The 46,655-nt window shown below is 38.9% G+C and carries 36 protein-coding genes; 23 read left to right on the top strand and 13 right to left on the bottom strand.

What is annotated here, in order from left to right:
* Positions 1-684 precede the first annotated feature (684 nt).
* From CXF64_RS05575 to CXF64_RS05555, 5 genes are all read left to right on the top strand, one after another.
* Entirely contained in the window at positions 685-1,479 is a 795-nt protein-coding gene (locus CXF64_RS05575; protein WP_101216546.1) for a VOC family protein, read from the top strand.
* An 86-nt stretch (positions 1,480-1,565) separates the two neighbouring features.
* Entirely contained in the window at positions 1,566-1,928 is a 363-nt protein-coding gene (locus CXF64_RS05570; protein ID WP_024591417.1) for a hypothetical protein, read from the top strand.
* The gene (locus CXF64_RS05565; RefSeq protein ID WP_101216545.1) at positions 1,925-4,258 is read left to right on the top strand and encodes a fatty acid cis/trans isomerase; all 2,334 of its coding nucleotides are present in this window, start codon (positions 1,925-1,927) and stop codon (positions 4,256-4,258) included. Before CXF64_RS05570 ends, CXF64_RS05565 begins: the two co-directional genes overlap by 4 nt.
* A 123-nt stretch (positions 4,259-4,381) precedes the next feature.
* Positions 4,382-6,109: a response regulator gene (locus CXF64_RS05560; protein ID WP_101216544.1), complete on the top strand. Its 1,728-nt coding sequence runs from the start codon at positions 4,382-4,384 to the stop codon at positions 6,107-6,109.
* A 393-nt stretch (positions 6,110-6,502) separates the two neighbouring features.
* Positions 6,503-7,912, top strand: a complete 1,410-nt coding sequence (locus CXF64_RS05555; protein ID WP_101216543.1) for an ATP-binding cassette domain-containing protein — start codon at positions 6,503-6,505, stop codon at positions 7,910-7,912.
* Between the two features lie 47 nt (positions 7,913-7,959).
* Here CXF64_RS05555 and CXF64_RS05550 read toward each other — a convergent pair whose 3' ends face one another.
* The 6 genes from CXF64_RS05550 to CXF64_RS05525 all read right to left on the bottom strand — a co-directional run bounded on the left by CXF64_RS05550 (position 7,960) and on the right by CXF64_RS05525 (position 15,061).
* On the bottom strand, positions 7,960-8,838 hold the full coding sequence (locus CXF64_RS05550; protein ID WP_101216542.1) for a TraB/GumN family protein: 879 nt from the start codon (positions 8,836-8,838) through the stop codon (positions 7,960-7,962).
* Positions 8,839-8,887: 49 nt separating this feature from the next.
* Positions 8,888-10,324, bottom strand: coding sequence for a sensor histidine kinase (locus tag CXF64_RS05545; protein ID WP_101216541.1), 1,437 nt, complete (start codon positions 10,322-10,324; stop codon positions 8,888-8,890).
* Positions 10,305-10,979 (bottom strand): response regulator transcription factor, encoded by a 675-nt coding sequence (locus CXF64_RS05540; RefSeq protein WP_033028815.1) that lies wholly within the window; start codon positions 10,977-10,979, stop codon positions 10,305-10,307. Before CXF64_RS05540 ends, CXF64_RS05545 begins: the two co-directional genes overlap by 20 nt.
* Before the next feature lie 73 nt (positions 10,980-11,052).
* Positions 11,053-13,032 (bottom strand): LTA synthase family protein, encoded by a 1,980-nt coding sequence (locus CXF64_RS05535; protein ID WP_101216540.1) that lies wholly within the window; start codon positions 13,030-13,032, stop codon positions 11,053-11,055.
* Positions 13,023-13,394, bottom strand: a complete 372-nt coding sequence (locus CXF64_RS05530; RefSeq protein ID WP_024591426.1) for a diacylglycerol kinase — start codon at positions 13,392-13,394, stop codon at positions 13,023-13,025. Before CXF64_RS05530 ends, CXF64_RS05535 begins: the two co-directional genes overlap by 10 nt.
* Complete coding sequence (locus tag CXF64_RS05525) at positions 13,391-15,061, bottom strand: phosphoethanolamine transferase (protein ID WP_101216547.1); 1,671 nt, start codon at positions 15,059-15,061, stop codon at positions 13,391-13,393. Before CXF64_RS05525 ends, CXF64_RS05530 begins: the two co-directional genes overlap by 4 nt.
* A gap of 553 nt (positions 15,062-15,614) precedes the next feature.
* Here CXF64_RS05525 and ilvG point away from each other — a divergent pair.
* The 8 genes from ilvG (at position 15,615) to CXF64_RS05485 (ending at position 24,733) form a co-directional block, all read left to right on the top strand.
* Complete coding sequence (gene ilvG / locus CXF64_RS05520) at positions 15,615-17,264, top strand: acetolactate synthase 2 catalytic subunit (protein WP_007582116.1); 1,650 nt, start codon at positions 15,615-15,617, stop codon at positions 17,262-17,264.
* Positions 17,261-17,506: an acetolactate synthase 2 small subunit gene (gene ilvM, locus CXF64_RS05515; RefSeq protein ID WP_101216539.1), complete on the top strand. Its 246-nt coding sequence runs from the start codon at positions 17,261-17,263 to the stop codon at positions 17,504-17,506. Before ilvG ends, ilvM begins: the two co-directional genes overlap by 4 nt.
* A 103-nt stretch (positions 17,507-17,609) precedes the next feature.
* Positions 17,610-19,466 carry a dihydroxy-acid dehydratase gene (gene ilvD / locus CXF64_RS05510; protein ID WP_024591428.1) on the top strand — a complete coding sequence of 619 codons (1,857 nt, stop codon included), beginning with the start codon at positions 17,610-17,612 and terminating at the stop codon, positions 19,464-19,466.
* A 2-nt stretch (positions 19,467-19,468) separates the two neighbouring features.
* Positions 19,469-21,022, top strand: coding sequence for a threonine ammonia-lyase, biosynthetic (gene ilvA, locus CXF64_RS05505; protein ID WP_007582109.1), 1,554 nt, complete (start codon positions 19,469-19,471; stop codon positions 21,020-21,022).
* Between the two features lie 97 nt (positions 21,023-21,119).
* Positions 21,120-22,154, top strand: a complete 1,035-nt coding sequence (locus CXF64_RS05500; protein WP_101216538.1) for an ABC transporter substrate-binding protein — start codon at positions 21,120-21,122, stop codon at positions 22,152-22,154.
* 61 nt (positions 22,155-22,215) lie between these two features.
* Positions 22,216-23,391 (top strand): methyltransferase, encoded by a 1,176-nt coding sequence (locus tag CXF64_RS05495; protein WP_101216537.1) that lies wholly within the window; start codon positions 22,216-22,218, stop codon positions 23,389-23,391.
* Between the two features lie 30 nt (positions 23,392-23,421).
* Positions 23,422-24,084 (top strand): carbonate dehydratase, encoded by a 663-nt coding sequence (gene can / locus CXF64_RS05490; protein WP_007582103.1) that lies wholly within the window; start codon positions 23,422-23,424, stop codon positions 24,082-24,084.
* Positions 24,085-24,088: 4 nt separating this feature from the next.
* Entirely contained in the window at positions 24,089-24,733 is a 645-nt protein-coding gene (locus CXF64_RS05485; protein WP_101216536.1) for an NAD(P)H-binding protein, read from the top strand.
* Positions 24,734-24,950: 217 nt separating this feature from the next.
* Here CXF64_RS05485 and ubiK read toward each other — a convergent pair whose 3' ends face one another.
* Positions 24,951-25,214: a ubiquinone biosynthesis accessory factor UbiK gene (gene ubiK / locus CXF64_RS05480; protein ID WP_101216535.1), complete on the bottom strand. Its 264-nt coding sequence runs from the start codon at positions 25,212-25,214 to the stop codon at positions 24,951-24,953.
* Positions 25,215-25,376: 162 nt separating this feature from the next.
* On the opposite strand from ubiK, the gene rep reads away from it, so the two are divergent.
* A complete protein-coding gene (rep, locus tag CXF64_RS05475) occupies positions 25,377-27,395 on the top strand; it encodes a DNA helicase Rep (protein ID WP_024589913.1) in 2,019 nt (672 codons plus the stop codon).
* A 15-nt stretch (positions 27,396-27,410) separates the two neighbouring features.
* Here the strand turns inward: rep and CXF64_RS05470 are convergent, their stop codons facing one another.
* From CXF64_RS05470 to elbB, 3 genes are all read right to left on the bottom strand, one after another.
* The gene (locus CXF64_RS05470; RefSeq protein WP_101216534.1) at positions 27,411-29,975 is read right to left on the bottom strand and encodes a sensor domain-containing diguanylate cyclase; all 2,565 of its coding nucleotides are present in this window, start codon (positions 29,973-29,975) and stop codon (positions 27,411-27,413) included.
* Between the two features lie 164 nt (positions 29,976-30,139).
* Complete coding sequence (locus tag CXF64_RS05465) at positions 30,140-30,535, bottom strand: c-type cytochrome (protein WP_101216533.1); 396 nt, start codon at positions 30,533-30,535, stop codon at positions 30,140-30,142.
* Positions 30,536-30,761: 226 nt separating this feature from the next.
* Complete coding sequence (gene elbB / locus CXF64_RS05460; protein WP_007582090.1) at positions 30,762-31,409, bottom strand: isoprenoid biosynthesis glyoxalase ElbB; 648 nt, start codon at positions 31,407-31,409, stop codon at positions 30,762-30,764.
* 524 nt (positions 31,410-31,933) lie between these two features.
* On the opposite strand from elbB, the gene polA reads away from it, so the two are divergent.
* The 3 genes from polA to CXF64_RS05445 all read left to right on the top strand — a co-directional run bounded on the left by polA (position 31,934) and on the right by CXF64_RS05445 (position 36,262).
* The gene (gene polA / locus CXF64_RS05455) at positions 31,934-34,669 is read left to right on the top strand and encodes a DNA polymerase I (RefSeq protein WP_101216532.1); all 2,736 of its coding nucleotides are present in this window, start codon (positions 31,934-31,936) and stop codon (positions 34,667-34,669) included.
* Between the two features lie 490 nt (positions 34,670-35,159).
* Positions 35,160-35,747, top strand: coding sequence for a YceI family protein (locus CXF64_RS05450; RefSeq protein ID WP_007582084.1), 588 nt, complete (start codon positions 35,160-35,162; stop codon positions 35,745-35,747).
* Positions 35,744-36,262, top strand: coding sequence for a DUF1285 domain-containing protein (locus CXF64_RS05445; protein ID WP_010553821.1), 519 nt, complete (start codon positions 35,744-35,746; stop codon positions 36,260-36,262). The genes CXF64_RS05450 and CXF64_RS05445 overlap by 4 nt, the downstream gene beginning before the upstream one ends.
* A 9-nt stretch (positions 36,263-36,271) precedes the next feature.
* Here the strand turns inward: CXF64_RS05445 and yihA are convergent, their stop codons facing one another.
* Complete coding sequence (yihA, locus tag CXF64_RS05440) at positions 36,272-36,940, bottom strand: ribosome biogenesis GTP-binding protein YihA/YsxC (RefSeq protein ID WP_007377272.1); 669 nt, start codon at positions 36,938-36,940, stop codon at positions 36,272-36,274.
* A gap of 281 nt (positions 36,941-37,221) precedes the next feature.
* Between yihA and CXF64_RS05435 the strand changes: the two genes are divergently transcribed.
* The 3 genes from CXF64_RS05435 to CXF64_RS05425 all read left to right on the top strand — a co-directional run bounded on the left by CXF64_RS05435 (position 37,222) and on the right by CXF64_RS05425 (position 39,731).
* A complete protein-coding gene (locus CXF64_RS05435) occupies positions 37,222-37,854 on the top strand; it encodes a c-type cytochrome (RefSeq protein ID WP_007582080.1) in 633 nt (210 codons plus the stop codon).
* Positions 37,855-38,606: 752 nt separating this feature from the next.
* A complete protein-coding gene (gene yihI, locus CXF64_RS05430; protein ID WP_007582074.1) occupies positions 38,607-39,203 on the top strand; it encodes a Der GTPase-activating protein YihI in 597 nt (198 codons plus the stop codon).
* 12 nt (positions 39,204-39,215) lie between these two features.
* Positions 39,216-39,731, top strand: coding sequence for a DUF2489 domain-containing protein (locus tag CXF64_RS05425; RefSeq protein ID WP_101216531.1), 516 nt, complete (start codon positions 39,216-39,218; stop codon positions 39,729-39,731).
* 94 nt (positions 39,732-39,825) lie between these two features.
* On the opposite strand, the gene hemN is transcribed toward CXF64_RS05425, so the two are convergent.
* Together hemN and yjgA are read right to left on the bottom strand one after the other, a co-directional pair.
* Positions 39,826-41,199, bottom strand: a complete 1,374-nt coding sequence (gene hemN / locus CXF64_RS05420) for an oxygen-independent coproporphyrinogen III oxidase (protein WP_101216530.1) — start codon at positions 41,197-41,199, stop codon at positions 39,826-39,828.
* A 124-nt stretch (positions 41,200-41,323) separates the two neighbouring features.
* A complete protein-coding gene (gene yjgA / locus CXF64_RS05415) occupies positions 41,324-41,857 on the bottom strand; it encodes a ribosome biogenesis factor YjgA (RefSeq protein ID WP_007582068.1) in 534 nt (177 codons plus the stop codon).
* Positions 41,858-42,001: 144 nt separating this feature from the next.
* Here yjgA and pmbA point away from each other — a divergent pair, with 144 nt between their 5' ends.
* The 3 genes from pmbA (at position 42,002) to CXF64_RS05400 (ending at position 46,400) form a co-directional block, all read left to right on the top strand.
* Positions 42,002-43,351: a metalloprotease PmbA gene (pmbA, locus tag CXF64_RS05410; protein WP_024589905.1), complete on the top strand. Its 1,350-nt coding sequence runs from the start codon at positions 42,002-42,004 to the stop codon at positions 43,349-43,351.
* 72 nt (positions 43,352-43,423) lie between these two features.
* Positions 43,424-43,909: a DUF721 domain-containing protein gene (locus CXF64_RS05405; protein ID WP_024589904.1), complete on the top strand. Its 486-nt coding sequence runs from the start codon at positions 43,424-43,426 to the stop codon at positions 43,907-43,909.
* Between the two features lie 415 nt (positions 43,910-44,324).
* Positions 44,325-46,400 (top strand): M13 family metallopeptidase, encoded by a 2,076-nt coding sequence (locus tag CXF64_RS05400; RefSeq protein WP_010553817.1) that lies wholly within the window; start codon positions 44,325-44,327, stop codon positions 46,398-46,400.
* The last annotated feature ends 255 nt before the right edge of the window (positions 46,401-46,655 follow it).

Below are 46,655 nucleotides of genomic sequence, written 5' to 3'. Positions count from 1 at the left end.
CTATGTGAAAGTAGGACATTACCAGGCTTCAAATTGTAGAAACCCGTTACAGCAATGTGACGGGTTTTTTGCTGTCTGGGATTTAGTAAATAGCCAAAAGCTCATGCCGAACTCAGTAGTGAAACCAAAGCTTCGACCTATGATAGTGTAGCATTTCACTGTGGCTCTCCACCGCTGTGGGCACTACGACATCACCAGGCTTCAAATTGTAGAAAGCCCGATTCGAAAGAATCGGGCTTTTTTACGTCTGCAGAAAAGTAAATGCGCGCAATTAATACACACTCACATCAACACCTAGCACGCAGGGCGGGCAAGCATAGCGACTCCCGACGCTGATATACTGCGTAGCGTACCGACTTTATATTGTAGAGCGTCTGAATCTAATGATTCGGGCTTTTTACGTCTTCAAAAAAGTGATTCAGGGATTCCGCTAGAGCGAAGGACTTCTTAGTAAATCATTTATATCGATCAGCAATAATATTTAATCAATTTGAGGGATTAAATCTGACGCTAACTGCGTTAAAAGCCTCATATATGAAACAACTGAATAACGAATTCTTGCCCTTCTTTTATCGTCTCCGCTTAGTTATTGCTCTAATCTCAATTTATGATCTGTTCAATTATGTAGTTTATAAAATGTGACATAGTTCGTTTAGATAAAAATAGAATAATAAGGGTTTAATAATGAGTGAAATTGATAATCATCCACATGGCATTTTTTGTTGGTCAGAACTTTGTACACACAATTGGAAAGAAGGTAAGACGTTTTATACATCATTATTTGATTGGGGGTATGACGATCAACCTATTGGGGAGGACATATATTACACCATGCTACAAAAGCAAGGTGGTGATATAGCCGCTATGTATGAAATGCCTAAAGAGCAAATTAGTGAAGGGATCCCAAGTCATTGGTTGGCTTACATTGCCGTCGACAATGTTGATGATTGTGCGCTAAAAGCTAAAGAACTAGGTGCTGAAGTTATTGCCGGTCCTCATGATGTTATGAATGCAGGACGAATGTTGATGCTAAAAGATCCTGTAGGTGCCACTGTTGCACTATGGCAAGGCAATGAGCATAAAGGTTGTAAGTACTTAGGTGAATTAAACACGCCTTATTGGCATGAGTTAGCAACCAGAAATAGTAAAGTAAGTAGAGATTTTTACTGTGCTTTACTAGGCTGGGAAAGTGAAATAAAGCCAATGGAAGGTATGAACTACATTTTATTTTTGGTTGATGGACAGCCAATTGCCGGTATGCTTGAGATGACAAGCGACTGGCCTGAAGATATTCCTGCTCATTGGATGATTTATTTTGCAGTAGAGAGCTGCGATACGGCAGTAAATAAAGCCGCTAGCTTAGGTGGACAAGTATGTGTTCCTGCAACAGATATCCCCGATGTTGGTCGTTTTAGTGTTATATGCGATCCTCAAGGTGGTGTATTTTCGGTGATCGAATCTGTTATAGATGACGTTTAAACAGTTACATTAGCTTTAGCGTTAATTTACTCGCTAGTTTGTTATAATACTCGCCAATTAAATCGTCAGAAAGTGCAGAGAACGCAATGGAATTTGAACAAGATAGCAATTTAACCCTTCCTTTATTTCTATTAGATGAATCATTAAGTGATAGAGATTTAGAGCAGCCTGATTTTGAAATATCAATTGGACTTGATGATGAGTTACTTGCTCAAATTTGCCAAAATCCAAGTGAAGATAGCAGTGTAGCTATTACCGTTAGCGGTTATGAGTTGCTTATAACTGATTCTCTGTATTTAAGTATATTAGAGCAAGAGCATGATGCGCAGATAACATTAACGCATGGGCCTCTTTTAAGTATTGTTTTGAATACTGAAGGTCAAAAAACATTCGTTTCTCCTCAAATGGATATGATGCCCACCTTCGATTTAGGTGACGAGGACGAATGAAAAAAATAATAATAAGTACATTTGTATTAATTATCCTTAGTGGTTGTGCTTACTTAGGTAATGCACATTACGATGATTTATTTGGCCCTGAACAAGCGCAAGAGCGTATCGTTCCACATTCTACCCTTGCTGGAGCTGATTTTTTACAAAACGTAAAACCAGTACTCGATACTCGCTGCGTCGTTTGCCATGGTTGTTACGACGCACCTTGTCAGCTTAAGCTCTCATCCCCTGAAGGTATTGATCGAGGTTTGAGTAAAGAGCTCGTTTACGATGGAACTCGTTTATTGGCAACGACCCCAAGCCGTTTATTGTTTGATGCAACCAATACACAGCAATGGCGAGAAAAAAACTTTACGCCAGTGCTAAATGAGCGCGTACAAAGTGAAGAAGCAAACTTAGCGGGCAGTGTGTTATTTAATAGTTTAGTGTTAAAGCAAAGCTATGAATTACCAACTAATGAAGTGCTAGATGATGAATTTGATTTTTCATTAGGGCGTTCGCAAACCTGTGCAACAATGGGGGAGTTTGACCGATTAGCTGACGAGCAACCTCATGGCGGTATGCCTTATGGTTTACCTGGGGTTTCGCGCGAAGAGTTTAATCATTTACAGAACTGGCTTAAAAATGGCGGTAAAATGTCACATATTGAGCCACCAAGTAAGTATGATCAGAATAAAATAAAGGGCTGGGAAGCATTTTTAAATCAAGATAACTTAAAGTATCAGTTATCAGCACGTTATATTTATGAACATTGGTTTTTAGCACATATTTATTTTACGTCAGAGAACCCACAAAGCTTTTTTAAACTAGTTCGCTCAAGTACGCCTCCTGGTGAGGAAATAAAGTTAATTAATACGCGTCGTCCATACGATGACCCTAAAGTTAGCCGTGTTTATTATCGTTTTATGCAAGAGCGTACAACCATACTTTCTAAAACGCATTTACCACTTGAGCTTAATGAAACTAAATTACTGCGTTTGTACGAGCAGTTTATTGCGCCAGATTATAAAGTTACGCAAATGCCGAGTTATGAGCCTAAGTCAGCATCTAACCCATTTAAAACTTTTGAAGTTATTCCTATTAATTCTAAATATCAATTTATGCTTGATGAAGCAGAGTTAATTATTATGGGCTTTATAAAAGGGCCTGTTTGTCGTGGTCAGATTGCTTTAAATGTTATAAATGATCACTTTTGGGTGGCATTTGCTGATCCTGATAAGGTTGCGACTCCTGCTGTAGGGGAAATGCTAATGCAACATGAAGAAGCGCTAGAACTTCCTGCCGCAGAGGAAAGCAATGCGTTACCTATTTCTAGCTGGGTTAAATATTCAGTTCGTGAGAAAAAATACTTACAGGCAAAAGTTGAGCTTGCTAACGAAATGTTTAAAGGTGGCGAGCATCTTACAACTGACTTGCTTTGGAAAGGTAATGGGCATAATAAAAATGCTGCGCTGACTATTTTCCGCCATTTTGATAGTGCAACTGTTGTTAAAGGTTTTATTGGTCAAGAGCCTAAAACCACGTGGATACTTGATTATGCGTTATTTGAACGTATTCATTATTTGCTTGTGGCAGGCTTTGATGTATACGGAAATATAGGTCATCAATTGGTTACACGTTTATATATGGATTTTTTACGTTTAGAGGGAGAGCAAAACTTTTTAGCTCTATTACCTGAGCACAAGCGTAATCAAATCAAAAAGCAGTGGTACCGTAATTCACCACCTGACTTATCTAAGTTCTTTAAAAGTAACCGAGAATTTAGCCAGCCCAGTGGTATTAACTATGAAACTGATGATCCACAGCATGAACTATATACCTTGATGAAAGAAGCCTTAGCGCCAGTTTTAAGTGAAAAATACAACTACACTAAAGTGCCAAAGCCGTTAAATGTAATAAGTAACATGCCAGCAAAAGCGGTTAACTTATTGCCTCAGCTTTCTTTTATACTTGTAAAGCAAGAAGATTATAGCCATAAGGGCTACACTATTATTCATCATAATGCGCACTACAATATATCTAGTTTATTAAACGAAGATGGCCAACGTGCTTATGATGAAGATACCGCGACTATTGTTCCTGGGTTTATCGGAGATTATCCAGCAGCTATTTGGTATTTAAATAACGAGCAGCAAGTAAATGCTTTTGCCGAGCAATTGCCTATGATGCAAATAGAAGCTGATTATGGTGCATTGAAATCTAAGTTTGGTATTCGACGTACTCATCCACAGTTTTGGCAATACAGCGATATATTGCACGATACAGCTAAAAAATATCGTGGGATAGAATATGGAATGTTCGACTATAACCGTTTAGAAAATAGATAGTTAAATAGTTTTATTTTATTAGCCCAACTTTTTAGTTGGGCTTTTTTATTTAATAATCATTATTTAAGCTGCTTATTAGTTCTAAAAAATTGAGCTACACTTAAAACAAAAACAGGGCTTAGTATGTTTAAAGTTGTCGCGAATATCCGTACTCGTTACCGATGGGCATTAATAGCAATAGCACTATTAATAAGCACATCAGCATCACTTATGCAGTATTATTTTTCGGTGCAAAAATACGACGCCAAAATAATAAATATGGCTGGTAAGCAGAGAATGCTTTCTCAAAAAATAGCTTGGCATAGTAATGAGTTATTATTATCGGCAACAAATATTTCTGAGCATACTAAAGCGTTAAAGGCATCAGTCGTATCATTCAAAAAAACTCATAATTACTTACTTTCAAAAAATGCTAATGGAGAGTATCAGTACCTTACACCTAAGCTTATTAAGCTATATACGTTAGCTCCTCATAAACTAGATTCCCAAGTTGCAACATATATCCAGCAAGCGGAAAATTTGCTTTATCAACAAGGCCAAGTAGATAAGCGTATATTCTCTGTAACTGAGGTTGAAGAGCTATTAAAGCAACTAGATCATGCAGTGAATTTATTTGAAGAGCAAGCTGTCCAAAAATTAAACTGGGTATCTAACCTTGAATTATTATTTTGGCTTATGGCGATGTTTTTACTACTTGTAGAGTTAAGATTTGTATTTATGCCAATGGAAAAAGAAATAGGTAACGCATTGTCTAAATACCAAAAACAAAAAGAGTTCGCTCAACAAGTGAGTCAAAATAAAGAGCATTTTATTGCCAGAGCAAGTCACGAATTTAGAACTCCTTTACAGGGTCTTATTACGTCTATTGAGGAGTTAAAGGTTTCTGATACGCAGCAAAGCGTTAAAACCCAAGCTAATTACTGCGCACTTAGGTTAATAGCTATATTAGATGAACTGCAGGACTTGCAAGCTTTAAGTACAGGTAAGTGGGTACCGCAATTTAAAAATGAAAACCTTCTAGAGTCGTGTAATAAAGTACTAATGGCTTACGAGCATGCTTGTCAGCAAAAAGGCCTGAAACTAGTTAGTTGTTTAGATGAATCATTAAATTGTGTATGTAAATTGGATCATCAACGTTTGCAGCATACGCTTACAGAATTAATCAGTAACGCTATTAAGTTTACGACAGAGGGTGAAATTACTGTTTCAGCTAAGCTTTTAAATGATGAATTTCATTTAGCGGTGAGTGACACTGGCAGTGGCTTTTCGAAGAAGATTACCAGTCTTGAATTTGACTCATTTAAACAAACTAATCACTTTCAAGGGTTAAGAACAGGCCTAACCCGGGTTCAATACGTTGTAAAAGCACTGCATGGTGAAATTACTTTTACAAATAATAAAACTCATGGTGCTTTGGTATCTTTGCACTTACCAATAATTGCCAGTAAAGCTCTCCCAAACCCTCGTAAAATAAATGACAAACTAAAGTGTTTAGTCGTTGAAGATAATCCATTAAATACTATATTACTGACCCGCATACTTAGCTTATTAGGTTTAAGCTATGATTGCGCTGAAAACGGCAAAGTCGCGTGCGATATGGTGAGTGAAAATCAATACGATACTGTTTTTATGGACTTAAATATGCCAGTAATGGATGGGTTTGAGGCGATTAAAAAAATACGCTCTGATCTTAATAAAGTAATGCCAATTATTGTTATAACAGCAAATACTTCACAAAATGATATAGAGCGAGCTTATAAATACGGGGCTAACCTTCATATTCATAAACCAATAAGTCAGCAAGCAATTAAAGACGCATTAAATAGTATTAGCGTTGCTAGGGCGTGTTGATCTTTGGTAGTTGAATTTGCAGCAGACTGTTTGGTTTTTAGGCAAGGCAGAGCCTATGTAGTGTGGTTATTCCCCATAAATAGGCGATAACGCAGCATAAATACCAAACATGCGCTGCCCATTGGGTTCTTTCTAGGGACGATTAACTCTTTGTTACTCGGTTTTGACTTATTCTTACATGGATGTAAGCCATTAGAATAACGCAGGAGCAGTTATCGAGCCCACTAGGTTACAAACCTCGCGCCGCGATTTAATCGCCCCTAGATTGAACAAATTTCAATCCACAAAGATCAATACGCCCTAGTGAAATAAATTAATTTTGCAGATAACAAGCTTGCTAAGCACTTTTAATATGCGTTAACTTGCTGTTTTAAGGTTTATTAGGAAAAGTTAGTGCAGTCAATTACGCTTGAGCAATTTAATGGTTACTTACAAGGACAAGGCAAAAGTCGTTACGACATATGCAACCTAGATTGGCAAGTGAATCTAGGAGAACATTGGCTGCTTCTAGGTGCTAATGGAGCCGGTAAATCTGCACTGACAGCTGCGTTAGTTGGTGAAGCTAAGTGCGAAAGTGGTAAGCGTATAAGTAGTATTAATAAACTTATGCTCGTGTCTTCAGATTCGCATAAACAGTTACTGGCCCAAGAATTAGAGCATGAAAAGCATAGCCTCGTTAAAGACCTTATATTTGCAGAGCATAGTAATAATGGTGAGTTATTAGCGCAGCTAATAGAATTATTTAAATTTAGCTCATTACTAAATAGGCATTTTAGAGAACTTTCAACGGGTGAAACTCGTAAACTCCTACTTATAAAAGCACTCAGCTCCCATAGTGAGTTAGTCGTGCTTGACGAGCCATTTGATGGACTCGACGTACAATCTTGCCAGCAACTTAATAAAATACTCATAGAGCTTAGCCACACGATTACTTTTGTTTTTGTACTAAACCGCCTAGACGAAATCCCTTCATTCATTACTCACTATGGCTATGTAAACCAAGGTTGCTTGTTACATACTTTAGCAAAGCCAAGTAGTGAGCAATTAAGTGACCTACTAAAACTACTTCATTTAGAGCATACTTCATTGGATGTGCCATCTCCTGACGCCGAGCAAGAGCAAAAGACATTCACTGGTAATACCTTAGTTAAATTGAGTAATGCTAAAGTTAGTTATAGTGACGTAAGCATATTCAAAAATCTCAATTGGACTATAAAAAAGCATCAGCATTGGCAGCTTACTGGAGCGAACGGTTCAGGTAAAACATGCCTATTAAATTTAATAACAGGTGATAACCCACAGTGTTATAACAATGACATTGAAGTGTTCGGTTTTAAACGCGGAACCGGGGAGAGTATTTGGGATATAAAACAGCATATTGGTTTTATATCTAACGCGCTACATATGGATTATCGCGTAAGTATATCGGCTTTAAATACTGTTATATCTGGTTTTTATGACAGCATAGGTTTATATCAAAAGCCGAGCGATGCACAAATTAATATTGCTAAGCAGTGGCTGGCATTTATTGGTTTAAGTGACAAGCAAAACACCTCATTCACCCAGCTTTCGTACGGCGATCAACGTATGCTTTTAATTGTACGAGCTATGGTAAAGCATCCAACGTTACTTATTTTAGATGAACCTTGCTTAGGATTAGATGAAGCAAACAGGCAACGTGTACTGCTACTAATAGAGAAAATTTGTGCTGCTAATACAAGTACTGTGATTTATGTAAATCATCATGCGGCAGACAAAATTGAAGGAATAGAGAATTACTTAAAAATGGAAGACTTTAATTAAAAACTCAGAGAAAGGTTGAGCGAAAATTCACTCAACCCATTTTTATTTTAAAGACGAGTAACGCTAAAGCCTTTATCTCGTAGCTGTTTAAGTAACCCGTGTTTTTCAGGTAAATGCAGAGCGCCTACGGCAATAAATAGTTGCTCGTTTGCTAAACGCGGTGTGAGTTGTTTAACCCAATTATTATTGCGGTTAGTTAGCATTACTTGCTCGCTAATTTCACCGTAATTACTGTCATCAAAACTCATGTTGTAGTAATCGGTTAGTGTATCCATATCCCCGCTTTTCCAGGCATTAACTAATTTGATAAAGTAAGTATTAATATCGCTGAGTTGCTCAAAGGTTTCTTCAATCATTTCATTGCTTAATAGCGCCATACCATCAAACATTTGTAGTTGTTGTTCTAGGGTTTCAAGCTCGCCAATTTTAATATTATGCTCTTTAGCATAACTAAGCACTTGCTTGTCTATGCCGGTTTTATCTGAATAACCTGCATTTTGAAATTCAATTTGCATCATAGTCACCATAACAGCCCAAGGCTTTAAGCCATTAAACATAGCAATATCAATCGACTTTTTAGCAAAGTAATCTTTTAGCTTGGTATAATTTTGCTTTGAAAGCTCAGTTTGCAGTGTTTTACCGTCACTTAGCATCATAAATGGCATTGAACGCTGCTGCATTTCAAGTGGAGTAAGTTTGCTTATATCAACTTCAACAATGACTTCTTTGCTTGCACTAATTGCATCGGTTACATTTTTAGGTAAGCCTTTCATGCTGGCATCACCAACGTGTACGGTGCCAAATAAGTAAGAGCTAACGCCATTTTTTTCTATCTTGTATATGGCAGGAGCAGCATAGCTGTTAAAGCTAAATGTTATAAGTAACGCCACAATAAATAAATGGCTCATGCGGATCAGGGCATTCATGGTTTATCCTAAAATTTCGAGAATTAGTAATATAAATACTAACCTAAATTCACTTAGTGGGTAACGTTAATATAAACGTTAGCGTGGTATCTTTGGTATTGTTAGCTGTAATTGTAAGGCCATTTAAGTTACACAAGCTCTGCACAATAGATAACCCTAAACCGTGGCGTTGATTATTAGTTCGTGACGAATCTAACTGATAGAGCGGATCAAAAATAGCGGTCAACTGATCGTGACTTAGTGGCTTTTGTATTTTATTACTAACACAGACAGTAATATTTTTCGTGTTATTTACCGCACTTAATCTAATAGGGTCTTCAGGAAGTCCATAAAATAGTGCGTTATCAATCAAATTACACAAAATAGTATTTAAACTAAATTCGTCAGCCATAAGTGTAAGGTCGTCACTAATATTGCTTCTTAAACGCGATTTAATAGTTGGGTGCTTAAAAGTCAGTTCATTAATAGTTTGATTGACTAAGTTATTGAGGGGGATTGCTTTTATATCTAATTTCATTGTACTGCTGTTTGAACGTTGTAATAACAATAGGTTATTTACTATCGTTTTCATACGCTGTGAAATACTAAGTACATCACTGGTATAGGTGTCGCTAATACGTTTATCGTCAGGGTAGCGAATAGCAACTTCTGAAAGGCTTATGAGTTCAGCTATTGGGGTTTTTAGCTCGTGTGCAATGTCGCTTGTTAGGCGTTTTTCATTACTATAGAGTTGCTGATTAACGGTAATAAACTTATTTAGCTCGTTACGTATGGGTTCTATTTCTTCTACTTTAAAGTCGCTTTCTATTGTTTGCGCAACACCGGTAATATCGAGTAACTTAATTTGATCATTTAAATTATGTAGCGGGTGCAGGCCTTTATTTACAATACGTGTCACTAAATAGCGCACACCAAACACACCAAGCACACAGGTTAAAATAAAGACCACATCAATAATAATAAGTACTTTATTAAGTTCGGCTGTCGGCGCTGCAATCGCAAGAGTCATGGTATTAAAAACAGCAGAGTGAGTGGGGTTTCTATCGTCTTTTTGGGCTACAAAGTGACTTATAAGTGCGCGGCCATCACGCCCGTTAGGGAGCTCGTAATCTATAATTTTAGATTCGTTTATCGGCATTTCTAAAAAAGGCAGGTTAGCATTTTTATAAAGCGCTAATGAGTCCGAGCGCTCAAACACATCACGGCCATGCCATAACTGGTAAAACTCCGTGGCATCGGCTGCTTCATACTCCGACATAAATTCACCAGCAAAATCAAATTCAACCACGTTGTTGTCATCTTCAACTAAGGTTTTTAAGTAGTTAGCTTTGTTAGTTAAAGACTGATTGAACTGATCTTCCACCCAAGTATCAACGCTTAAATCAACGGTTAAAAATATGGTGAATAAAATAACTGAGATCACAGCGCTAATATTATTAACGAGTTTACGTTTTATTGAGTGACTTTTATTTTGTTGTTGCGACATAACCAAATCCACGTTTATTTTTTATCGGGAGCTCGCCGTCAAACTGTCTTACTTTTTTACGTATGGTTGAGATGTGTGCTTCAAGCGCATTTTTAGAGAGCATATCAAACTGACCTACCACCGCTTCACTTATAAGTTCAAGCCCCAATACTCGCTCTGGGGCATTAAATAAGCATTCTATTATTTTGTATTCATTGCGAGTGAGCTCAATGACATGTTGCTTGTAGTGAAGAGTTTTAAGCGAGAGATCTAATACGCAATCACCTACGGTAAGGGTATTTTGTTGGTTTTGCAGTGAACCACGACGAAGTAATGCAAGGACACGAGCATGTAACTCTTCAAACGAAAATGGCTTAGTTAAATAATCGTCAGCGCCTTTCATAAGACCGTTAATTTTATCTTGAGGCTCACTTCGTGCAGATAAAATTAGCACACGGCTTTGGCTATTACTGCTGCGCAGTGCTTGTAAAATACTCATGCCATCAACACTGGGTAGCATTAAATCAAGTACAAGGAGGTCGTAGTTTCCACTCAGTGCCATACTCAACCCTTCTGAGCCATCACCTGTTTCATCTACGGTAAAACCAAGGTTGCTAAGGCCAACTTGCAAGCTGCGTCTTAGTGCTTCAGAGTCTTCAATAACGAGGATTTTCATGTTTACTCGGTTTATAAAAATAGCCTTGTTACTTTAACAAGGCTTTATTATCAAGTCACTGCAAGAATAATAACTAATGGTACCAACCATTTGTATAAGCTAGATTACCTAAGTTCGCGTGGGCTAGGGCTTTTTTAACTAGTTGCTCATCGTTTTCACATGGTACAAGCTGGTTATTGCTATACGTATAGGTGGTTGCTGGTTTTTGTGGTTGTAACACCACCACTTTATTATCGTGCATGTAGGCAAAGTTTTTGTCGTATTGCATCATTGCGCGTTGTTTGTTGTCGCTAATTGGCTTTGATAAATCATGGCCTATCATAGGGTGCTTACCACTTGCGCCAATTAAAGACAGTAGAGTAACAGGAATATCGATCTGGCTGGCTAGTTGGCTATCTCGTTTATGGGTAATACCTTTACCAAAAATAACGGCCGGAATTTTAAAGTGATCAACCGGTACTAAATTCGAACCCGATACGCGCGAGTCGTGATCGGCAATAACTATAAATACAGTGTCGTCCCAGTAGCTCGATTTTTTGGCTTTTTCGATAAATGTACCTAGCGCGTAATCTGCATACTTTGCTGCATTATTACGGGTTTGTTTTTGTTTGTCGTACAGCGTTATTTTATCGTCAGGAAAGTCATACGGACTATGATTAGAGCTTGAGAATATAAGGCTAAAAAAAGGTTTGTTTTGATTTTTAAGCTTAGTAAGTTCTATATCGGCTTGGTCGTATAAGTCTTCGTCTGATGCGCCCCACGAGCCATTAAAGTCTATTTTTTTAAAGTTATTTGTATCTACGATACTTTTAAAACCGTTGCCTAAAAAGAAGCTGCGCATGTTATCAAAATGGCTTTCGCCACCATAAATAAACTGCGTGTTGTAATTTTGCTTCGCTAAAAAATCAGCAATGGTAAAAAAGTCACGTTGTGATTTATCAAGCTTAACAACTGCACGCGAAGGCGTTGGTGTAAACCCTGTAATTACTGCCTCAATTCCACGTACTGAACGTGTACCCGTGGCGTATAAATTATCAAACCCCCAGCCTTGTTTATAAAGGGCGTCTATATTAGGTGTAAGCGGTAAACCGCCAAGCGTGCCTACATAACGAGCACCTAAACTTTCTTGTAAAATAATGACTAAATTTTTGGGTTTACCTGTATTACTTGCGCCATGAAACGTTTTTGTAGGGGCGGTTACATCACTAAATGCGGCTTGCGTATTTTGCATGTTACTACGCACAATACTAAGTAATTCATCGGTGGGCATTTTACCGTAATAGTCTTGGCTTGATTGCTCATTAGAAAGTTGCTTAACTGCAAATGCGACGCTATAAAGTGAGTTAAGGGTTAAGTCGTTAAGTAAGTGATCAGTAGAGAACGAGACCATGGCGGGGTTAAGTGGTCTGTGTCCTAATGAGTTGCGGGCGCCAAAAATAGTTAAGCATACTAAAACAAGCGCTAAAATTGATTGATTTAAACCTGTTAGTGATGACTTGCTTTGCCATTGATTGCTAAATATTTTACTTGCAAATTTACAGCTTAAAATAAGTGCTATAACAGCAATAAATACTTCTAACTTATAGCCTGAAAAAATCATTTTTGAGACTTCTTTAGGGTAAATTAAATATTCTATAAATAAGCGGTTAGGGCGCAAGTCGTACTCGTTTATAAACGTAGGCGTAATCACTTCAAAAAAAACGAGTAAAGCAGACATCCCCACTAAGTAAATTTTTATTAGGCCGCGTACTTTATTTTGCCAACCTACGCTTTGCATCAGTAAGGTAAGTAGTAATGCGGGCATAATAATGTAGCTTAGAGTGGCTATATCAACTCTTAAACCACCTATAAATATAGATAACCACGCATGCGATCCAAATACACGTTCGCCTTGCCATACACTTAAACCAAAGCGAGCAAGTGTTAACAAGCTAAGTGCCAAAACAGCAAATACAACAAAAATCCATACAGGGCCAAGTGCATTTTGTACCTTAGGTATTACTTTAAATATTAGCCTCGTTATTTTAGCTATAAAAGTTAGCTTTATGCCCATAACACAGCCCACCAAATAAGTGCGGCAATTAACATAGCTATAAACACACTGGCAGAGGCTATATCTTTAGCGAGACCCGAAAGCTCATGGTATTCACTGCCAATCCTATCAACCACAACCTCAACTGCCGTATTTACAAGTTCAGCAAACAATACAAACAGCAGGCTGGCACTAAGTAATAATTTATCGCTTAGTGCAATTTCTTGTAGCCATACAAACACACCAAGTAACGAAAACAGTGCTAACTCTTGTTGAAACGCCGCTTCAAATCGACTCATCCATTTTAAGCCGTTAAAAGAATGGCTTAAGGTAAAAATAAGGCGCATTAAGCCTTGGCGTTTTATAACGGTTTTATTACTCATAGTTTTATTTCGCTTGGTGTTGTTTGGCAGCTAGCAAGTAAATCAAGGGATGCCTGATACGTTTTGCTTTTAATGCCAATTAAATTTAAAAGAGTGTGAAAAATATTGTCGTGTGAGCGTGCAGCAGTGGTGTCTAAATTAGCTAAACAGGTATTGGTAATGCGCTGATTATGCTCATCAGCCCACATATAAAGAGGAATATGCGTTTGTGTGCTAGGTGCAAAGCTATACGGAAAACCATGTAAATAAGCACCGGCTTCGCCAAGTGATTCACCATGGTCAGAGACATATAAAAACTGCTTATCTATGTTGTTTGGCAGTGTTTTTAATTGCTCAATTACTTGGGCGTTAACAAAGTCGCTGTACGCAATTGTGTTGTCGTAGGTATTAACTAATTCATCGAGTGAGCAGTTTTGAATGTCGCTTCTGTCGCACGTGGGCGTAAATTGCTTAAATTTATCTGGGTAGCGTTTAAAGTAGGTTGGTCCGTGTGAGCCCATCATATGTAGGACGATAACGGTGTTAGCTTGGCTTAAATTAGCGAGTTTGCGTTTAAGTGGAGCAATAAGCACTTCATCAAAACAATATTTTCCATCGCAAAGCGCTGATGGGGTGGTTGGTATATCAATATTAACAACACGGGTGCATACGTTTTTACAGCCGCTGTTGTTATCAACCCACAGTACGTCGCTGCCAGCTTGTTGTGCTAAATCAATCAGGTTTTGTTGGTTGTCGGCTGCTAATCGATCAAAGTTATCTTGTGTTTGCAGTGAAAACATACACGGCACAGACACTGCAGTAGCGGTTCCACAAGACGCCACATTATTAAAATACGTCACATTATACTTTTGTGTATAAGGATTGGTGTTACGCTTATAACCTTGATAAGCAAAGTTTTCTGCTCGTGCGGTTTCGCCAACAACCATAACTGTTACGCTGGTGGTATTGGGTGCAATGAGGGTGGGTGTTGCATCTATATTTTTAAATTCCATATTGGTATACAGCAGCTGATCGCGCATGTATTTATAACCGCTAGAGAGATACTGAAATGGGATGAGTTCTTTTTTCAAAATACGGTTATTACGGCCAGTAGCTGCGTAGTCGGCGTAAAAGTTTACGACCACTAAAGCAATTAATGAGCAGCACGCTACAATAAGTTTTATACGACTAATCGCTTCTTGATGAGGGCGAGTAAAGTGTATTTTTACTTTGCTTAATATAAAAACAGGTAACGCACAAAACAACAGTAAAAAGGCTATGAGCTGCGGGTTTAAATAGCTCAGCGCTTCGCTTGAATCTGTTTCGAACGTGTTTTGAATCATTGAATAGTCAAACACGATGCCGTAATTTAATGAGCCGTAAAGCACGGCGCTCGAAATTATCAGTAAAAGGTAATTAAGTGGCTTTAGTAACCACCTAACCGACACTATCGAAAAGAAAATAATTAAAAGGCATAGCAAAAGTAGTGGCACTGAAAGTAAAAATAGCCACGAAAAGGAAGCCAATGAGGTGATGGCGCTAAACGAACCTTGAATAAAAGGAATGTTTATAACTAAACAGTAATAGCAGGCAATCATCACTACAAAGGCGTTTGCACTACAGTGAATGTAAAACCGTTTACTACGATTTGGCTTTTTTTGTGCTGATGTTTGGCTAATTACGTTCATATTTAGGCTCGTTTTAAATAACAACGCCATGCTATGCCATAATACTTAAGAGCTGCTTAAGGGAACCTACGCATTACCTGAAGGTGATAAATAATTTTATTTATAAAAATATTCTCAAAAATTAATCAAACCTTAAATAAGGGATATAAGAATAGTGAATTTCTGAGAATAAAATTAGAGCATAAAAAAACCACTACCAGCTTATATAATGAATTTTAAAACCTGATAAATTGCCTTTTAGTCTTTTTGTTAGATTAACTTTGGTGTTGACTTAAAGGGCCTAGCGCGGTACTAATATAAAAAGAGAGCGAAGGAATAACCTTCGCGATAATCGAACAAAATTTGGTATTAATTACATGCTTACAAACGCACTTAACCTAGTCCTGATTATTATCGTGGTGATTATTCCCGCGAGGGCTTCGTAGTGCTTTAAAAACTTAAGCATTAAAAAAGCCCTCCGCACTTAACCGTTCGGAGGGCTTTTTAGTTTTAAGGGTAAAGTTTTTAGCGTAAAAATGTAATTGGGTTGTCACTGAGGAATGAGGGTTTATTAATGACAGGCGCAGAACTAACAATCGACTTATTGGCCAAACACGGCGTAAATGAAGTATTTGGCTACCCAGGCGGAGCTATTATGCCAATTTACGATGCGCTGTATGGCGCGCCAGTCAAACACTACCTTACTCGCCATGAGCAAGGTGCAGGGTTTGCAGCTGTTGGTTATGCTCGCAGCACGCGTAAATTAGGTGTGTGTTTTGCAACATCGGGCCCAGGTGCAACTAACTTAATAACTGCCCTTGCTGATGCGATGATGGACTCAGTACCATTATTGGCGATCACCGGCCAAGTGCCTACTGCAGCTATTGGTTCAGATGCGTTTCAAGAAATAGATGTACTAGGTATGTCGCTTTCGTGTACTAAGCACAGCTACATGGTAGAACGAGCGGAAGACTTAGCAGAGATATTACAAGAAGCAATTCATTTAGCGCAAAGCGGCCGACCAGGTCCTGTACTTGTCGATATCCCAAAAGATATTCAAATGGCACAAGTCCCTTTTAAGCCTTGGCTTGCAGCTGATGAATACTTACCTGAGTTAGATTTAAAGCAAGTTGCTATTGCTAATCAATTGTTGAGTGAGGCTAAACAGCCTGTAGCGTACGTAGGCGGTGGTGTACAAGCCGCTGATGCGCAAGACGAGTTAATGCAGTTTTTAAATAAAACGCAGATGCCTGCTGTATCAACACTAAAAGCATTAGGCAGTGTGTTACCTGACTACGAGCATTACTTAGGTATGCTAGGTATGCATGGTGGTCAAGCCGCTAATATTGCCGTGCAAGAATGTGATGTACTTGTGTGTATAGGTGCGCGCTTTGATGACCGCGTAACGGGTAACTTAGCTAAATTTGCAGCTAAAGCTAAAGTAATCCATTTAGATATCGATGCTGCTGAAGTTGGTAAGCGAAAACCTGCTAAAGCTTCATTAATTGCTGATTTAAAAACGTCGTTACCCGCACTTGAGTGCTTTGTAACACCTAAAGCGTGGTGTGACACAAATAAAGAAATGAATATTAAACACGCGTGGCGTTACGACTACCCAGGTGAGAAGGTCTACGCACCGTACTTATTAAACCAACTGAGCCAACGCATGCCAAAAACTGGCGTTGTGTGTTGCGATGTAGGTCAGCATCAAATGTGGGTAGCACAACACATGAAGTTTACTCACCCGAGTAATCATTTAAGCAGTGGTGGCGCAGGCACGATGGGCTTTGGTTTACCGGCTGCTATTGGCGCACAAGTAGCACGCCCTGATGACTTTGTTATCACTGTATCGGGCGATGGCTCAATAATGATGAATATTCAAGAATTGGCCACGATTCGCCGTAATAATTTACCTGTAAAAATATTAATTTTAGATAACCAGCGCTTGGGTATGGTTCGCCAATGGCAGGAACTTTTTTTTGAAGGACGTTACTCTGAAACTAACCTGTCGGATAACCCAGACTTTGTGCAACTAGCTGCTGTATTTGGTATTCCAGGGCAAACAATTACCCACGCGAACCAAGTTGATGATGCTATTACAGCATTAGTTAACAGCAAAGGCCCGTACATAGTACATGCCTGTATTGATGATAAAGAAAATGTTTGGCCACTTGTACCACCTGGGGCTGCTAACGACGAAATGATGACGGAGAAAGCAAAATGAAACATAGCCTAACTATTGCATTAAAAAGCCAAAGTATAGCGGTAGAGCGCTTTTTACGAGTGGTGCGTCACCGTGGTTTTAAACTAACGCATTTTCAGCTCAATATGGATGATGGCTTATACAACGTAGCCATGACGGTAGATAGTGATAAACCTATTCACCTATTAACCAGCCAGCTAAACAAGCTGGTGGATGTAAAAGAAGTCACTTTACAAAATTTACAGCACCAACAGGCTGTGTAATTACGAATTAAAAAATAATTTACGAGTAACTGAGTCACTCGGTTATTCACCAATTTTAGAATGAGGAATGCCCGCTTATATTGCGGCAAAAACTGAGGTAACTATGGCTAAATTAAGAAGTGCAACAACAACTGAAGGACGTAAACGTGCAGGCGCAAGAGCATTATGGCGCGCAACAGGTATGACAGACTCTGATTTTGGTAAACCGATTATTGCCGTAGTTAACTCGTTTACACAATTTGTACCAGGGCATGTACACCTTAATCAGCTTAGTGAGCTTATGGGTGAGACGATAACCCAAGCGGGTGGAGTTCCTAAAGAATTTAATACCATTGCTATTGATGATGGCATTGCGATGGGACACGGCGGTATGCTTTATTCGCTGCCTTCACGCGATTTAATTGCTGACTCGGTTGAATACATGGTAAATGGTCACTGCGCCGATGCGATGATCTGTATTTCAAACTGCGACAAAATCACCCCAGGGATGATGCTTGCAGCGCTACGTTTAAACATACCGGTAATATTTGTATCGGGCGGCCCAATGGAAGCGGGTAAAACTAAACTTGCTAACATCGACATTAAACTTGATTTAGTTGATGCCATGGTTAAAGGTGCAGATGAGTCGGTAAGTGATGCAGATTCAGAACAAGTAGAGCGTTCTGCGTGTCCTACATGTGGTTCGTGTTCAGGCATGTTTACTGCAAACTCAATGAACTGTTTGTTAGAGGCAATAGGCTTAGCACTTCCGGGTAACGGTACCACGCTTGCCACTCATAAAGACCGTAAACAACTGTATGTTGAAGCAGGGGCTCGTATTGTTGATTTATGTCGTGAGTATTATCAAAAAGATAATCAAGATGTATTACCACGTGCTATTGCTAACAAAACAGCCTTTATGAATGCAATGGTTGTTGATATTGCAATGGGCGGCTCGTCAAATACCGTATTACATTTACTCGCAGCAGCGCAAGAAGCGGGCGTTGATTTTGATATGTCGCACATTGATGCGCTTTCTCGTAAAACACCGTTTTTATGTAAAGTTGCACCAGCAACACCAGAGTACCATATTGAAGATGTCCACCGTGCTGGTGGCATGATGGCAGTCGTACGCGAGCTTGGTAAAGCGGGCTTAGTTGATATGTCAGTGAATCATGTCGCAGGGTCAACGATGGCTGAGCTTGTTAAAAAATGGGATGCAACTGACCCAACTAACGAAGTAGCGCGCAAATTTTACCGTGCGGGTCCTGCGGGCATTCGAACTACTAAAGCAATGAGCCAAGAGTGTCGTTGGGATGAAGGCGATAATGACCGCGTGAATGGGTGTATTCGAAGCGTTGAACATGCTTTTCGCCAAGACGGTGGTTTAGCTGTGCTTTCGGGTAATCTAGCCGTTGATGGTTGTGTTGTAAAAAGTGCTGGCGTAGTTGACGAAATGCTACATTTTGAAGGCACCGCCATTGTATACGAATCACAAGATGATTCAGTAGAAGGGATTTTAAATAACGAAGTAAAAGCCGGCGATGTTGTTGTTATTCGTTATGAAGGACCAAAAGGCGGTCCAGGTATGCAAGAAATGCTATACCCAACAAGCTACTTAAAATCAAAAGGCTTAGCTGAAAAGTGTGCTCTTATTACAGATGGTCGCTTTTCGGGTGGTACTTCGGGTTTATCAATTGGCCATGTATCGCCAGAAGCGGCGAGTGGTGGTGCAATTGCTTATGTTGAAAATGGCGACAAAATCATTATTGATATCGCAACACGTGAAATCACTTTAGCGCTAAGCGATGAAGAACTTGAGGCACGTAAACAAAAGCAATTAGCACGCGGAAAAATGGCGTACAAGCCAGTTGATCGTGAGCGCTATGTATCGTCTGCTTTAAAGGCTTATGCATTACTTGCAACAAGTGCTGATAAAGGCGCTGTGCGCGACTTAGCTAAATTGGAGGCGCTTAGTTAATTATGGTCTCTCAAGAGCTCGATTATTTTCGCGCTATTATTCAAGCAAACATGGAGCCTTTGGCTAAAGTTACTGAGGTTAGCGAAATGGCTGAACTCAGTAAAAAGCTAGGTAACCATGTTTGGTTAAAGCGTGAAGACCAGCAGCCCGTGTATTCATTTAAATTACGCGGTGCGTATAACAAATTAAATAAATTACCTAAAGGCTCAGTGGTTATCACTGCTTCTGCGGGTAATCATGCTCAAGGGGTTGCATTAAGTGCATCTCACTTAGGGCATCAAGCGACTATTGTAATGCCAGTAACAACGCCTGAAATAAAAGTCAGCGCGGTGCGTGCACTTGGTGGTGAAGTTGTATTACATGGGCATCATTTTGATGCAGCAAAAGCCTATGCGCTTGAGCTAACAGAGCAACGTAACGGTATATTTGTACCACCATTTGACGATCCGGATGTCATTGTTGGTCAAGGCACTGTAGCGCGCGAGTTAATGCAGCAATTAAACGAACTCGATGCTGTGTTTATTCCTGTTGGCGGTGGTGGCTTACTTGCTGGTATGGCGGTTTACATTAAATCGCTGCGTCCAGATATAAAAGTAATTGGCGTAGAAGCCGACGAAAGTGCGTGTTTACAAGCAGCACTTGAAGCCGGTAAGCCAGTAGAGCTTGATCGCGTTGGTAGTTTTGCCGATGGCGTAGCGGTTAAAATTATTGGCACTGAAACATTTCGTTTAGCGCAAAAGTTTTGCGATGAAGTTGTAACTGTTACTAGCGATGAAATATGTGCAGCCATGCAGGATATTTTTGTATCTACGCGTGCAATTGCAGAGCCTTCAGGTGCACTTGCAACGGCTGGGCTTAAAAAGTGGAGTCAGCAGTCGGGATTAAAAGGGTTGCACTTAGCCGCTGTTTTGTCGGGTGCTAATTTAAACTTTGATCGCCTGCGTTATGTTGCAGAGCGTACTGCGCTGGGTGAAAAAAACGAGGCGCTATTAGCCGTTACTATTAAAGAAGAAAAAGGCAGTTTTAAACAGTTTTGTGCTTCTTTAGGTGGCCGTGCTATTACTGAATTTAACTACCGTTATGCAGGACCTGGTGAAGCGCAAATATTTGTAGGTATTGCCCTGCGCCAAGGCGAGCAAGAGCTTAATGAGTTAAAGCAAGACTTAACAAATAACGATTATCAATTTTGTGATTTGTCGGATAACGAACTCGCTAAATTACATGTGCGTTATATGGTTGGCGGAAAAGCACCAGAGCAATTACATGAACGTTTATTGCGTTTTGAATTTCCTGAGTATCCGGGTGCGCTTGCACGCTTCTTAGATACTTTAGGCAGCAATTGGAACATTACCTTATTTCATTATCGTAATCACGGTGGTTCGATGGGGAATGTACTGGCAGGTTTTGCTATTGAGCCGAGTCAGTACGAGATGTTTAACGAGCATTTGAATCGCCTAGGTTACAGTGTACAAGATGAAACACAAAATCCGTGTTTTACCCAATTTTTAACATCAAAACCGCAAGCAGAAAAAGCCGAAAAACTCGCCTCAGTATAATTCTTCTTTAAAGACAGGCACCTTACTCGGGTGCTTGCTTTATTACACGTTTTACATATAGTTACAGGTAATCGTCATACTTTTTGAGGGCACCTAGTTGCTATTTAAAGGATTAATCATTGGATTGTGCTTTTTTTGTAGCCATATCGCGGCGCAAGAATCTGTCACATTACAGCTAAAATGGACACATCAGTTTCAGTTTGCCGGTTATTATATGGCAAAGCAAAAAGGCTTTTATAATGAAGCGGGCCTCGATGTCACCATTGAACAAGCTAATCCAATGAAACCTGATACCTTTGGTCCTGTCGCCAGTGGCGAGGCACAATTTGGTGTAGGGCATTCTGGTATTTTACAGCAACGTATAAATGGCCAACCTCTTGTTGCTATGGCTGCCTTATTACAATTTTCACCTTACTGCTGGATGGTAAAAGACACGTCTGATATTTTTCATCCACGTGACTTTGTTAATAAACGTATCACTGCGGTGAGCAAAAATGATGGCACCGAGCTACTTATTATGCTTAAACGCAGTGGCGTTGATGTAGATAAACTCAAAGTTTACAATGGCGAAAATTTTAACCAGGCTTGGATTGAAAACAAGCTAGATGCTATGCAAGTTTATGTTACTACAGAGCCTTATTATATGACTCAACAAGGCGTAGCTCATCGGCTTGTTTGCCCACAGCGTTATGGTATGGATGTATATAGCGACATTTTATTTACCAGCGAAAACATGCTTAAGCAAAATCCACAAACGGTCGAAAAATTCTACCAAGCGAGCCTAAAAGGTTGGCGCTATGCAATGATGAATATGGATGAAGCCATTGCAGTCACCCAGCAAAACTATGCACCGAGTAAGAGCTTTCATCAGCTCGCCTTTGAGGCTGAAGTACTAAAAAGTTATATAACCCCACCCACTACAAGTTTAGGGCATATGTCGATAGCAAAGTGGCGTTTAATTGCTGACTTATATGGCATACAGCAAAACGAATTTGACGAAGTGAAATCTCACTTTATTTATAAATACCAAGAGCCTGAAAAGATGCAATTATCATGGATGCTCATAGCAGCTATTCTGGTGAGTATTATTTCAATACCTTTGTATTTACGGCTGATCTTTAGCCAAAAATAACTGCTTAATGAGAACTCACTGAGCTGATATAATTAATTGTCTTTTTATTTTTTAAGCTGTTATGACTTTAGCTGAGCAATTTTTTGCACTTGATTCACTTTTAATGCGCCATCGTCAGTATTGGCAGTGCACCGCATTTGATTTTGACACTATTCCTTGGCCAGAGCTGCAAGGCATGCTTAGCGAACTAACTGATGATCAGGTAACCGTTCTTGATAACGATCAAAATCAGCTATACCAATTTTTTAGCCAACACATAAACCAACTTGATGAACTTGCTAAGCTATGTGATTTACCTAGCTCTGCACACTCTCGAGCTGATTATCCGTTTTGGATAAGTAACGGCATTAAAGGTCGTAAGTTTGATCAGTTACAAGATTTTGTATCTGCACTACCTACTACTAAGCAACCAGTTTTAGAGTGGTGTGCGGGTAAAGGACACTTAGGGCGAATGCTTGCTTTTAATGGCGCAAGTGATGTGCATAGTATTGAACTGCAACAAAGCTTATGCGAGCAAGGACAAAAAAGTGCACAGCAACAAGGCTTGGCAATGCATTTTAGCCAAGCAGATGTATTAAAAGACGATATCACTCAATTTTTTAATGCTGATATGCATGCCGTAGCGCTACACGCATGTGGTGGTTTGCACCAAGCATTTATGCGCCAAGCAAGTTTAGCGAAAGTACAGCAAATTAGCTTTTCACCTTGTTGCTATCATTTATTTACGGCTAATGAGTACCGTGTAATGAGTGAGGTTGCAAACCAAAGTGAGCTTAACCTAACGCATCGCGATTTAAAGCTCGCATTACAAGAAACTGTCACAGCGCCTTCTCGTCTGGAAAAAGTACGTAAAACAGAACTAGAATGGCGACTTGGTTTTGACGCACTTAGAAAATCAATTACTGGCGAGCAATATTATGTAAGCGTACCTTCGGTTAACAAAGCTATATTCTCAGATTCGTTTAAATCATTTTGTGCATGGGCTGCAGACAAAAAGGCAATAAACCTACCTCAAGATACTGATTATAATAAATATTTAGATGTTGGGGTTGCTCGAAAAAAAATAACTGACCGAGTTGAACTGGTTCGACATGTGTTCAGAAGAGCAATTGAAGTTTGGCTTGTGCTCGATCGTGCTTTATATTTGCAACAGCAAGGCTATCAAGTAAGCGTTAAAACGTTTTGTGAAAAGCAGTTAACGCCTCGTAATATTTTGATTCTTGCTAATATCCATTAAATTTCCGTCCTCGACTTAATAAGAGATGCAATGAGAAAGTTAAAAAATTTATTCGATAACAATAAACGTTGGGCTGCACGTACAAGCGAAGCTGATCCTGAGTTTTTTAAAATTTTATCTATGCAACAAAATCCAGAGTATTTATGGATTGGTTGTTCAGACTCTCGTGTACCTGCTAATCAAATAGTTGATTTATTACCAGGCGAATTATTTGTGCATCGTAACGTTGCAAACGTGGTTGTACACACTGACCATAACTGTTTGTCGGTTATGCAGTACGCTGTAGAGGTTTTAAAAGTAAAACATATCATGGTAGTAGGTCACTATGGCTGTGGTGGCGTACAAGCCGTTTTAAACAATGCAAAATTTGGCTTTATTGATAATTGGCTACGCCATGTAGGGGATGTAAAAGAAAAGCATCTTGAACAACTTGATGCAATGCCAGAAAGCGAACGTTTAAGCCGCCTTATTGAGCTAAATGTAATTGAGCAAGTACGTAATGTATGCCGTACTAACATTGTGCAAGATGCGTGGGAACGCGGCCAAGAGCTAAGCGTTCATGGTTGGGTTTATGGTTTAGAAAACGGCCATCTTCATGATTTAGAATCTGTAGTAACGTGCGCGAGTGAAGAAACGCAAAGCTACAAAAAAGCAGTGCAGCACGTACTTAATAAAGTGGGCGAAAATAAATAAATTTATGACTAAAACGGCGATATTAATAGGTGCTACAGGTTTGGTCGGTAATGAGTTGCTACATAAGCTACTTAATAGCGATCGTTATACCAAAGTGGTTACGTTAAGTCGTCGGGCTTTGCCTATTACACACGCAAAGCTAGTTAATCACGTTATTGATTTTGAAAAATTAACTCAATACGTTGAGCTTTTTAAAGGTGACGTATTGTTTTCGTGTTTGGGCACAACCCGTAAACGGGCGGGCTCTACACAAGCTCAGCGTAAAGTAGATTTTGATTATCAGTTTATAGCGGCGCAGTTAGCGGCATGTAATGGTGTTACGCATTACTGCTTAGTGTCATCAAGCGGGGCGAACACGCACAGTAATAGTGCTTATTTGAAAATGAAGGGTGAGCTTGAGCAACATATTAAAGCACTCCCTTTTGATAAAATAAGTATTTTACAACCCTCTTTATTATTAGGTGATCGTGAGCAATTTAGAGTGGCAGAAAAGATAGGCAGTATTATTTTTCCTGTTATTACGCGACTTCCGTTTTTAAAGCGTTACAAACCAATAACTGGCGAGCAAGTTGCGCAAAAAATGCTGAGTGTGAGTTTAGCGCAGCAGGCTAAGTTATTTTATTATGTGCTAGATGAGCTATTTGAATAAACTTAGTAAAACGCAAAAGGCAGCCTAAGCTGCCTTTTTTGTACACTAAATTAATACCAATTTTATTAAAAAAATGATCATTCTAGCGTATTAAATAACTCACTAACTACGTTAAAAATTATTTATATAGAACAACTATGTACCACAATTTTAGCCTTGTTATTGAGCTATTTTCTTATCGCTATAATAGAACACTAATCTAATGCAATTGGTATAATTATTCAGCGTCAGGTTTGGTGCTAAGTTGTTGCTCAAGCAATGCAACTTTAGCTTCAAGTTCGGTTAGTTTTTCGCGAGTACGAATAAGTACTTGGCTTTGCACATCAAATTCTTCACGGCTCACAAAATCCATCTCAGCAAGCTTGTTTTGTAAAACTTGCTTTGTTTTACCTTCGAGTGTCTCTGCTAGGTTTTTTACACCTTGTGGCATATTGCTAGTAATTTGCTTAGCAATTTCTTCAAGTTTTGCTGGGTTGATCATATTTGTCCCTTCGATGCGGCCTAAAATAATAATAACTAATATTACCTTATACCCACGGTATTTAACACATGATCATCTTTACCTTAATTAATTAAGGCAATTGCTATGCTCGCAGTAATGGTTACGTTAAAATTGCGCGTCTTTTAAATTTCTTTGGTCGTTATGAAACTCAATCCTAAACAAGATGAAGCCGTAAAATATATTAGTGGTCCATGCTTAGTACTCGCAGGCGCAGGCTCTGGTAAAACCCGTGTTATTACGAATAAAATCGCTTATTTAGTGAAAAAATGTGAGTACAAAGCGCGAAATATAGCCGCTGTTACTTTTACCAATAAAGCAGCCAAAGAAATGCGTGAACGAGTACTGCAAACGCTCGGAAAGCAAGACGCTAAAGGTTTATGGGTATCAACGTTTCATACACTCGGTTTAGAAATAATAAAAAAAGAGTTAAGCACATTAGGGTTTAAACCCGGCTTTTCGTTATTTGATGATCAAGATACCAATCAGCTTCTAAGTGAGCTCACCGAAGATGAGCTAAAAAAAGACAAGGACTTACTCAAACTACTTAAAATGGAAATTGGTAGTTGGAAAAACGAATTAGTACTGCCAGAGCAAGCAATACGCGAAGCGCGTGATGCGCAAAAGGCATTGTTTGCACAGCTGTATGCTCGCTATCAAAATCAGCTACGTGCTTATAACGCACTAGATTTTGATGATTTAATTATGATCCCTACTTTGTTACTTACTAATAACGCCACATCTCGTGAGCGCTGGCAGCAACGCTTTAAATATTTGCTGGTGGATGAGTATCAAGATACCAATACAAGCCAATATCAACTTGTTAAATTGCTAGTAGGCGAGCGTGCCCGTTTTACTGTGGTAGGTGATGACGATCAATCAATTTACTCATGGCGTGGTGCTCGCCCGCAAAACTTAGTGCTACTAGGTAAAGACTACCCAGGGCTTAGACTTATAAAGCTTGAGCAAAACTATCGAAGTGCAGGGCGAATACTAAAAGCGGCTAACATTTTAATTGCGAATAACCCACATGACATAGAGAAAAAGTTATTTAGTGAACTAGGTTATGGTGAGCCGATTAAAGTAATAGGGTGCCGCGATGAAGAGCATGAATCTGAGCGTGTGGTTGCTGAAATAATTTCACATAAGTTTATGAAGCGAACCAGCTATAAAGATTACGCGATTTTATATCGTGGTAATCATCAAGCACGTGGCTTTGAAAAGTCATTAATGAGTAACCGTATCCCTTATAAAATTAGTGGCGGGATGTCGTTTTTCGCTCGTTCAGAAATTAAAGATATTATGGCGTATTTACGTTTGCTAGTTAATCAAGATGATGACAATGCATTTTTACGTATCGTAAATACACCGCGACGCGAAATAGGCACGGTTACACTTGAAAAGCTTGGTACGCTTGCTAACGAAAAGCACATGAGCTTATTTGCTACCTGTTTTGATAACGATTTAGGCTACAGACTAAAAGGGCGTGGTTTTAATGCGCTTGCTGGGTTTGCACGCTGGGTTGTTGAGCTATCAGATAACGCAGTACGCGGTGATACGCTCGAAGCTGTTAAAGACTTAGTGCGTAATATTAATTACGAGGCATATTTGTACGAGTCGTCACCGAGTGCTAAAGCCGCTGAAATGCGTATGAAAAACGTATCTGAGTTGTATCGTTGGATCACCGATATGTTGACCGGTGATGCCGACAACGAACCAATGACATTAGCCGAGGTTGTTAGCAAGCTAACCCTTCGCGACATGCTTGAGCGTAACGAAGAAGAAGATGAAACCGATGCGGTGCACTTATCAACACTGCATGCATCTAAGGGCTTAGAGTACCCATACGTATTTATGGTAGGTATGGAGGAGGGCTTACTTCCGCATCAGGTAAGTATTGATGAAGATAACGTAGATGAAGAACGCCGCTTAGCTTATGTTGGTATTACTCGTGCACAGCAGGAGTTAACACTTACTTATGCAAAAATACGTCGTCAATTTGGTGAAACCTCACAAACTGAGTTAAGCCGATTTGTACAAGAGTTACCGCAGGACGATCTCGCGTTTGAAAATAAAAAGGCGCCAAATACGCAAGCAGAGCGAATGGAAAAAGGCCAAGCAAGAGTCGCTAACCTTCGTGCAATGTTTAAAAAGCCTGAGTAATACCTCAGGCTAATTTTATAAAGACTGGGTTGCTTGTATTTCAGGTAACTCAGAACACACTAGAGCGTGTTGTTTTCCCAAAAAAAATGCCAAACCGTGCTTGTCTAGTAAAGCTCTAAAATTAAGTATTGATGGGCCTTTAGCAATGACTTTCATTGCTTTGAGCTTTGTAATTGCAAGCACGCCCTGTAGCTGAAAATCGTAACTTTCTTGTTGTAAAACACGTTTACTAAAGGTCGAGCTAAGTAGCAGATAGTCAAAATTAATATCGGTTAGTAAATTAAGTTCGCATCGATCTTTAGCGAAATTGTTTAAACCAATTGAATAACCAAGTTGTGATAGCTTTTTGAGGTTTTCTATTTGTGTTGCGCTTGCGTGACGAATTTCTTGCTCATCAAATAGCAAACAGAGCTGGCTATGTCCTTGTTGTTTATTTAGCGTATCTGTAAATAAAACAAATTCGTGCTCCTCGAGTAGTAAACCAGAGCAAGGAACCAGCGCCATAGTTACATTTGCGGTAATTGCTTGTGCATAAGCGCGTTGTAATAACTGTAACTCTATCTCGAGGTGCTGTTCTTTATCTGATGCAAACTTTTTCAAAATATCAAAGCTAGTAAAGCCAAGTATTGGGTGTTCACCAAATGCTTCAAATAAAGATTCAGACTGATGTTGTTCATCAAGAGTAATTATTTCTGAGCTTCTAAAACTCATAGGCAATATATCAAGGTGATGTTGTGCTTTTAGTGCCTGCGCAGGTATTGATTGCGTTAATAGCGGATGAAATAGCTCGTAGCGATTTTTTCCGGAGTTTTTAGCGTGATACATTGCAGCATCGGCATCACGAATAATTTCATCCGTATGCGTATAGCTTTTCTTTGAGTAGGTTATTCCTATACTAGCACCACTTTGAAGTGATTCGCCTTTAAGGAAAAAAGGCTTTTCCATTAAGTCGATAATACGATTGGCAACATCTTCTGCTTGTTGAGGCTCAGTTAAGTGCGTTAATAAAATAACAAACTCATCGCCACCTAAGCGTGCTAGTAAATCATGTTCGCGTATACACTGGGCAAATAACTCACTAACGTTAATTAAAAACTGATCGCCAGCATGGTGACCAAGCTGGTCGTTAATGTCTTTAAACTTATCTAAATCAATAAATAAAACAGCAAAATTATGTTCAGGAAAGCGCTGATAATGTTGTAGTGTTTTTTCAAGCTGAGTTAAAAAGAGGCTGCGATTAGGTAAGCTAGTAAGAGAGTCGTGATGTGCGTCGTGATAAAGCTGCTGCTCTATTTTTTTACGCTCATCTATTTGCATTTGTAAGTGCAGATTTGTTTGACGCAGTTCTTTGGTTTTTTCGTTTACTCTAAATTCGAGTTCTTGATGGCTTTTTGCAATCGCTTGATTGGTGAGCTTTGTTTGTAAAACCGCTGCAATTTGATGAGATACAAAGGTAATTAACTCGCAATCATCCCGGCTGAAAATATGTTTGTTATCGTAAGCTTGGCAAACAATAAGACCGATAACACCTTGAGCTGTTTTAAGTGGAGCGCCTAACCAACTAGTGGCCATTTGCTCTTTTTGTACAGGCTTAGCTCTTTGTACTACACCGCTTTCTATTAATTCTTTTGCTCTACACGGGTGTATAAGTTGCGTTTCTTCAGTGCTTATTACCAGTTCACTATAACCTTTAGCAAAGCGTCTTGGTTGTGTGTTTTCTTTAAATTCATCTACACAATAAGGGAAGCTTATCCAGCCAGACTCTTTATCGTAAAGTGCAATATATAAGTTCTCTGCGTAGGTAATTGTTTTTATTATTTCATGTATCTTAAAGTAAGCATCATCAAGGTTTTTAGCTTGCGTTGCTATTTCAGATATTTTAAACAGAATTTGTTGGCGTTGAAGTGCGCGTTTGCGTTGTTCTATTTCAAGGTTTAACGCGTCGTTACTTTGAGTGAGTGCTCGGGTACGAATTTTAACTTCTGACTCAAGGAGCTCTCGTTTTTTTACACGCTCTATTGCAGTTGCTAAATAAAGCGACATAAACTCAAGTAACTGTATTTGTTGTGAGCTATAGCCTTGTTTTGTATCGTAACTTTGCGCTGCTAAAACACCGATAATATTATGTTCTTGGTAAACCGGTACACCTACCCAATGCTCTGCTGGAGTGCCTAATGCTTTAAATAAGCCTTCTGCTGCGGCATTTTGCATTTGCTGCTTGGTAAAACATGTGGTTTTACCCTGTTTAAATACATAACCAGTGGCGCCTTCATCAAAGCTATTTGATTGGTTAAGGGCGACGGCAATACCATCTTTTTCATCTGAAAAGTAAGAAAGTTCTAACGATTGACTGTATTGATTTAATAGCACCACATAAAAACTTTTACTCGGCACATATTTTTGTAAAATGTCGTGGATAGCGGGATAAAGTAGGGTTAGCTCGGCAACAGTACTTGCTTGCTCTGATAATTGTATCAGCGCATTTTGTAAGTGATGTGATTGTTTGTATTTATTGAGTAATGTTTTTAGACGTTTATTTTGATACGCCAATTTACTCGATACTGAGAGTTTATCTTCCAATGATCTAACCGGCTATTTTTATTGTATAGTTATTAGCCTTATACTTTCACTTTTAGCGCTTATCGTCAAGTTGATATTCGTACTATCATACTGGCTAGAAACACTATTTTAGGTATTAAAAAAGGCTTACCGAAGTAAACCTTTTTTGTGTATTTCAGCTGTATTTACTTAGATGTCATGAAGTCGATAGCAGCGCTTATCTCATCATCAGAACAATCCATACAGGTGCCTTTTGGAGGCATCGCATTAAAGCCATTTAGTGCATGCTCAAGTAAAGTGTCTTTACCTTTAGCTATACGTGGAGCCCAATCGTCAGGCGATTTAGGCGCGCCTAGTGCACCAGTACCGTGACATGCAAAACATGCACCTTGATACACTTGCTCACCAGAACGAGGGCCTGTAGGCGTCGCTGCTACAGCAGCTTTATCGCCTTCAAGGTATACAGCACCAACCGGCGCGAGACGTGCTTTAATTGCATCTTCAGTCATAGAGTTATCATATGGCTGTGCGTATGCAGTGGTTGCTAGCATTAATAATGCTGCAGCTGTTAATTTTTTCATTTTGCCTTGCTCACTTCGATTTGAACGTGATCAATCACGATTAAAGATGACGGAAATTAAACCGATTATAACTCTCTGAGCCAATTTATAAAATGCTAAGAGGCGTTTTTATTAATAAAACTGACTACTTTTTGCGTTAACGCAATAAAATTTAATTATTTACTGTTTTTTGTTAAGCAATTTAATAAGTGCAAACAGTCATACAATTAACTTTTAGATCCTAAGATCAATTTATTGATAATACGCTACTAACTAGTTTTTCGATCCCTGCATCGGCTTCAATAATTGATTGCGCAAGCATATAAGCTGGGGTTGTAACTAGCTTATTTGGCTGATCAATAACAACATCATCTACTGCACAATTTATATGTTTAGCGCCTAATGTGCTTAGCGCTTGTGCTGTCTCTGCATCGTTACCAATAGTAAGTACAGCGTTATCGTAAATAAATGGGATCAAAGCGGGTGCAATACACATATAACCAGCAGGCTTATTTTCTTTTGCAAATGATTTACAAGCATTAAGTACGTCTTCATTAATATTTGCTTTTGCGCCTTTAATTGCAAAGTCACATAAGTTTTTTGCAGCGCCAAAACCGCCAGGTACAATTAATGCGTCAAACTGAGTTACGTCTAGTTCAAGCAGCGATTTAATGTCACCCCGTGCAATACGAGCCGCTTCTGTTAATACATTACGTTTATCAGGCATTACTTCGCCCGTTAAATGGTTAATGGTATGAAGTTGTTCAATATCCGGTGCAAAACACTGATAAGTTGCGCCATTTTTGGCTATATGTAATAAAGTTAAAATTGCTTCATTAATTTCACTACCATCGTACACACCAGACCCTGCTAATATTACCGCTACGTTTTTCATGCTTTTGTGCCCCTAAAGTCTTTTTTATAAGTCGATCGGATGAAGTCTAACATGCTCAAAATTTCTCGCGAAAATAAATTTTTAGTACAAAAATCATTCTCTATGCAAGTTGTATTGCGGTTTATGCCATTTGCGATCACTTTGCCTTTAAAAAAATTATAAAGGATCGCTATGATCTTCGATCCATTGTGCTAGAATACTCCTCCGGTTATTTAAATGGACGCGAATAATCAAAGTGAATAACAACACAAGCAGTCGTTAGAAAACCTTTTTCCACATTGGTTTAAAATAATAAAAAAAGAACCTCGTATTATCTTTTTTAAACTAAAACATACAGTTAAAGTATTTTCTAGGCATTTTATAATGCTTTGGAAGAATAGCTCGTGGCTGTTATCTACACACTTATCCACAGCTTGCTATAGTTTTAATAACACGATAAGCAGTAATTCACTGTCGTTTTATTTACTACCTTATGGCATGCTTATAATTACCTTAATTTTTTGCATTTAGGATCCAAATTCACCATGGCTCAGATCCCCGAAAACCCACTTATTTTAGTTGATGGCTCGTCATATTTATTTCGTGCTTATCATTCTCCGCCGCATTTAACTAATTCTAAAGGTGAAGCTACGGGCGCTATTTATGGCGTGATCAACATGCTTAAAAGCTTGATCAGACAATACGATCCCTCACATATGGTGGTTATATTTGATGCTAAAGGTAAAACGTTCCGTAACGATATGTATAGCGAGTATAAGGCAAATCGTCCGCCTATGCCGGATGACTTACGCACTCAAATAGCACCAATACACAGTATTATTAAAGCGATGGGCTTTCCGCTAATTAGTATTGAAGGCGTTGAAGCTGATGATGTTATTGGTACATTTGCACGTATAGCGTCAGAGCAAAAACGACATGTACTCGTCTCTACTGGCGATAAAGACATGGCACAGCTTGTTAATGAACACGTTACGCTAATAAACACGATGACTGACAGTATTTCAGATCCCGTTACCGTGGTTGAAAAGTTTGGTGTAGGCCCTGAACTTATTATTGATTACTTAGCATTAATGGGTGATAAGGTCGATAATATTCCGGGTGTTGAAGGCTGTGGTCCTAAAACTGCAGTTAAATGGTTAGAAAAATATGGTTCTCTTCAAGGTGTAATGGATCACGCCAGTGAGATTAAAGGTAAAATAGGCGAAAAGTTAGCAATTGCTCTTGATCATCTGCCTTTAAGCTACGAACTTGCGACAATTAAGTGTGATGTTGAAGTTGAATCTGATCTTGATACATTCAAACTTCAAGAGCCTAACAAAGACGAATTAATTGCATTATATGGTGAGTGCGAATTCCGTCGTTGGTTAGCTGAATTACTTGATAATCCTAAAGATGCTGAAACACATTTAGCTGTACCTACCCAAGCCACTGAATTACCAAAAGTAGAAGATGCTCATTACGAAACTATTTTAACTGAGGCGCAATTTGATACGCTGATAAATCAATTAAATAGTGCTGAGTTATTTGCATTTGATACTGAAACAACCAGCCTTGATTACATGAAAGCGCAATTGGTGGGTATGAGCTTTGCCGTAAAAGCGGGTGAAGCTGTGTATTTACCGGTAGCGCATGACTACCCAGGTGCGCCTGAGCAATTAAGCCTTGAATTTGTAATGCAAAAGCTAGGTCCAATTTTGGCAGATGAAAACAAAGCTAAAGTAGGGCAAAACCTTAAATATGACAAAAGCGTATTAGCGAATGCAGGCTTTGCGCTAAATGGTATTAAGTTTGACACTATGCTTGAGTCGTATGTATTTAATAGTGTAGGCACGCGTCACGATATGGACTCGCTAGCACTTAAATACCTAGGTCATAAAAATATTAGCTTTGAAGATATTGCTGGCAAAGGTAAAAAGCAACTTACCTTTAACCAAATAGAACTTGAAAAAGCAGCGCCTTACGCCGCTGAAGATGCCGATATTACTTTGCGTTTACACGAAGTGCTTTGGCCAAAAATAGCAGCTGATGAAAAGCTAAAATCGGTATTTGAAGATATAGAAATGCCACTTATTAGTGTGATTTCTGATATTGAACGCACCGGTGTTGCGATAGATAGCAATATGCTTGCAGCGCACAGCCAACGTTTAGGCGAGCGTTTAATTGAGCTTGAAAAAGAAGCGTTTGAAATAGCAGGCGAACCATTTAACTTAAGTTCTCCAAAACAGCTACAAGTACTGTTGTTTGAAAAGCTTGGGCTGCCTATTATTAAAAAAACGCCTAAAGGTGCACCTTCTACCGCAGAAGAAGTACTGCAAGAACTTGCTCATGATTATCCGCTACCTAAAGTAATTATAGAGCATCGTGGTTTATCAAAGCTTAAATCAACGTATACCGATAAATTACCATTAATGGTGAATGAGAAAACCCAGCGTGTACATACGTCTTATCATCAGGCAATTACGGCTACGGGGCGCTTGAGTTCAACTGATCCTAATTTACAAAATATTCCTATTCGTTCAGAAGAAGGACGTCGTATTCGTGAAGCGTTTATAGCCGCAGATGGTTATAAAATTGTTGCTGCCGATTACAGTCAAATTGAGCTGCGTATTATGGCGCATCTTTCACAAGACAAAGGTCTATTAAATGCATTTGCTAACGGCTTAGATGTACATAGTGCAACTGCCGCTGAAGTATTTGGTGTAGAGCTTGATGATGTAACTACCGATATGCGCCGTAAGGCGAAAGCAGTAAACTTTGGCTTAATTTACGGTATGTCGGCATTTGGTTTAGCACGTCAGCTAGATGTGCCACGCCACGAAGCGCAGCATTACATAGATAAATACTTTGAGCGTTTTCCCGGTGTATTAGAGTACATGGAAACAACACGCGAAAAAGCAGCTGAAAATGGCTACGTTGAAACAATATTTGGTCGTCGCCTACATTTACCAGAAATAAACGCACGTAATGGGGCGCGCAGAAAAGGAGCCGAACGTGCTGCTATAAACGCACCAATGCAAGGTACTGCCGCCGATATTATTAAAAAGGCAATGCTGAGCGTTAACCGCTGGGTACACGAACAAGCGCCAAATACAATTAAGCTGCTTATGCAAGTGCACGATGAATTAGTATTTGAAATCAAAACAGACTGCGCACCACAATACACAAAACACATCTGTGAACTGATGTCGCAAGCTGCTGCGCTAGATGTACCACTTATAGTTGAAGCTGATGAAGGTGACAACTGGGAACAAGCCCATTAATGTAATTTGAGCATTTTAATTAAAGCGCCTTTTGGCGCTTTTTTTATGTTTAATAAAAATGGCGAATAACAGTGATTCAATCAGGTATATGCAAGCTTTAGTTAAAATAAGGTTAATTTAAGCAACTATTTGTATTAAATAGTTATATGTTCGTCAATTCGAGCTGTTTTACAGGAATATGATTGTATTTTAATGCGTGCTTTTGTTAAAGTCCCGCCTGTCCTATCCTGTAGGACATCCTGTTGATGATGCATCTGAAAGGGTGCAACAAATTGATAGCTTCTCCCCAGTTTGCTATACCGGCCTACCAACTTGTTTGGTGGGCCGTTTTTTGTTTTACGCCTGAAAATCCTATCTAATTAATTCTTTATTGCGCTATACCAATTGTATTATTCATTCGTCATTTCGAGGTGGTTTGGGTACATCGCAGGTGATACCATCGAAGTGATATTATTTTTATTCTTTTCATTTTATTACTAAGGAGTGCGTTATGTTTAAAGCATTAGCTATTGCAGGTTTTTCTTTATCAAGTTTAGTTATTTCTAATGTTGCTCAGGCCAATTGGCAGCTAGTGAATGATAAAAGCCAATTAAGCTTTGTTTCAATTAAAAAAGATTCGATTGCTGAAGCTCACCATTTTACCAACCTTGAAGGTATGCTTTCTGATAAAGGCGAGTTTAGCGTTAATGTTGATTTAACATCAGCCGAAACTCTAATTCCTATTCGTAATGAGCGTTTAACGACATTTTTATTCGAAGCCGCTAAATTCCCCAATGCTGTTTTAACTGCAAATTTAACTAAAGAACTGAGCAATATTAAAAAGCCTGGTCAATATGTATTGAAGGGTATTAAAGCTGAGCTTGATTTTCACGGTAATAAAAAGCCATTGGCAATTGATGTACTCGTTAACAGCACGCAAAGTGGTGATTTAACGGTATCATCATTAACACCTATTATTATTAATAGTGATGATTTTGGTGTAACCGAAGGCGTTAAAAAGCTGCAAGAGCTAGCGGGCTTACCTTCAATTGCAACAGCAGTGCCTGTTACATTTGCAATTACACTTAAAAAACAGTGATTTCTTTAAGTGAGCTTAGCAAGCAATTAAGCGAGCCAAGCAAACCTTTTGATAGTTGGCAGCCTAATCATTGTGGTGAACTGCCAATTGTCATTAATCATGAGGGGAAATGGTTTTACGATGGCAGCGAAATAACACGCCCAGCCATGGTGAAGCTGTTTGCTTCTGTTCTATGTAAAGAAGGTGAGCAATTTTATTTAAAAACACCTGTCGAAAAAATAACAATAACGGTTGATGATGCGCCGTTTATTATTGTTGATTGGCGTTTTGAAAATACAGTGCAAGGGCAGGTGTTGTGCTGTATTGATAATTTAGCTAGGCAGTGGTTGGTGAGCGCTCAGCAGCCTTTAGTTATAAAAGACTATAAAGGGTCAAAAGTGCCTTATCTAAAGCTACCTTATGGCTGTAGTGCGCGTGTTGCGCGAAGCGTATATTATCAGTGGGCTGAAAAAGCCGAGTCTGATAAGCTCGGCTATTTTATTAAATCTGCAGGAAAGCAGTTTTATTTATCGTAACGCCAGCGTTTAAGCCTCTGGGTTAGTTTCGTCTGTGATTGTTTCATCGGTAGGTGGTACAGCAATAACAGGACCTAAAAACCATTCATCTAGTTTTTTAGCTACTTCTGGTAAACCCGTGCCTTTTAATGATGAAAATGCATGAACTGTAATATCCCCATCAAGCGTGCTTAATTCACGACGAACTTGCAGTACTTGTGATTTACGAGGGCCTTGCTTTAATTTATCGGCTTTAGTTAATAGTGCCAATACTGGAATCTCACTACCAATAGCCCAATTAATTAAATCGCGGTCTAAATCTTTTAATGGATGACGAATATCCATTAAAATAACAATACCTTTTAAGCTTTGACGCTTTTGTAGGTATTCGCCTAGCGATTTTTGCCATTTCTTTTTCATTTCGATTGGTACTTTAGCAAAACCATAGCCTGGTAAATCGATAAGGCGCATATCGTCAACATCAGCTAAATCGAATGTATTGATTAGCTGAGTACGTCCAGGTGTTTTACTTGTACGTGCTAGCTTCTGATCGGTTAATGCATTTAATGCACTCGACTTACCTGCGTTGGAACGACCGGCAAACGCAACTTCAATTCCCGTATCAGCAGGTAATTTAGTAATGTCGGGAGCGCTTGTTACGAAAGACGCAGTATTATATTTGATACGAGATTTGAGCACAGGCTCTCCTAAAACTTAAATAAATAACGTTGAGTAAACCAAATTCACTCAGGGCGCGTATTTTATACTATAAAGGATGTATTAAAAAGCGTATTTAACCACCTAAAAACAGCACCTATGGTACATTTAAAACATGTTAAAGCTTAATCTAAGTCAAAACCCTGTAAATTATAAGCTTAATATGTGTAGAAAACGTGCCAGAGAATTTATTATCGTGTAGAATATATGTATTACAACATCACGATTGTAGATGATACAGGGTCGGAAACAGAGAATTCACCATGAAAAAAATAGCACTATCTTTAACAATATTGCTTGGTGCGTTGTCAGCAAGCAACGCAACAGCATTTGATGGCGATGTAAACGCAGGTAAAGAAAAATCAGCAACGTGTGCGGCTTGTCACGGCCCAGACGGTAATGCGCCGGTTAATATTTACCCTAAAATTGCAGGTCAACATCCAGATTATATCCTCAAGCAACTTCAGGATTTAAAATTAGGTATGACGTCAGGCGGCAAAGAAGGGCGTATGGATCCAGTAATGAGCGCTATGGCTATGCCACTTAGCGAGCAAGACATGAAAGATCTAGCTGCTTATTTTTCTTCAATGAACATGACTGAAGGTGCTACACCTAAAGATGTTGTTGAAGTTGGCGAGATGCTTTTTAAAGCAGGCGATGCAGAACGTGGAATTCCATCATGTGCAGCATGTCATGGCCCACGTGGTAATGGCTCGTCACTTGCTAAGTTTCCAAAAATTTCTTTTCAGCATCCAGGATATATCAAGGCTCAACTTGAAAAATTCCGTGATGGTACTCGTCATAATGACTTAAATGGCATGATGGGCGATATTGCAAAAAAATTAACAGATAAAGACATCGAAGTACTTTCTCAGTATTTAGGTGGCTTACACTAAAGTCGTATTTATTTAGCAGTTAATAATAAATAAACTACAATGTGTTAAAAAAAGCAGCCAAGGCTGCTTTTTTTGTGTCAAAAATTAACGATATCGTCCGTTTTAATGTAAGACATTGACCATGTCTGGTTGTAAGAAAAGTCTTCTTTTTATTTTTTATTATTGATTAACTTATTGTAATTTATGTTTATTTTTATATCTCAATGTAATAAAGATAATAAAAGTTATATAAACCAGTTGTAACAAAATCATTAACGAGTAAATTAACCACTGTCGCAAAACAACAATAACAAAACGGAAATAACTATCAAGGAAAGTAACGCGGCATGACTACTTAGCATAAGATTAGTGCTACTAAAGGAAATAATAAAAAAGTGTCAGGATGACCGAAAATAATAAAAAACTCATGGAAGTTTAATAATAAAAACAAAATGGAATGTAACAAGGAACGTAAAAATAATAACAATACGGACTGATAATAATAAAAATAATAAAGACTAAAAAAAGTCGAAGGGAGAAGTGTCCAGATAATGGCGCTCAGATTAGCAGGCGGTAGAGATGTTTTCTCTACCGCCTTTTTATTTGTCCTGTTACAATACCCACCGTTTAAAATTAGCGATTAATTAGCTAAGGCGCTTTTAAATGAGAGACCCAACCTCTAAGCGCAAACTGAATTCTTCTGGCTAGGCCAGCACTGCGATGCCCATTAATTTGCGCTTCGCTCAAAACCTCTTAAGTGAGATGATCAAGATATGAGTAGAACTAAAAAGTCACGCAAAAGCCCAGCAAACGGACCTGTTCGTTTAAGCCAAGATAAGCTTAAAGAAATGCGCGCATTAAAAGAGCAGCGAGTTAAAAAAACCAAAGGCGCTAAGCCAGGTTCTCGTAACGCGCCAGATTTACTAGATAGCGAAAGCCATAATGCTGGTCACGCGCCTAAAGATAAGCGTGTAGGCAGTAAAAAGCCTGTACCATTAATTGCAACTGCGCCTGAGCCTAAAGTTGAAATGAAACGCAACTTAAAGCCAACTATTGAGCTGAAAAAGGTAATCGAGCCTGAATTTACACCTGAACAAGAGCTAGAAGCACTTGAGAATGACGAGCGTTTACTTAAATTAGTAGAGCGTCATGAAGAAGGTGAAATGCTAACTGGTAAAGATGCTAAGTACTTTAATAGTCGTATTGCTCGCCATCAGGCGCTATGTGAAATTCTTGGTATTGAAGACGAGGATGAAGACGAATTTGAAGATGACCTTGAAGATGATATTGAAAGCAAAGGCAATTCTGATTTCGATCAATACTTATCTGACGATTTAGCCAACGAATGGTTAGATGAAGACGACAAATAGTAAGGATAAATAATGAGTACCGCGGTAATTTTAGCCTTACTTTTAGGCGCTGCTATAATAGTTGGTCTGGCATTTTATGCGGGTCAGTTGCTGTATAAGTTAAATGCGCAAAAAAAGTTAATTGCTAAAACGCAGGCTGAACAAAAGCAAAAGCTTGAGAAGTCGCGTTTAAAGCGAAATGCCAAACTAGCCGATAGTATTCATTTAATTGCGCGTGCAATGAATGAAGAGCAGTGTGAGTTTTCTGAAGGCTGTTTACGTATTTGGGTACTTATGTCTCAATATGGCTTTGAGAGCGAGCGTGATTTAACGACAAAATATCCTGGCATTTATAAAATGTACCAGGTAGTTAAAGAAATGCCGACACACGATGCACGTAAAAAATATGCTAAAAAAGAGATTTTTAAGCTAGATAAGGCTCGCTGGCAAGCTGAAGAAACACTTAAAGATGAAGTTAAAGCCGATTGCGCTAAAATTATCATCGAGTTTAAAGCCGCTCCTGGCAGCGATAAAGTGGTTTTTAACTAGCTTTAATTTTTCTAGTACTCAAAAAAAGCAGACCTTGGTCTGCTTTTTTTATGCGTAAAAATTTTCATACTAATTGCATTAAATTAGTGATCTGCTAAATCACTCGTGAAAAACGCGTCGCATTTATTTGTTTTTGTAAATGAGCGTCAAAGCACATGCAAATAATACGAATGAATAAGTTGCCGCGTGGCGTTACGCTAATTTTATTATCATTTATAGTGACTAGTTCATCTTTTATTAGTGGCGTAAGCGCAATTAACGCATCCTCAAAGTAGTCATTAAATATAAGCGCATGCTTTTCGCTAAAGTCTTGTATATCTAATTCAAACTGGCAAATGAGCTGCTTAATTGCATCAGCACGAATTACATCATCATGCGTTAAGTGCATACCTTTATTAAGAGCACAGCCGATTTGTGTTTCGATGCTGTGGTAATAATGTTTTAATTCTTTTTGATTTTGTAAAATGGCAGTGCCAATTTGTGAAATTGATGACACGCCTAAGCCTAATAAATCACAATTTCCATGGGTTGTATAACCTTGAAAATTACGATGTAACTTGCCTTCATTTTGCGCAATAGCTAGTTCGTTATCGGTTTTTGCAAAGTGGTCCATACCAATAAATTGATAGCCTGCTTGCGTCATCTGCTCCAGCGTGTTTTTAAACATAGTGAGTTTATTATGTGCACTGGGTAAATCTGCATCTTTAATCTTACGCTGTGCAGCAAAGCGCTCTGGTAAATGCGCGTAGTTAAACACCGATACTCGGTCAGGGCTTAACTCAATAAGTTGCTCTATAGTTTTCTTAAAGCTCTCTGGCGTTTGCAGAGGAAGCCCGTAAATCATATCTGCATTAATAGATTGAAATCCCAGCTCGCGAGCTTGTGTAATTAATTGCTTGACCGTATCTGCATTTTGCGGACGATTAACAGCAAGTTGCACGTCGTCGTTAAAGTCTTGAATCCCAAATGAGACACGGTTAAAGCCAAGCATTCTTAGATCAACAAGCATATTATCGGCAAGTGAGCGTGGGTCTATTTCAATGCCGCGCTCTGTTGTGCTTGTAAAATTAAAGTGCTGCTCTAAAAGCTTAATTAGACGAGTCATTTGTTTTGCTGTTAAAAAGGTGGGAGTACCGCCACCTAAATGTAATTGCTCAACCGTGTAGTTTTTAAATAAATGAGCTTGGGCAGTAATTTCTTTTGCTAAAAAGTCGAGGTACGTATCTGCCTTAGATTGATGGCGGGTAATTATTTTATTACAACCACAGTAGTAGCAAAGCTGGCTACAAAACGGGATATGAATATATAGAGAAAGTGAACGACTCGTTGATGATTCTACAGCGCTAAGTAGGTCTTGTTGTTGATATCCATCACGCAGTGATAGAGCTGTGGGATACGAGGTATAACGCGGGCCAGACACATTATATTTGTTTATCAGGGTTTGATCCCATTGTGGAAGTTTAATCATCACGCGCACCTAGGTATTTATTTAGGGAGTGATTATAAAAAAGTACGCAGTGAGGCGGTTTGATCTATAACAAAAAAGGTGCCGAAGCACCTTTTTTAATAAAATATCAATTAATGCGGTCTAATTAATACGTAACAGTATGGGCATCTTTGAGATATTGAAATAACTCTTTATAACCTTTACCCGGCTTTTCAGCTTTCGCTTCTTTCGCCGCATTACGAACCAATTGACGCATTTGCTGACGATCAAGAGACGGAAACTGTTCAATAGTCTCATTGATAAGGTCATCACCTTGTTCAATTAGGTCTGAACGTAATTGCTCAATTTTTTTGACCAATACTTCAGCTTGATTATTTTTATTAAGCATTACATCGATAATCGCTCTAATAGCGTCAATGTTTTCTACAGTACGCAACGTTTTAGCGATGTAGTTTAAGTGACGGCGGTACGCGTCACTTTTATTACTTATTTTATCAGCAACAACCATTGCCGCTTTTAAATCGTCATTTAATGGCAGGCGTTCGCGCTGTTTTTTACCCATTTTGGCAATTTCAGTACCTAACTGATGAAACTCTTGCGCTTCACGCTTAAGTTCCGTTCTTGATACATATTCAATTTCTTCTTCAATTTCAGCAGGCTTGCCTTTTTTCTTTGCCATGGGGTGCTCTTAAATAAAAATAACTTTTGCCATTATACATGAATATGATACTTAGGAATATTAGCTGATGTGATGCATTGAGTGTGTTAGCATTTAAATATAAGAAATGCGTGCATTATGCCTCTAAGGCTCAGGACTTAATTTATGAAAAGCCAACAAAACGATCCAATTTATTCTCAAATATCGCAAGTTAAAGATGCGGTAGCAGAAGTACTCGAACATGCTAAAAAATTAGGCGCTACAGCTGCAGAAGCTGCCATGTCTAGCACGTCTGGTTTATCGGTTAGTACACGAATGGGTGAAGTAGAAACCATTGAGTTTAACCAAGACGGCGGCTTAGGCATTAGTGTATATGTTGGTAATAATAAAGGCTCAGCATCGACAGCTGATTTAAATCCAAAAACATTGCGCACGGTAGTCGAAAAAGCGATTGATATAGCCAAATTTACATCGGATGACCCATTTAACGGCGTTGCTGATAAAGAATTGCTTGAATTTAATCCTAAAGATTTAGATTTATATCATCCTTGGGATGTAAGCCCTGAGGAAGGTATTGAGCTTTGTCATGCTGCTGAGCAAGCTGCATTAAATGCAGATGAGCGTATTGTTAACTCAGATGGTGCGAGCTTTTCATCGCATCAGGGGCTACGTGTTTATGGTAACAGCCATGGTTTGATAACCGGTTTTCCACGTACTCGTCATAGCATTAGCACTATGGTAATAGGTCAAGATGGCGAACACATGCAACGCGACTCTGCTTATACTGTTGCACGCGATCAAGCGGGTTTAAATGACGCAGCGGCAGTTGGGCTTGAAGCAGCAGCTGAAACATTAGCTAAATTAAATAGCCAAAAGTTAGGCACAATGAAAGTGCCTGTTATTTTTAGAGCCGATATTGCAAATTCATTGTTTGGTCACTTAGTGTCGGCAATTGGTGGTGGCGCACTTTATCGTAAATCAAGTTTTTTACTTGATAGCTTAGGCACACAAGTATTTAGTAATTGTGTAAATATTGCTGAGCGCCCACATATTTTAAAAGGGTTGGCATCATCACCGTTTGATAGCGAAGGTGTTAAAACATTCGATAGAGAAATTATTCAAGGCGGCGAGCTACAAACTTATTTATTAGCAAGCTATGCCGCGCGTAAAATGAACATGACCCCAACAGGACATGCTGGCGGTATACATAACTGGCTCGTTGAGCAAACTCATAACGATTTAACTGCACTATTAAAAACGATGGGCACTGGCTTATTAGTAACAGAGCTAATGGGGCAGGGCGTAAATACAGTAACGGGTGATTACTCTCGTGGTGCTGCTGGTTTTTGGGTTGAAAATGGTGAAATCCAATATCCTGTAAGCGAAATTACCATTGCTGGTAATTTAAAAGATATGTTTAAAGGCATATCTGCTATTGGTGGTGACATCGAACGCCGTGGTGGTATTCAAACTGGCTCAGTATTAATAGAGCAAATGCAAATAGCCGGCGCGTAGTATTAATACGCAGTGTATACTTAGACCTAGAGTATTATCTCTGGGTCTAATTGAGCTTTTACGAGGTGTAAAATGGCTAAAGATAGATATGCACCAAAACCGCTAACCGATATTATGGCGGGGTTAAATAATCGTTTATCGGCTTATGCAGGCAAAAGCCAAGCACTTGATACACAGCAAACCCTATTAAAAGATTTTTTAGGCCCTAAGTTGGGTGATAAATGCCGAGTCAGCAATTACCGAGACGGTACGCTAATGATAGAAGCCGTATCTGCACCTATCGCGCTTAGGCTTAATTATTTAAAAATGGATATGCTTTCACATTTTAGAGCTGCCGGAATGGCAGAGCTCGGGCAAATAAAAATAACTGCAAATCCTCAAGCAACTCAGAGATTAAGTACAGCGAATAAGTCGGGCAGTCCTGCAGTTACCAACTCACGTAAAATGAGTGAGCAAACAGCTGATTACTTAAACGCGATAGCATCTTCTGCACCCCCTTCTTTAAAAGAAAAACTAGAGCGTTTAGCGCTTCACGGAAAAAATAAAAGTAAGTCTTAACTACCCACCATCTTGTTATTGGTGGGGCTAATTTGGCAGCTCACCGCATTCAAAATACTTTGTTACATATTCCATTTTATTGTTGGCTTAATGAGGTTTATGATACTGCGTGGGCTTTATATTGATCGAAAGCTCTTTGATACCCATTCCATTAAGTAAAAGCGTGTAGGCAGTGCTATTTTTACTCCTGCTATATTCAAGAATTTAATGGAGTTGGTATGTGATACCAACCTGCATAAGTCTTTGATCAATTTAACGAATTAAATTGCACTATAACGTCGTTAAAAATTTTTTATTTAGAGCAACTAGATACAAAAACTTTTGCCTGGTTCTAGCGTAATTTTCTTAACGTTAAATAGACCCCATATATAAGCAGATTGGTATGATTCAATTCTAACTAACAAACGGAATAATTATGAATAAAGTAACAATGGCTGCTGCAAGTATCGCACTTGCGCTTGGCTTGGTAGGTTGTGGTGAAAAACAACAAGAAACAAAAGTAACCGACACTCCAGTAGTAACAGCACCCGCTGAAAAACCACTAGAGCTTGGTATTGAATTAGCTAATATGGATAGTTCAGTACGCGCACAAGACGATTTTTACTACCATGTAAATGGTCAGTGGTTAGCTAAAACTGAAATACCAGGTGATAAATCTAACTACGGTTCTTTTTCGCAGTTATATGATGAGTCGCAAAAAGCGATGAAAATAGCCCTTGAAAGTGCAGCTGCAAACAAAGCCGCTAAAAAAGGCAGTGATGAGTACAAAATTGGTGCATTTTATAAAAGCTATATGAATAAAGATGCGCGTAATGAGCTAGGTATTACGCCATTACAACCGTCATTAGATACAATTGATAGCGTTAAATCTAAAGCTGATTTAGTGGGTTTAATGGCTAAAATTCAAAAACAAGGCGGTACTTTACCGTTTGGTTGGTTTGTAAATAACGATGCTAAAAACTCAAGTGAGTATGCATTGTATTTATCTCAGTCGGGTCTTGGTTTACCAGATCGTGACTATTACTTAAAAGATGACGAAAAATTCACTAAAATTCGCGCTTCTTACGAGCAATACATCACTGATGTTTTAGCAAAGTCAGGCGTTAAAAATGCAGCAGAAGCAGCTAAGAGCGTACTTGCATTTGAAAAAACACTAGCTGATGCTCAGTGGAGCCGTGTGCAAAGCCGTGATGCAACTAAATCTTATAACAAGATGACAGTAGCAGACGCAAGCAAGTTGATGGGTGACCTTGATTTAGCTGCATTCTTTAAAGATGCTGGCGTGAGTGCAAGTGACATTATTGTACGTCAACCTAGCTATTTAGAAGCGCTTGCTACTATTTACAAAGACACTGATTTAGCAACGTGGAAAAACTACTTAAAATTCCATTTTGTAAGTGGTTATGCAGAGCTACTTAGTGAAGATTTAGTTAACCTTAACTTTGACTTTTACAGCACAACACTTCGTGGCGTAGAAGAACAAGCACCTCTTTGGAAGCAAGCGGTTGATGCCTCTAACAGTGTACTTGGTGAAATATTAGGTAAGGTATACGTTAAAGATAACTTCCCGCCAGAAGCAAAAGCACGCATGGAAGAATTAGTTGATAACGTAATTAAAGGTTATGGCGTTGCTATCGAAAATCTTGAGTGGATGAGCCCTGAAACAAAGCTTGCAGCGAAAGAAAAACTAGACAAATTTACGCCTAAAATTGGTTACCCAGACACGTGGAAAGATTACTCTGAGCTAGATATTAACTCAGATGAGCTAGTAGGCAATTACATTCGTTATAGCGAATGGGCATACGCAGACATGATTGCTAAATTGGGTAAACCAGTTGATCGCTCTGAGTGGCATATGACTCCGCAAACAGTAAATGCGTATTACAATCCAGTAAACAACGAAATTGTATTTCCAGCAGCTATTTTACAACCGCCATTCTTTAATTTAGAAGCGGATGATGCTGTAAACTACGGCGCAATTGGTGCAGTAATTGGGCATGAGCTTGGTCATGGTTTTGACGACCAAGGTGCTAAATACGACGGTGATGGCAACTTACGTAACTGGTGGAGTGAGACTGACCTTAAGCAATTTGAAGAGCGTACAGCGGCTTTAGTTGCACAGTATAACGAATATAAACCGTTTGAAGATGCAAGTGTTAATGGCGAGCTAACGCTTGGCGAAAACATTGGTGACTTAGGTGGCTTAACGGTTGCGCATAAAGCGTATATGCTGTCTTTAGGGGATAAAAAATCACCAGTGATTGATGGTTACACAGGCGATCAACGCTTCTTTATGGGTTGGTCACAAATTTGGCGCCGTAACTATCGCGATGAAGAGTTACGTAATCGTTTATTAACAGACCCTCATTCACCAAGTCACTACCGTGTAATCGGTATCTTGTCGAACATGCCTGAGTTTTACGAAGCGTTTGACGTAAAAGAAGGTGATAAAATGTATATCAAACCAGAAGATCGCGTAAAAATCTGGTAATTGCATTGCTATAAATAACAAAAAACCAGTAAGTTTTTAGCTTACTGGTTTTTTTGTATCTTGAATTTGTAAATAACCTGAACTATGGATAATAAATCTATCTCAAGCAGCTATTTTCAGCGCTAACTACGTTGAATTTACTTGCAATAGGCCAGCTATTGACGCGTAAATTCGCCTTGTTTTCACTAAAAATCTCTGGCTAGAGAAAATAAATTTAAATATCACCATGATTCAATACGTTAATAAATTTCTTAA

Origin of the sequence: Pseudoalteromonas sp. GutCa3, assembly GCF_002836155.1 — a bacterium.
GTDB classification, from domain to species: Bacteria; Pseudomonadota; Gammaproteobacteria; order Enterobacterales; family Alteromonadaceae; genus Pseudoalteromonas; species Pseudoalteromonas arctica.
This window is presented reverse-complemented; position numbering and strand designations above follow the sequence as displayed.

Coding starts and splice junctions, on each gene's coding strand:
- CXF64_RS05575 (WP_101216546.1), top strand. CDS start 685: ATGAGTGAAATTGATAATCATCCACATGGCATTTTTTGTTGGTCAGAA.
- CXF64_RS05570 (WP_024591417.1), top strand. CDS start 1,566: ATGGAATTTGAACAAGATAGCAATTTAACCCTTCCTTTATTTCTATTA.
- CXF64_RS05565 (WP_101216545.1), top strand. CDS start 1,925: ATGAAAAAAATAATAATAAGTACATTTGTATTAATTATCCTTAGTGGT.
- CXF64_RS05560 (WP_101216544.1), top strand. CDS start 4,382: ATGTTTAAAGTTGTCGCGAATATCCGTACTCGTTACCGATGGGCATTA.
- CXF64_RS05550 (WP_101216542.1), bottom strand. CDS start 8,838: ATGAATGCCCTGATCCGCATGAGCCATTTATTTATTGTGGCGTTACTT.
- CXF64_RS05545 (WP_101216541.1), bottom strand. CDS start 10,324: ATGTCGCAACAACAAAATAAAAGTCACTCAATAAAACGTAAACTCGTT.
- CXF64_RS05540 (WP_033028815.1), bottom strand. CDS start 10,979: ATGAAAATCCTCGTTATTGAAGACTCTGAAGCACTAAGACGCAGCTTG.
- CXF64_RS05535 (WP_101216540.1), bottom strand. CDS start 13,032: ATGGGCATAAAGCTAACTTTTATAGCTAAAATAACGAGGCTAATATTT.
- CXF64_RS05530 (WP_024591426.1), bottom strand. CDS start 13,394: ATGAGTAATAAAACCGTTATAAAACGCCAAGGCTTAATGCGCCTTATT.
- CXF64_RS05525 (WP_101216547.1), bottom strand. CDS start 15,061: ATGAACGTAATTAGCCAAACATCAGCACAAAAAAAGCCAAATCGTAGT.
- ilvG (WP_007582116.1), top strand. CDS start 15,615: ATGACAGGCGCAGAACTAACAATCGACTTATTGGCCAAACACGGCGTA.
- ilvM (WP_101216539.1), top strand. CDS start 17,261: ATGAAACATAGCCTAACTATTGCATTAAAAAGCCAAAGTATAGCGGTA.
- ilvD (WP_024591428.1), top strand. CDS start 17,610: ATGGCTAAATTAAGAAGTGCAACAACAACTGAAGGACGTAAACGTGCA.
- ilvA (WP_007582109.1), top strand. CDS start 19,469: ATGGTCTCTCAAGAGCTCGATTATTTTCGCGCTATTATTCAAGCAAAC.
- CXF64_RS05495 (WP_101216537.1), top strand. CDS start 22,216: ATGACTTTAGCTGAGCAATTTTTTGCACTTGATTCACTTTTAATGCGC.
- can (WP_007582103.1), top strand. CDS start 23,422: ATGAGAAAGTTAAAAAATTTATTCGATAACAATAAACGTTGGGCTGCA.
- CXF64_RS05485 (WP_101216536.1), top strand. CDS start 24,089: ATGACTAAAACGGCGATATTAATAGGTGCTACAGGTTTGGTCGGTAAT.
- ubiK (WP_101216535.1), bottom strand. CDS start 25,214: ATGATCAACCCAGCAAAACTTGAAGAAATTGCTAAGCAAATTACTAGC.
- rep (WP_024589913.1), top strand. CDS start 25,377: ATGAAACTCAATCCTAAACAAGATGAAGCCGTAAAATATATTAGTGGT.
- CXF64_RS05465 (WP_101216533.1), bottom strand. CDS start 30,535: ATGAAAAAATTAACAGCTGCAGCATTATTAATGCTAGCAACCACTGCA.
- elbB (WP_007582090.1), bottom strand. CDS start 31,409: ATGAAAAACGTAGCGGTAATATTAGCAGGGTCTGGTGTGTACGATGGT.
- polA (WP_101216532.1), top strand. CDS start 31,934: ATGGCTCAGATCCCCGAAAACCCACTTATTTTAGTTGATGGCTCGTCA.
- CXF64_RS05450 (WP_007582084.1), top strand. CDS start 35,160: ATGTTTAAAGCATTAGCTATTGCAGGTTTTTCTTTATCAAGTTTAGTT.
- CXF64_RS05435 (WP_007582080.1), top strand. CDS start 37,222: ATGAAAAAAATAGCACTATCTTTAACAATATTGCTTGGTGCGTTGTCA.
- yihI (WP_007582074.1), top strand. CDS start 38,607: ATGAGTAGAACTAAAAAGTCACGCAAAAGCCCAGCAAACGGACCTGTT.
- CXF64_RS05425 (WP_101216531.1), top strand. CDS start 39,216: ATGAGTACCGCGGTAATTTTAGCCTTACTTTTAGGCGCTGCTATAATA.
- hemN (WP_101216530.1), bottom strand. CDS start 41,199: ATGATTAAACTTCCACAATGGGATCAAACCCTGATAAACAAATATAAT.
- yjgA (WP_007582068.1), bottom strand. CDS start 41,857: ATGGCAAAGAAAAAAGGCAAGCCTGCTGAAATTGAAGAAGAAATTGAA.
- pmbA (WP_024589905.1), top strand. CDS start 42,002: ATGAAAAGCCAACAAAACGATCCAATTTATTCTCAAATATCGCAAGTT.
- CXF64_RS05405 (WP_024589904.1), top strand. CDS start 43,424: ATGGCTAAAGATAGATATGCACCAAAACCGCTAACCGATATTATGGCG.
- CXF64_RS05400 (WP_010553817.1), top strand. CDS start 44,325: ATGAATAAAGTAACAATGGCTGCTGCAAGTATCGCACTTGCGCTTGGC.